Genomic DNA, 56170 nt, shown 5'->3' on the forward strand with positions numbered 1-56170 from the left:
CGTCATGCCAGACCCGGCAAAACTACTGGTCTACAAAGTCAGTGTTGAAGATGTGGTGCAAGCGCTGCAAGCGAATAATGACAATCGTGGTGCAGGCTACATTGAGCGCAACGGTCAACAACTGCTGGTGCGCTCACCTGGGCAGCTTGGCACCGTCGATGATATCGGTAATGTCATCATCACCGAACACGATTCTGTTCCGATTAAAGTGAAGGATGTCGCGGACATTGGTATTGGCAAAGAACTGCGTACCGGTGCGGCGACACGAGACGGTGTGGAAACTGTTTTGGGTACCGCGATGATGTTGATCGGCGCTAATTCGCGTACTGTTGCACAAGACGTGGCAAGCAAGCTCGATGATATTCAAGCCTCCTTACCCGAGGGCGTAGTCGCCGAAGCGGTGTACGACCGCACGGCATTGGTCGATAAGGCGATTGCCACCGTTTCCAAAAATCTGATGGAAGGGGCACTTCTGGTCGTCGTTGTGCTGTTTCTGCTATTAGGAAACTTTCGCGCGGCTTTAATTACGGCAGCTGTCATTCCGTTAGCCATGTTGATGACTATTACCGGTATGGTGAAAACGGGGGTATCGGCGAATTTAATGAGCCTCGGTGCATTGGATTTTGGTTTGATCGTCGACGGCGCAGTCATTATTGTTGAAAACTGTGTTCGCCGCTTGGCCGAGAATCAACATAAAAACGGTCAACTGGATTTACGTGAACGATTAAGCACCGTTTTTGATGCAACGTCAGAATGAAGTGGTCCAATCCTACCGGACACCTCGTTAAGGTGGTTAAACTACCGATAGAGGTGATCTATGACAAGTGTCAAAAAGAGAAAGAAATTTACGCCTGAATTCAAGCGGGAAACGGTAGCCCTGATAACGGATCAAGGCTATTCGATTGCCAAGGCTGCGCAGGCCGTTGGCACGACAGAAACCAATGTCCGTCGCTGGAAGGTCGACCTTGAGGCGGAGACCGGCGGTGACCGACTGAATAACGACGAGCGCGCTGAATTGATGCGTTTGCGTAGAGAAAACAAAGAGCTTCGGTTGGAGAAAGAAATCCTAAAAAAGGCCAGCGCCTTCTTTGCGAAAGAAATGAAGTGAAATATCGCTTCATCCAGGACGAGCAGGTTTATTACCCGGTGACCCTTCTGTGTCGGGTGATGCAGGTCAGCACCAGCGCCTATTACGAATGGTGTGGCCGCAGCGCTGAGGTTATTGATAGCCAAACCTGGCAGCTGTGTCATCGGATGAAGACGCTGTTTGCTCAGTCACGGGAAAGCCTGGGAAGCCGCCGGCTGATGGCCCTGTTACGCAAAGAAGGCTTTGAAACGGGCCGTTATCGGGTTCGCCAGTTGATGAAAAAGCTGGGATTGGCGGTTAAGAGAAAAAAGCGGTTCGTACTGACCACAGATAGTAAGCACAAAGAACCCGTAGCGGACAATGTACTAAATCGGGATTTTGCACCGGTTGCGGCGAACCGTGTCTGGACGACGGACATTACCTACATCTGGACCTTGCAGGGTTGGGTTTATCTGGCGGTGGTGGTGGATTTATATTCGCGCCGCATTGTCGGCTGGAGCATTGATCGGCGGATGGAAACGGCGCTGATTACGCGGGCTCTGATGATGGCAATCAACTTGCGAAAGCCGGCACCGGGGTTGCTGCATCATTCTGATCGGGGTTGCCAATATGCGAGCAAGGACTACCGCAAACTGCTGGAACAACACCAAATGATTTGTTCTATGAGTCGCAAAGGTAATTGTTGGGACAATGCTCCCACAGAGCGTTTCTTCAGTAGCCTGAAGCGAGAATGGGTTACTGGAAATATTTATGCGACGCGAGAAGCTGCGATAGAGGACGTGCGGGCATACGTGACTTATTACAACTCGTGTCGACCACATTCAACACTGGGTGACCAGACGCCTATTGAATTTGAATATTGTGCTTAACAAAGTGTCCGGAATGGGTTGACCACAACAGAAGTCATTCGACCCAGTTTGTTTGGTGTAGCCATTATTACCATCGTTTACATTCCAATATTCAGCCTCACCGGAGTTGAAGGAAAAATGTTTCACCCGATGGCTGCAACGGTGGTCATGGCATTGCTTTCGGCCATGATACTTTCGCTCACAATTGTTCCAGCTGCCGTTGCCGTGTTTATGAGCGGCAAGATCAGTGAAAAAGAAAGTATAGTCATCACCAAGGCTAAATCGGCTTACCGCCCGTTACTTAAACTAGCGCTTAAATTCCGCTGGGCTGTAGTGAGTTTTGCTACCTTCTTAGTGATGTTTTGTTTATGGTTGGCTTCAACATTGGGGTCTGAATTTATTCCCCAACTGAACGAAGGCGACATTGCTTTACACGCGATGCGTATTCCGGGCACGGGGCTTGAGCAAGCGGTGGAAATGCAGGAAATTCTTGAGAAAAGGATTAAAGCCTTTCCGGAAGTGGAGAAAGTTTTTGCGCGTATCGGTACTGCGGAAGTGGCGACCGACCCAATGCCACCCAATGTCGCGGATAACTTTGTGATACTCAAACCACAGAGTCAATGGCCAGACACATCCAAAACCAAGGAAAAACTTGTGGAAGAAATGGAACGCGCCCTAGAAGAGTTGCCCGGTAACAACTACGAGTTTACCCAACCGATTCAGATGCGCTTTAACGAATTAATATCGGGTGTGCGCGCGGATCTGGGAATCAAGATCTTTGGTGATGATCTGGATCAACTGGTATTGACGGCAAACGATGTGCTTAAGGTTGTTAATGGGATTGACGGCGCTGCGGATGCGCGCGTTGAGCAGGTCACCGGTTTGCCTACACTCTCGGTGATACCCAATCGCACAGCGTTAGGTCGCTACGGATTAAATGTGGCTGAATTGCAGGACTGGGTGTCCGCAGCCATCGGCGGCGAATCGGCCGGCATTATTTATGAGGGCGACCGCCGTTTTGAGCTGGTTGTGCGCTTACCCGAAACCACACGCAGAGACATTGATCGACTGAAATTTCTGCCGGTACCACTTAAAAATGGCGATTACGTGCCACTGGAAGAAGTCGCGACCCTGGATATTTCACCCGCGCCAGCACAGATCAGTCGTGAAAACGGTAAACGCCGGATCGTGGTTACGGCGAATGTGCGGGGTCGAGACTTGGGCAGCTTCGTTAAAGAAGTTCAAGAAACGATTCGCGAGAAAGCCGATATTCCCCCTGGCTATTGGCTGGATTACGGGGGCACCTTCGAACAATTGGAATCAGCCAGCCAGCGATTATCCATCGTCGTGCCGCTCACGCTCCTGGTGATCCTCGGAATATTGGTGATGGCATTTTCATCCTTCGAGGATGCGCTGATTATTTTCAGTGGTGTGCCGTTGGCGCTCACAGGCGGTGTGTTGTCGTTGTATTTTCGCGATATGCCACTCTCTATATCGGCGGGGATTGGCTTTATCGCACTTTCCGGGGTTGCTGTGCTCAATGGCTTGGTGATGCTCGCCTTTATTCGCCAGCTTTGGCATGAAACCGGGCAGTTAACCGAGTCCATTATCGAAGGCGCGATGATTCGCTTGCGTCCCGTATTGATGACGGCACTGGTAGCGAGCCTTGGCTTTGTGCCAATGGCATTAAACACCGGCACCGGCGCTGAAGTACAGCGCCCGCTCGCCACGGTCGTGATTGGTGGCATTATATCGTCGACGATTCTGACATTGTTGGTGCTGCCGGTGTTGTACCAGTGGGTTCATAGACGAGAAACAAAAAAATAATCATACAGAAGCCCTCTCCTTTTTGAGGAGGGGGCATTGAATTGAAGTACGACGCACTACAAATTACTAGCTTTTGAAGTACCAGGTAATGTTATGGATTGGAAAATATTTTTAACAATATTCGCATCAGTGTTTATTGCAGAACTCGGCGATAAAACTCAGTTAGCAACTATGCTATTTGCTGCGGATAAAGAGGTAAGCAAATATACGGTCTTTTTTGCGGCTTCCGCAGCGCTAGTTGTGGCTTCCGCCTTGGGCGTTCTTGCGGGAAGCTTGCTGGCAGAATACATCAACGAAAAGTATCTACACTATGTTGCCGGTATTGGCTTTATCGGAATCGGGATTTTTACTTTATACCATGCATAATCACGACCATCACCAAAACAAGAGTTCTTCACGTATCGCGTGGGCTTTTTTTCTTAACGTCACCTTCACCATTATCGAATTTATTGGTGGTGTGCTGACCAACAGTACCGCCATTATGGCCGACGCTGTTCACGATCTGGGGGATAGCTTATCGATAGCGCTCGCCTGGATATTAGCAAAGCTCGGAAATAAGCCCGCCTCGCAGAGTTTTTCATACGGGTATAAACGGCTGTCATTATTAGGCTCATTGGTCAACGGCATGGTTCTGATTGCCGGTTCTGCTTGGGTACTTTATCAGTCAATCCCGCGTTTATCCAATCCCGAAATGCCAGTGACCGAAGGCATGCTGGCATTGTCGATTTTTGGTATTGCTGTGAACGGCTTTGCGGCATTTAAGCTAAGCAAGGGCAAGACCATGAATGAAAAGGTTCTCAATTGGCACTTGCTCGAAGACGTTCTCGGCTGGGTTGCCGTTTTTATTGTGTCGATCGTTCTTATGTTTGTCGAATGGCCTATCCTGGACCCGATTTTGGCCATCGGATTTACCCTTTTTATATTGTTCAATGTGTTACGTAATGTAGGTTCTACCTTAAAACTATTTTTGCAGGGCGTACCCGACAAAAACCTCGCCAAAAAAATTGAAGACAAACTCAAATCAATCCCGGAGTTTCAAAGTTTTCACCATTTACATTTGTGGTCCCTTGATGGAGAGCATCATGTACTCACCGTGCACATCGAACTTTATGCAGACATCTCACTTGAAGCCCAACGCAGCTTAAAGTCCCAATTGTCGGATGAGTTGGCGGAGTTCGCTCTGAGCCATACAACCGTGGAATTTGAACTCCACGGGGAATCCTGTAGAGATGATAAGTCCAATATGAATTCGCAGACCTGAAATCCTTTTCACGGCCTTACAATAAAGTCAGATAAATTAATAACCATGCAAAATGGCAATTGCATGTGGGTCAGTGGGAGGCATTCAATCTAAGTAATAGCGCATTCAGCACGACACTGACACTACTCGCGGCCATAATTGCTCCAGCGACCATAGGATTAAGTAAGCCTAGTGCCGCTAGTGGTATCCCTACAACATTATAGATAAATGCCCAAAATAGATTTTGGCGGATTTTTCGCTGAGTCTTCTTTGCAATCGCAATGGCTTCAACAACCTTCAATGGATCACTTTGCATCAACGTAATGCCCGCAGTTTGCATCGCAACATCGGTACCCGCCCCCATCGCTACGCCCACATTGGCCGTTGCTAATGCGGGCGTATCGTTAATGCCGTCTCCGACCATGGCCACTTTTTTACCCTCTGATTGAAATTGACTCACCACGTCGGCCTTGTGTTCAGGCATCACTTCCGCTCTAACAAAATCAATACCCAATTTAGCGGCGATAATGTCCGCACTGTCTTGTGTGTCCCCTGTGAGCAGACAGGTTTGTATGCCCAATTCGTGCAATCGACTGACCGCTTCAATTGCACAGGATTTAAGCGTATCCTGAAATTGCGCAAGACCACAAAGCTCAATCGTATTGGGTTTTATTTGTCTCGCGACCCACGAGAGCGTATTGCCTTTTATCGCAAATTTTTCGCTGTAGTCTTCGATTAAAGACGCTTCAATACCGACGTTTAACATCAAACGTTTATTGCCAAACCAGTAATTACCCTCTTCTAACTGACCTCGCATTCCCAAACCCGGCAAGGTATGAATCAACTCGAAACGCTCGGCGGTAACAAATTCTTTATTGGCATAATCGAGCAGTGCCTTTGCCAGTGGATGTTCGCTACCCTGCTGTAGACCTTTTAAATAGCCGAGCAACTGCTTTTCTTCACCAACAAAAGCATCAATCTGTTCAACTCTGGGTTTGCCCTCCGTCAACGTACCGGTTTTATCAAAAGCGACCACATCAACATGTTCTGTCGATTCCAAAATTTCAGCATCTTTGATAAGAATGCCTCTTTTGGCCGCCAGCCCGGTCCCTACCATAATGGCTGTTGGCGTCGCCAGACCCAGTGCGCAGGGACAAGCTATAACCAATACTGCTACAGCACTGATAATCGCTTGTGTCCAATCACCAGTGACAAAACCCCAGGTCAACAAAGTAACCAATGCAATCACTAAAACAACAGGTACAAAGACAGCACTGATACGATCGGCCAATTTTTGTAACGGCGACTTCTTTGCTTGCGCAGATTCAACTAGTTGAATGATCTTTGCGAGTGTACTTTCTGCGTTGCTGGATGTGACTTTTACAGTGAGCAACCCATCTATATTAATCGAGCCACCGATCACTTTATCCCCAATCTGCTTTTCAACTGGAAGACTTTCACCGGTAATCAACGCCTCATCTATAAAGCCATTGCCTGCAAGGATAACGCCGTCGGCAGCTACCCTCTCCCCCGCTTTAACTAAAATAGTATTGCCAATTTGCAAGGTGTTTGCGGAAACGATTTTCTCGATGCCGTTTTCTAATAAATTGGCGTTTTCAGGCCGAAGATCCTGAAGAGTACGAATAGCATTTGTGGTTTGATTTTTGGCTCTGGCTTCCATCCACTTCCCAAGAATAACCAGTGTGATGATGACTGCCGAAGACTCAAAGTACAAATGTCCCGCATGACCGATAAGGATATTGTAAATGGACAAACCATAAGCTGCCGATGTACCGAGAGCGACCAGACTATCCATATTGCCACTGCGTGCTTTTAATGCAGCGTAGGCTCCACGATAAAAGCGAAAACCGAAATAAAACTGCACAATAGACGCCAAAATCAATTGCAAACCAATTGGCACTGACCAGCTAAAGCCAAACCATTCCCCTACCATTGGCAGCATCAGCGGAATGGTTAATAACCCAGATAAAACAAACGAACTCCCACCCAGATTTGCAGTTTTGGCGGGAGACGCGTCCACCATAGCGAAAGCCTCATATCCAGCGTTCTTGATGGCTGCGAATATCGTGTCTTGAGTAGTGTTTGCACCGATTTCAACTTTGCCAGTTTCAGTCGCGAAATTCACAGTGGCGCTAGTCACCCCATCGGTTGCAAGCAGCGCCTTCTCAATACGTAAAACACAGGATGCACAGGACATCCCCTCGATTTTAAATTGAAAAGATTGATGGTCGGTTAAAGGTTTCATCGCAAGTTCTCCTTAGGATTTATTGCAGCTTAATCCTTGCCATCGTGGGAAAGTCAACAAGTGAGTATGGCAAAAAACTCGCAAACTACCATCGCATGAGATACGGAAATTTTTTGATGAATTAGTCTTGACCTTACCACAATGGGAGACCTCAAACTGAAAGCATCCCATCCGGGATTGCAAAGAATTTAACGAGGTTTACCTTATGATTACCTTTAATGTTCCCGACATGACCTGTGGTCATTGTGAAAAAGTGATAACCAAAGCGGTTAAAGAAACAGATGGCAATGCAAAAATCCATTTTGATATGAAAGCGAAAACGGTGGCGATTGATTCGTCTTCTCCCTCACGACTTTTACAGCAAGCAATTGAAGCAACGGGCTATGAAGTCACCGTTGAAGGAAGTAACGATAAAAACAACAGCAGCTGCTGTGGACATTGCAGTATTTGATACGTCATACAGGGTTGCCTGGGCAACCCTGACTTTACACGCTTTTCAATGCGAGCAAGAAATTCCTTCCAAAATTGGACAGTCTGGCCGCTCATCACCGCGACAGTGTTTGGCTAAGTTCGATAAAGTATCGCGCATTTCCTGCATTTCTTTTATGGCTTCATTAAGCGATTGAATATGCTCTTCGGCTAAGCGTTTGACCTCCGAGCTGGGGCGGCCTTTATCTTGATACAAATTCAGGAGTGTGGCGATCTTCTTCATGGAAAAGCCCAGTGACCGCGCGCGCTTAATGAATTGAAGCGTATGGATATCAGATTGGCTGAAGATTCGATAATTAGCGTCAGTACGATCCGCTTCGGGCATCAATCCAATTTGTTCATAATGGCGGATCATTTTCGCGCTGACACCTGATAGCTCAGAAGCCTCACTGATGTTGTAGTAACCGGACTGGCGTGCCTGGGACATTTCGGGGCGGGGCTTCTGGACTCTTCGCATTTTGATTACCTTCGACGGTTAAGCGTTGACAAGTCTAAACCCTCCCATTATAGGAAGGTCAACCAGAAAACCGAGAGTAACCCGGTAATGATTGTCGTTATTGCTAACCCGCGTTTTTATCATGAGTAGGCAGCGAGATAACGAACCGGGTAGTGCCCATTTCGGAGGACACCTCTACATTTCCGTCATGTGCCTCAATGATTGACTTCACGATCGCCAAACCCAAGCCCGCGCCCTCGCTCTGACGCTGCCTCGATGGATCAACGCGATAAAAGCGGTCAAAGAGTTTCGGTAGGTGGTCTTCAGGAATACCCTGCCCCGGGTTTTCAATTGTTATTTGGGCCTGATTGCCAACACCCTCAACAGTGACATTGATTGTTTCGTTCTCTGGTGTATAACGAAGCGCATTAGACAAAAGGTTAGAAATTACTCGGCGCAGCATCGAACGATCGGCCATCACGTTGACGCGATCTCCCCCTACAGCCAATGTAATTTTTTTATCCTCCGCCAAGGCTTCGAAAAATTCGAAAGTGGCTTCAACTTCTTGCCTCAAATCCAGCAATTCCCAATTGGGTTTAAGTAGGCCGTTCTCACTCTGCGCGAGCCACAGCATGTCATTCACCATTTTGGTCAATCTTTCTTGCTCTTCCAAATTGGAATAGAGCAATTCCCGATACTCTTCAAGTGTTCTCGCTAGCCCCAAACCAACCTGGGTTTGCGTTGCGAGGTTCGTAAGAGGTGTTCGCAACTCATGTGCGATATTGAAGTGGTCCAATCCTACCGGACACCTCGTTAAGGTGGTTAAACTACCGATAGAGGTGATCTATGACAAGTGTCAAAAAGAGAAAGAAATTTACGCCTGAATTCAAGCGGGAAACGGTAGCCCTGATAACGGATCAAGGCTATTCGATTGCCAAGGCTGCGCAGGCCGTTGGCACGACAGAAACCAATGTCCGTCGCTGGAAGGTCGACCTTGAGGCGGAGACCGGCGGTGACCGACTGAATAACGACGAGCGCGCTGAATTGATGCGTTTGCGTAGAGAAAACAAAGAGCTTCGGTTGGAGAAAGAAATCCTAAAAAAGGCCAGCGCCTTCTTTGCGAAAGAAATGAAGTGAAATATCGCTTCATCCAGGACGAGCAGGTTTATTACCCGGTGACCCTTCTGTGTCGGGTGATGCAGGTCAGCACCAGCGCCTATTACGAATGGTGTGGCCGCAGCGCTGAGGTTATTGATAGCCAAACCTGGCAGCTGTGTCATCGGATGAAGACGCTGTTTGCTCAGTCACGGGAAAGCCTGGGAAGCCGCCGGCTGATGGCCCTGTTACGCAAAGAAGGCTTTGAAACGGGCCGTTATCGGGTTCGCCAGTTGATGAAAAAGCTGGGATTGGCGGTTAAGAGAAAAAAGCGGTTCGTACTGACCACAGATAGTAAGCACAAAGAACCCGTAGCGGACAATGTACTAAATCGGGATTTTGCACCGGTTGCGGCGAACCGTGTCTGGACGACGGACATTACCTACATCTGGACCTTGCAGGGTTGGGTTTATCTGGCGGTGGTGGTGGATTTATATTCGCGCCGCATTGTCGGCTGGAGCATTGATCGGCGGATGGAAACGGCGCTGATTACGCGGGCTCTGATGATGGCAATCAACTTGCGAAAGCCGGCACCGGGGTTGCTGCATCATTCTGATCGGGGTTGCCAATATGCGAGCAAGGACTACCGCAAACTGCTGGAACAACACCAAATGATTTGTTCTATGAGTCGCAAAGGTAATTGTTGGGACAATGCTCCCACAGAGCGTTTCTTCAGTAGCCTGAAGCGAGAATGGGTTACTGGAAATATTTATGCGACGCGAGAAGCTGCGATAGAGGACGTGCGGGCATACGTGACTTATTACAACTCGTGTCGACCACATTCAACACTGGGTGACCAGACGCCTATTGAATTTGAATATTGTGCTTAACAAAGTGTCCGGAATGGGTTGACCACAACATATCTGCTGAAAAGTGGGACAGGCGCGTGAAGCTGTCGTCAAGGCGACTGATCATCTGGTTAAAGGACTCCACCAGAGGTTGCAATTCCATGGGAACAGCTTTTTCATTCAGTCGCATATCCAATTGGTCGGCTTGAACAGATCGTATGGATTCACTGAGTGCCCGTAGTGGCGCATGCCCTTGATGCACACCGTACCAGGCTGCGAGTATAGTAAGCCCACCAGCCAACGCCATGACCAACCATAAATTGCGGCTGAAATGTTCGAGAAAACGTATATGGAAGTCCATATTGATGGCCGCAGTGATGAGATAGTTTCGACCGTCAATTTGCACTTGTGTCATCGCGCCTCGATAGGATTTATCATCAATATGCCAACTCACAAGATTGTCGGCGCGGATAGTGTCCACCGGGGAATTGAATCTAGCTCGGGGAGGAAAAACCACTTCATCTGGGCCGTAAACCAGCGCATCCGATTCGTCCCAAACCTGATAATACACACCGTGATGACCGGAAACGGCATGGGGAAGTGTTTCGTCGGCGGAACGACCTGAACGTGTTGTCTTTTTTAGTGCTTCTGCCACGGCGTGGCTGATGACAACCAATTCGTCAGCGTCTTGTTCTGCAAAATGCTGTTCGACTGACTTCTGAACGAGATGGCCGATTACAACAAGGCTGAGACTAATGGCAAGTGCGACAAACAGCATCACACGATTATTGAGTGATAAAGGTCGCGCCGGGCGAAATCCAAACGCCATCTTATTCGTCCTCAACATCGAGTTTGTAGCCCATACCACGCACGGTATGGATCAGCTTGGGCTCAAAGCCTTCATCAATTTTGCTTCTTAAGCGACGGATGGCGACATCAATCACATTGGTATCGGAGTCAAAATTCATATCCCACACCTGGGAAGCAATCAACGAGCGTGGCAGCACTTCACCCTGGCGCCGAGCAAGCAGTTCCAGCAAACAAAATTCCTTATGACTGAGATTGATTTTGCGGCCTCCACGAAGAGCACGATGCTTTGGCAGATCGAGGATTAAATCCGCTACTGCGATCTGATCGGCGAGTACTGGCGCCGTACTTCTACGCAACAAGGTGCGTACCCGAGCCAGCAATTCGGCAAACGCGAAGGGCTTAACCAGGTAGTCATCAGCGCCAAGTTCTAATCCTTTAACACGATCATCAACACTGTCGCGCGCGGTGAGAAATAATACGGGCGCCTGGCATCCCGATTCTCTTATCGACTGAACAATGCGCCAGCCACCGACGTCGGGCAGCATCACATCGAGAATCAACAAGTCAAACGTTTCCGTTATCGCCAGGTGATGGCCATCGAGACCGTTCCGGGCGAGCGTCACCATAAACCCGGCCTCGCTCAGGCCTTGCTGCAAATAATCCCCGGTTTTGACTTCGTCTTCGACTACTAGAAGCCGCATGGCTCTGCCCTCATCTGTACATAATTTGTCTTATTGAAACAATAGCTCGTCTTTCCCCACAGAAAGATGACCGGAAGATTACAGCTTTGTCATTTTCAGGTCATGCCCATGACAGACTCCTGACTGTAATCTCCGCTCCAAACCTTAAAAACGCGTTTTTGGAACAATGACATTTTTTGGAAAACGACACTATGAATCGCCCATTTAGCCCCCTCGCCGGCTCCTTGAGTCGTCGGCGTTTTGTTCAAGGCCTCGCGGTTGGCGGAGTTCTGGCAACGACACCTGCTTCGTTGCTGGCACGCGAATCAGCTCAAACTGCTCTGGGTTCAGCCCCTGTGCTCAGCGGCACCGATATCCATCTGGAAATAGGCCAATCGCTGGTGAATTTTACCGGTGTAACCCGTATGGCGACGACCATTAACGGCTCCATTCCCGCACCCACACTGCGTCTGCGCGAAGGCGATGACGTGACGATACGCGTCACAAACCGGCTAAGTGTCCCGACGTCCATTCACTGGCACGGCATTTTATTACCCTTCGAAATGGACGGTGTGCCGGGTATCAGCTTTAAAGGGATTGCGCCGGGGGAAACCTTTGTTTATCGATTTAAACTCCGTCAAAGTGGCACCTACTGGTATCACAGCCATTCAGGCTTTCAGGAAATGACTGGGATGTACGGTGCTCTCATCATCGAGCCTCGCTCAGGCGAAAGACATGAGGCCGATCAGGACTTTGTCGTACAACTCTCTGATTGGACCGATGAAGATCCGATGCACGTATTCAGTAAACTGAAAGTTCAGGGGGATATTTTTAACTTCAATCAACCGACTTTTTTTGACTTCACTCGCGACGTGTCTGACAAGGGATTAAAAGCGGCGTTGAGCAAGCGCCAGATGTGGAACCAGATGCGCATGAACCCCACCGATCTGGCGGATTTATCTACCGCTACTCTCACCTACCTGATGAATGGTACGGCTCCTGCGGGGAACTGGACAGGCGTATTTAAAAAGGGAGAGCGCCTGCGCCTTCGATTCATCAATGCCGCCAGCAATTCCTTTTACGATGTCCGTATCCCTGGTTTGAAACTGACCGTTGTGCAGGCAGACGGTCAGGACGTGGAGCCCGTTTCCGTGGATGAGTTTCGCTTTGGTCCCGGTGAAACCTACGATGTTCTGGTAAGACCTGATGATGAAGCCTACACAATTTTTGCACAGAGCATGGACCGCACCGGTTATGCCCGAGGGACCCTGGCTACACGGCAAGGTCTGTCAGCACCCGTGCCGACCCTGGACCCAGTGGAGTGGCTGACCATGCAAGACATGATGGGGGCGATGAACCATGAAGGGATGGGGCACGATATGCCTATGGCGGGAATGGACCGTAGCAGCATGAATATGGATCACTCGAACATGGACCATTCAAAGATGGATCACTCAAAGATGGACCATTCAATGATGCACGGCGGTATGGCCATGGATCACAGTATGCACGGTATGCAACATGGCTCCCAAAATCCATTGGCAAAGCCGTCTACCAGCGTCAACCACGCGCGGACTGAATACGGCCCTTCTGTCGATATGCGAGTGGACATGCCACGCACCAACCTTGATGACCCTGGCATCGGTCTACGCGATCTGGTTAAGAAAGGCTTGCGTCCACAAGGGCACAAAGTACTCACCCTTGCCGACCTCAAATCACTCGACGGCGTGCTTGATGATCACCGTGTACCCGAAAAAGAGCTGGAATTGCATCTTACCGGGAATATGGAACGCTACAGCTGGTCTTTTGATGGGCTGGAATTTGGCCGAAGCACACCCGTTTCGCTCAAGCATAGCCAGCGTGTTCGCATTATCTTGCAAAACGACACCATGATGACCCACCCCATGCATTTGCACGGCATGTGGAGTGAACTGGAAACCGATCAAGGTGAGCTACGTGTCCGGCGCCACACCATCCCGGTGCAGCCCGCACAGCGCATCAGTTTTCTCACAACGCCACATGATTTAGGGCGTTGGGCCTGGCACTGTCACCTCTTGTTCCATATGGATGCGGGCATGTTCCGCGAGGTAGTGGTGTCATGAACATAAATCCCGTAACCAAACTATGCCAAATCTCTCTGGCTTGCGTATTAGCAGGTGGGGCTTACGCAGAGATGGATCACAGCAATCACGATTCAGGAGCCCACGAGATGGGTCAAGCTCAAGGTGGTAAAGCACCTGATAATGCACGTGATCCACATGCTTATTCAGGTGGTTTCACCCTGACAGAGGGGCCTTATGCACTACCCGGGCCCAGACAATTAAAACTGGCCGATGAACATCGTTTTTGGGCAATCATCGGTGATCGCCTGGAGTACCAGGAAAAATCCGAAAGTACTGTATTCGATTTACAGGCGTGGTATGGGACCACCTATAACCGCTTGGTTGTAAAAACCGAGGGGGATATTTTGAATGGCACTCTGGAAGAGAGTTCTAATGATGTACTTTGGAGTCGCGCTTTTAATGCGTATTTCGATACTCAGCTAGGCGCACGGGTGGATAACTATGACGAAGGCGAAGACCGCCAGTGGCTCGCTCTTGGTTTTCAAGGGCTGGCCCCCTACTGGTTTGAGGTCGATGTCACGGCTTATCTCGGTGACGATGGAAGAACAGCTTTATCTGCAGAAGCGGAGTACGAACTCTTGTTCACTCAACGATTGATACTGCAGCCCAGAATGGAAATAAATTTGCTTGGCAAAGATGATCCTGCAAACGGACTCGGTTCAGGACTAACAAATATGTCAGCAGGCTTACGCCTTCGCTACGAATTTAGCCGTCAATTTGCGCCTTACATTGGTGTTGAATGGACAGGCGCCTTTGGCGACACTGCAGATTATTTACAAGCGCAAGGCGAAGATAAATCAACCACACAAGTTTTGGCGGGGTTGAAGTTTTGGTTTTAATGAAATCAAAACAGTCATCACTCTGAAGAGTGTAGCGTTAGAAAAGGTTTAATGTATGCGTAATATTCTGTTGTTCACCACAATTCTAATACTGGGTGCATGCTCTGATAATTCTGCCGATGGCACGTCCGGGTCGGCACTATTAACTAACGAAGATGAAACGTCGTCCCTCGCACTAACCGTTTACAAAACACCAACATGCGGTTGTTGTGGCGCTTGGGTTGATCACATGGAAAACGCTGGATTTTCAACAACGGTACATGACCAAGAAAATTTGAACCCCATCAAGGATAAACACAAAATTGCACCCGCTAATCAATCCTGCCATACCGGCATCATAGATGGTTATGTGTTCGAAGGGCATATCCCTGCGCACATAGTTAAGAGATTTTTGAAAGAACAACCAGAAGACACCATTGGTTTAACTGTTCCGGGTATGCCCTTGGGCAGTCCCGGCATGGAACTGAACGATCGATTTCATGCATACGATGTGCTTCTGATGAAAACAGATGGCAGCACAAGCGTTTATATGCACATCGCCAAGCCAGAAGACAATAAAGGCAGCTAGCTTTGGCCTTACTTCCGACATATCCCCCGTTTTAGAGGAACAATATTATGAAAATGAAACTTACCCCACCGATCTTGCTTATAACTTTGTTTACGACGGCCATGAGTGCTCAAGCTCACGATCCCAAAGAACATATGAAAGACGCCGAAAAGCCGGATTGTTCCGCGATGAAAGATATGGATCACAGCAATATGGATATGGACGACCCGGTCATGCAAGCCATGATGAAAAAATGCATGAAAGAAATGCATCATGGCAAAGACAAAAGCGAATCCGATTCAGACCATGCGCACGACGACAATAACAACGAGGACGAGCACACCGAGCATCAACATTAAATGAGAGGGCACCATGCTATCGATCTCAGCGTTTTTTAAGAGCTTATTGCTCATTGTGATTACAGCCATCCTTGGCGGAGGGCTGTTTATCTATTCGGGGCTTTATCCGATTGGAGCTGATTCACAGCATCATCCCATTACCTATTGGTTGTTGGAAACGCTACGTGAAAGAGCCATCGCTCGCGCTGCAAAGGATATTAAAATCCCAGCAGACCTGGAATCTTCTGACCGGCTATTGGCTGGTGGAGCGGATTACAATGACATGTGCACGAGCTGCCACTTGAAACCGGGTAAAACAGAAAGTGATTTTACCGTCGGTTTATACCCCTCTCCTCCCAATCTGAGCGTCTCTGCCGAGGCGCATAAGCATAGCCACGACACTCGATCCACCGGAGACGAAACTATCAAGAGACAATTCTGGATCATAAAACATGGCATAAAAGCGTCCGGCATGCCCGCTTGGGGACCCAGCCACAGTGATGACCGTATTTGGAATATGGTGGCGTTTTTACAACGTCTCCCAAGTTTGTCGAAGGATCAATATCAAATATTGACAGCCAGAGGTGATAAGGAAGAATCCCATTAATTAAACCTCTGTTAACGTCACTTTAACCGGTCCACTTGTAAATATTTCACATTTTTCCTTCGAAAATCAATCAAACACCTTCGATTCTTATAAATTTTAAACGATCAAAATCGGCATATTATTCGCACGCAAATTATCAAAAAAATTTAATACGAGGAGAAAATTTTGAGCAAAACCGCAACACTCTATAGAATGCATATTGATGAACACATCTGCCCTTATGGCCTTAAGTCGCGCGATCTACTCAAGCGGCAAGGATACGAGGTCAAAGACCATCGCCTCACCTCACGAGATGAAACAGATGCCTTCAAGCAAAAGCACGGCGTAAAAACCACACCGCAAACGTTCATTGACGAAAAACGAATTGGCGGTTATGACGAGCTCAAAAAATTCTTCGGTAAAGCGGTATCTGATAGCGAAGAGACAACTTATGTACCAGTCATCACCATCTTCAGCGTGACATTTTTATTGGCATTGGCCTTAAGTTGGAGTCATTTTCAAGGTATTGAAATACTGTATATCGCTGAGACATTCATCGCGTTAAGCATGTGTGCTTTGGCCATTCAAAAACTTCGTGATTTGAGCGCTTTTTCCCTTCAATTTATTACCTACGATTTACTGGCGATGAGATATGTGCCCTATGCCTACATTTATGCATTTACAGAAGCTTTTGCAGGTATAGGTATGTTAACCGGGGCGGCGTCGTGGTTGTTCGCTTTACCCGCTTTATTTATCGGTACGATTGGCGCTATTTCTGTTTTTAAAGCCGTTTACATCGATAAACGAGAACTAAAATGTGCTTGTGTGGGCGGAAATAGTAACGTTCCGCTAGGCTTCATATCACTGACAGAAAATCTGATGATGGTCGCCATGGGCACCTGGATGCTATTTAAGTAACCGAAAAATAATACGCAAAAATACCTGTTTATAATCCCGGAGAATACTATGTCACATTACGTTAGATTTGGACTGATGATTGCCACGTCGATCGTGGTTATGTTTTGTTTAAAATACTTAAGCACCTACGAGATGAGTCACGTATTTTACAGTGAAACACGCACGTATATGGCATTGATGATGGGTGCGGCGATGGCGGTCATTATGCTGAGCTTTATGTTGTCTATGCACAAAAATAAAGGTCTCAACGCTGGTATTTATCTGGGTAGTGCAGTGGTATTTATTGCCGCTCTTTTTCTAGGGAAGCTCTGATTAAGTTCAAATTTTTTCACTCATATTTTTTGAATAATTCTCAATTTCATTCATGGCGGAAAAGGCATGATTTTTCCCGTTTTTCCTACTTGTTTTGCCTTAAATCTGGCCAATTGCCAGATTTAAGGCGCACTGACCCTAGGTCAGCAAGAATTTCTTGCAGGTAAGCAGGTTTGCAAAACCCGCTAAAACATAAAGCCGGTTGGTATTTTTGGCGAGTCCCCGGTAACGCACTTTGGCATAGCCAAACTGCTGTTTGATCTTTAAAAATACGTGCTCTACTTTCGCTCGCACTTGGGCCTTGGCTTTTTCTGCCCGTGCGGCAATTCCTCTTAATGTTTTGCGAACACCGGGACGCTGACTAATTAGCCAATCCACTTCCACATCTTTTAGCTCGGGTCTTTTTTCTGCGCCGCGATATCCCGCGTCGCCCCAAACGGTACCCTCTTCGCCGTGCAGCAGTTCCGACAATTGCGTTATATCGTGCTCATTGGCAGACGTGGTAGTTAGCGTATGAACAACACCCAAAGTATCATCCACGCCAACATGCATTTTCATCCCAAAATGCCATTCGTTGCCTTTCTTGGTTTGATGCATTTCGGGATCACGCTCACCATTTTCATTTTTGGTCGAGGTGGGCGCTTCGATAATAGTGGCATCAACAATACTACCTTCTTTCAGTATTAATCCCTGTTTGTCGAGATGGCGGTTCACTTCTTTAAAAAGGGCTTCGCCTAAATTGTAGCGCTCTAACAAATGGCGGAATTTCAAAATAGTGGTTTCGTCCGGTATGGAACCGCTCAAGCTCAAGCCTGCGAATCTGCGCATGGATTCGATCTCGTACAGTGAATCCTCCATAGCTGGGTCGCTGAGATTGTAAAACAGCTGCATGCAGTGAACTCGCAGCATGACATTTAACGGGTAGGGATGGCGCCCTTGGCCATTTTTGGGGTAATGCCGCTGGATCTTGCGCTCCAATTGCTTCCAGGGAATCAGCGTATCCATTTGTTCGAGAAACTTTTCCCGCCGGGTTTTGCGCTTCTTTGCGTTATATTCGGCTTCGGCAAAAGTGAGCTGATTCATAATCGATTACCCTAAGAGTTGAGCTGTGCTAATTATGCCAAATTTTTGGACTTAACCAGAGGCTCCCTAGATGTGCTACGTAAAAAGACCACTCAATAGAATTTATTTTAGGCTTTGAGAATCTCTCGCTTCTTTTGGTGTCATGCCGAATTTTTTCTTAAACGCCCTATTGAACCAAGACAAGTTATTGAACCCTATGTCGTAAGCGAGAGCACTGATGTTTGTGTAAAAGGAATTTGGAGATTTTAATTGCCGGTAAACGTAGTCCAATCTGGCTTCATTCACCAAATCACTAAATGTCGATCCTGATTGCTGAAATAATGATCGAGCATATTGGGGCGAAATTCCTGAGCGTTTTGCTACCGTAACTATAGAGAGTTCAGGATCTTTAATATTTTGCAGAATATCGCGCTTGATTTCTTTAAGCCGAAGCGCTCCTATAGTGGAATGCCGTATGTCCCTTGGGTCATTGCCAAACCCAGTCAACATCAAAGTAAATAAATCCAGAATTTGCTTTGATGCCACCCTGCTAAGTTCATCGGAAATATTTACTTCATTAACCAATAGGTGGACATAACCCATCATTAAGCGTAGTTCTGCTGTTTGAGCGCCTGATACGTTATCTAGTATCGAACTGGAAAAATCGATTCTGCTATCACCTAGCAGAGCTCTTGGAATATTGATCGCTGCAAAAGAAGTCGCTTCTGTAGCAGAAATGGTGTGTACGGATTCGCTTCCGACGAGAACGGCGTCACCAGGATTGAAAATTCGTTCTCCTCCAGGTGATTTAATCGCTGCTGTTCCACTGAGCGAGACCAGCAAAGAGATATTGTCCTGTGTTTCCTTGGCGACGTGAGCTTTCGTCCGGTCTGCTGTATGCCCAGATCCTGTTACTTCTAGAACTGACACCGCTCCGAGTAACTGGTCACGCAATTCAACGAACGAATTCATATCGTCAGCAGGGTAAATATCGAGGTTAGCGATTGAGGCATACACGTCTTGAAACACTTTTTTTCTTTCTGAGACAGGAAAATCAATAGAGCTAAATCCGAACGCTGTCATAGACTAGTCCCCTTAGAAGAAATGAGCTGATGTGTTTCTATCACATCAGAATCTCCTTAGAGTTTCTTTAGGTGCCAATAAATGCCAGTAGGCGTCCGGTCTTGATCAGCAGATTAAAAAATATGACACCAAAATCTTTCTGCTTTCTATCGATGGAGGTAATCAGGCCGATATGCCTGAGCTGACATCCCTGCTCTTTGCAGTGTTTCGTTGGGTATTCGTTCTGTGGTATGGATAATTCGGCCCGAATCTGAAAAGTGAAAATTTTTCGTAAATATGAGTTGCACAATTTGCTGCAGAAATTATGCGAAAAATTAGATTCTCTTCCGAAGATTATGGTGATGATGTGTGGTTCAGCCAAATGCGCCTCGAATCCAGTTCACAGGCGGAGAACAACCCTGCCCCTCCTGATTGAGGCCCATTTGAGTTATACCTACATTTGCATAATGGAATTTGGCGACCCTAGATTGGACAACTTACAGCAGGAACTCGGCCGGTTTTGCTCAAAAGAAACTCGGAATCAATAAATGACCCCGGTTGACTGCATGGAAATCAAAAAACTATTTCAATGTTTTAAATAGCGATTATTTTTTTGATTGTTGGTCGGTTCGACTCAATGCGCCACATAAACCTTCTATATCCGCGCGTACAACTGCGCGTTCGTCGAGTTTCTTGCGCGCGGCTTCAGGTAAATCGGTGTATTGGATAACACCGCGCTCGACCAGGACGATTACCACATCTTCCAGAACTCTGACCAACTCCCGATCTGAATCGTGTAAGCGATCCAGGCGCGCTTTCACTTCTTCTTTAAGCGCAAGCCAATTGTGCAACTCCTCGCTTTCAACGGCCAGAACGCCATTCATCCCCTCAAAAGGTGCATGTTCCACCCGCAGTAAGCGTCCTTGATCATCTCGTTGTACGTACACCATAGGTTCTTCTGAGCCTCGCCCGCGATCGGAACCACCTGAAAAGAATGATGCGACCTTTCTTCCGATCCTGGAGCCAACATTCCAAGGCCGCATCGACGGCCACATCAACGTATTCATTGGCGATGCTACAACGTTTTGATCTGTACGAATACACGGCGATTGCAAACCGTCGCGCTGCGCGTTATCGCACAATTCCAATTTTGACATGTCTGCGTTGAAGGGACGCATGACTCTAAAACCTCTTGATAAACAGATAAAAGGCGAAGGTATGCCGGGCACAGCTCATAAATGAAGGCAAAAAATGCCGTATCAAGCAAGCAAACTGACAACGGCAAAGCGTGTGAGATTCGCTTGGGCGACAATGGTTTGTGAGATGCTGGCGTAATGGGATTGTTTACGTGCCTGAGGATTAAAGACGGTGCTGGCAAAATTAAGAGCCCACTCTTTTTCATCGAGATTCTCTTGGCGCGCAAGAAACTCCCGGACATCTTCTTGACGTTGGCTCAGCTGCTCACGCAATGCCGTTATCCTGTCGAGAGACGCCACCACCGAATTGAGTAGCTGACGCAACTCCTCGATTGAGTCCTGCTGCAGGTTGCTCGTGAAGCCCAACAGACCGTCTTCGATAGTCCTAACTGGCGTGTAAACACCTTTGGCAAACAGTTGCCCTTCGCCCTGAACCCGTAACTGTTCTTTGATTTTTCGCCAGTCTTGTTCGGGCGCGGTAAATTTCAGGGCACCCTCGCTGTCCAGCTCTGCGCGAATACCCGCCTGCCCCAAGCTGCTGTTGAAACGGCGCAGGATCTGCTCCTCGCTCATGCCCTCTTCCAATACCACAGCCAGGGGTTCGGGAAACGCGTTTCCGGCACTGAATACCAAGGTCTCAGCGCCCTTGGCCTGCAGTACTTTGATGGATTCAAGGCCTTGAATGCTGAAGCGGGTGCGCAACGGCTCGTTCAGGCGCAGTTTGAGCGTTGCGTCGAGCGAGTTACCCGATAATTTGCTGCGCTGTTCCAGCAAGGTGTTGAGCTTTTGCAGCGACTGCTGAATGTTGCTGCGCTCGTTGGCGGTTTGTGGCGAACTCAGCTGGCGGCTGAGATTCAACTTGAGCGCAGCCAATTGGTTGCTCAGTTCGCTGAGATAATGCTCTGCCGACTGCATCGACGACAGTTGCTGATTCAGCTGGAGGTTGAAACTCGATTCACGCCGCGGCACTCGCTCGGGTGCGCGTGCCTCGGCTGGATTGGTTTCGGCCGGGCGCGGCCTGACTGCCGTCTCGGGCAAGGGCGTTTGCGGACGGTGGTGAGGGTCAAGAGCTGTGGTAACAGGTAATTGCTTATCTATTTTCATAGCATTCGTATCTGATAAAACAACTATCGTTACAAAGCTTGTTACAGCGATTCTTCATGCTTACAACAGACTGAACAGCGACAGCTGGTTGATCTTTAAATAAGTCTTTTGTGTGGCCTGTAATGCCAACTGATAATTCTGCAAATCGATCGTTGCACCGGCGTAATCGAGGCTGGACAGCTCGCCTTCAATTTTCTGATTGACCAGTGATACATCATCGTTGCTGTTCATCAGCAAGGCGAGGCTGTTCTGGCGTCCGCCGAGTTCAGTAATGGTTGCCAATAAACTGCCGTGAGTCGTGTCCAGTTGATCGATGGTAGCGAGAATATCGGCGCGAACTGCGTTCATATCCAGCGTAGGATCTTTGAATTGAGCAATCAGGTTGTGCAGAGAATTCAGCATATCCATGTTAGGGCCAAACACCGATCGCGCGGTCACGTTTTCATCGACCAGTACGCCGTTTGCCACGGCTGCTTGACGGTGTTTATCGTTGCCTTCCACAGTATAGGTCTGCGTTGCCTCATCAAAACTGACTGCCGGCACATCGCTTAAAGTGCCGGAGAACAAATAGCGCCCTTCTTCGTCACGCACATTGGCAAAGCTGAAAATCGTCTGTTCGATGATTTCCAACTCCCCCGCCATCGCGGCCAGACCTTCATTGGTGTTAGAACCGTTAGCCGCCCACAACAACAAATCGCGCACATTGAGCATAGCGTCAGAGGTGGCTTTGAGATTCACTTCCTGGGTCGACAGACTGCTAGAGACGTTGGCGATGTTCTTGCGATATTGCTCCAGACTGGCCTCTTCCCTTTGAATTCGTAGTACGCGAACGGCGGAGATAGGATCGTCAGACGGCAAAAGCATGCGTTTATTGGTTGCCAGCTGCTGCATCAACTTGGCGAGTTCCGCCGAACTGCCATTCATGGAGTTGTGCATCATGGCGGTAATTTGTGCGTTGGTAATCCGCATGTTTGCCTCAATCAATAAAAAATCGTAACGCCAGGCCTAAGCCAGCATCAAAACGCCGCAAGCATGTCGTCGAACAGGCGATTGGCCGTGGTAATCACTTTCATATTGGCTTGATACGCCTGCTGATAATTCATCAGGTTGACGCCCTCTTCATCCAGATTGACCGCACTGACCGAGTCCCGCTGCGCCTGAGCGGTTTGGGTCACGGTGGTAGATGATTTCAGGTCAGACTGGTTCTGGCGGCTGGTGCTGGCGATTTCGCCCAACAGGCCGGCATAGGCATCATTCAGGGTGAACTGGCTGCCGCCAACGTTAATGGTGCGGTTTTTGAGCTCCAGCAAACCAAGCAAGACTTCGTTGTTACCGCTTTCACCTGCTGCTGAAGAGAAAGCCAGCTCTTCCGGCGTCAGACCATTGACCTTCAATATTTCCGAGGTGCTGGCGGCGTTGTAGATCAGCAATGGTTGACCTGGATTGCCATTCAAATCAAAACCGGTCGCGAGTACATCGTTAACCATCTGCGCCAGCGCGCTAGCCATGTCATGTAAGTCGCTCTGGATCGGCCGCAAGGTACCGTACTCAGCTTTGTACAACCCGCCAAAGGCGCCGCCGAAGCTGTCCTGCTGCAGGGGAAAGCTCGAACCAGCAAAGGACAAAGCCACTTCCTGCTCACCATTGGCGTTGCCGTTAATCTGCAACTGACCGGCGGTGTTGCCTGCTACCAGCGGTTGGCCATTTGCCAAAGCCACGCTGATGGAACCATCTGCCATCTCGCGGATACGCAGGGACGCATATTGGCTCAGGCTGCCAACCAGGGATTCACGATGATCGCGCAACGCCGAGGTATCACTCTTAACTGATTCAGCCGCAATAATCTTTTCATTCAACAACGCGATGTTGCTGGTCAGGCCATTGATTTCGGTGACCATGGCGGTGCGCTGTTCTTGCAATGCTTGAATCTGCAGGTCGACATTGGTGTTGAGACCGTTAAAGCGTTGGCTCAGGTTGCTGGCTTCGCTGATGATCTGTTGCCGCAGCGCGATCGAACCGGGCGTTGCGCTGGCCTCGCTTAAGGCGGCAAAAAAACGATCAAGCCCGACGCTGATGCTCGAACCTTCCCCGGCCATCAAACCTTCGATAGCGGTGTAATACTGCTGCGAGCTGCTGTAATAGTTCTGCTCGGTGGTCGCGCGCCATAGCTGCTGATTCTGGAAATCATCGGATAAACGACGAATACTCGTTATTTCCACCCCGCCACCGATGCTCAGACCACCCTGCCCACCCAGTGATGCCATGACCGGACTCAAGCGGCTGAATCCCGGTGTGTTCACGTTGGCGATGTTCTGCCCGGTAGTAGCAAGGGCCACTTGCGCTGCGCGGACGCCGCTATAGGCGATTTGGTTGAGAATGCTCATTACTAGGTCTCTTTACGCTCAATCCGAACTAACTGGGCAAATGCTGCAGAGCGGGATTGATGGGTGCCTTCGGCAACAAAATGGGTGGCTTTCTGAGTTAAGGCGACAGTTTCCGGCGTCGGCTTAAATCCCTCTGCAGAAAATGTCACGTCGGCTTTAGGCACATCAGTTTTGAGAACTGCAGATATTGGTGCCGAAGCGCCGTTCAAGTCGCGCAGTATTTTGGTGGCGTAATCACGGGTTTCGGCAAAAGGAATGCGCTCCACCCAGTTGGTCCGAGTGATTTCCCCGCGGCGCGGATCGCCATGGCGCTGCAGCCATTCGTCTACCCTACCCGGGCCGGCGTTATAGGCACAAACCGCCAGCGCCTCATCGCCATCGTAGCGCTCGAGCATTTTTTTCAGGTAAGCGCTGCCCAGGAGTTTGTTGTAGTCGCCGTCGCTGATCAGGCGTGCCTGATCGAATTGAATGCCAAGCTCTGCCGCCATGTCGCGCGCGGTATCCGGCATGAGTTGCATAAGACCGAGCGCGCCTTTGGGCGAGACGGCATCCACGCGCCCGGCGGATTCATGACGAATAACGCTGTCGACCAGCTGGCTGAAACTTGCTGCGCCGGAACGCCATGCGCTACCCAGATTCTCGACCCCACGCTTCCAGGCACCGCGCAAGGGATCCAGCAGGCTCGCAGAACGCGAAGGCAAATCGGCGCTGCGCGCAGCTACACCGGCTTGTTCGATACTGGTGCTTTGGCCGGCATTGCCAGATAGCTGTTTGACCAGCAACTCCGCGATACCGATTTGTTTTTTACTGGCCAGGGTCTCTGCCAGTACGCCATCGTAGAAATCGCGCATGCTGTCCAACTCGCGACTGCGCATAGGACTATCAGTCGACAGAGCATCGCTGGCTTTGCGCATTTGCTTGAGAACCTGCTGAAGAAAAAGCGCCTCAAACTGTTCGGCCGCCATTTCCAGCTGACTGTTAGGATTAGTGGAAGCAGCGCCGCTGATGCCCTCTCCGGGTGTGCGGCGATTCAGATACTGTGGAAGGGACACAATACTCATAGGATCTGGGCCTGCAGGTTAAATAACAATCAGCTCGGCGTTGAGTGCGCCAGCTTGTTCCAGTGCTTGAAGAATGCTCATGACATCGCTCGGGGTAGCACCGAGGCTATTCACGGTATTGATAATGCTTTCCAGGCTGGCGCCTTGCGGCCACTCGAACATGGGCTTGGCTTCTTCCGAAACAGCGATATCAGAGCGTGGAACAACAGCTGTTTGACCGTCCGAAAAAGGGCCGGGCTGGCTGACTTGCAGCGTTTCGTTGATGGTAACGGTCAAGCTGCCGTGACTGACGGCAGCTGCTTTCACCCAAACGCCATCGCTGATCACCACCGTGCCAGTGCGGCTGTTGAACACCACTTTGGGACGGGTGCGTCCGAGCTCAACATCAATGTCCTCGAGCATTGCCATAAAACGGATGCGTTGATTGCTGTCCGAGGGTGCGCGCAGGGAAACTTTGGTGGCGTTCAAGGCGGTCGCCGTGCCTGCACCAAACTGTGCATTTACCGCTTCAACCACGCGGGTCGCGGTTTGAAAACTGGGTTTACGGATATTCAGCATCACGTCCTCGCGCTCGCTGAAGTCGGTGGGAATCATCCGTTCGATAGTCGCGCCGTTAGGAATTCTGCCGGTGTTGGCGGTGTTGATGGTCACGCTCGAACCGCTATTGCCACTCGCATTCAGCCCTCCCACCACTAAGGCGCCTTGCGCCAGGGCATAGACCTCGCCGTCGACGCCGGTTAAAGGTGTCATCAACAGCTGACCGCCGCGCAGGCTTTTGGCATCGCCGAGTGAAGACACTGTGACATCGATGGTCTGACCGGGGCTGTAAGAAGGCGGAATGCTGGCCGTCACCATAACCGCCGCGACATTCTTTAATTTGGGATCGATATTCGCCGGCAGGTTAATACCGAATTGCTGGATCATGTTGGTAACGGACTGGCTGGTAAATTTAACTTGGCTTTTATCGCCACTACCGTCCAACCCGACCACCAGACCATAACCAATCAACTGGTTGTGACGAATGCCTTCGATATCCACCAGGTCCATCATTGGCACCGCCTGCGCCGACCAATGGCACAGGAGCAGACAACCGGTGAGCAAAAGTTTCAGTGAATGCGACATAGGTTACTCAGCACTTAAAAAGAGGTCCGGCGTTAAAAAGGAAATAACGGATGCGTGAAAAAGCGCGTCAGCCAACCGGCTGAATTGCTGTCGTTAAGCACGCCGCGACCGGCGTAAGAGATTTGCGCGTTAGCCACATTTTGTGAGGACACCTGATTGTTGCGATTGATGTCTTGCACGCGCACCAGACCGGTCAGGCGAATATATTCATCGCCCTGATTCAGCTGCAGTTTCTTTTCACCTTTAACCAACAAAGTGCCGTTGGGCATTACTTTATGAACCGTCACCGCAATGGCGCCGCGCAAGGTGTTTTGCTGCGAGCTTTTGGCGGAGCCGTTAAAGTTGCGATCCGCCGCCAGCGCGGTTTCGACATCGGGCACGGCGTCGCCGAATAATGTGGGAATGCCCACGCTCGCACCCGAGGATTTGCCGAAACTTGTGCCTGCGCTCTTGCTCGACTGGGTAGATTCATCGAGCACTATGGTGAGGATATCCCCTACTCTGAGTGCACGATTGTCTTGAATCAGCGAGCCGCTGTAACCGGCGCGAAACAAGCCGCCGCTGGTGGTCGGTGGCAGGGAGTAGTCGAGTTCCGGCGGCTGGTATTCCGCCGCGTCATCGCCGGGAAGAACCGCAGCCAAGCTCTGGCAACCACTCACCAGCACCAAAGCAAAGAGCAAAAGTAAGATACGCATAGAACCGGCTCAGACAGTCTGATTAAGGAACTGCTTCATGCTAGAAGCGGCGTCCAATACTTTGGCGTTAGCTTCGTATGCGCGCTGAATGGAAATCATCGATACCATCGCTTCAACCACTTGCACGTTGGAACCTTCAAGCACGCCTTGTTTGATCTGGCCCAGGCCGTTTTCACCGGGGATGCCTTCGACTGGCTCACCGCTGGCAACGGTTTCGCGATACAGATTGCCACCTAGTGCTTCGAGGCCAGCCGGGTTAACAAAATTCACCAGGGTAATCTGCCCCAGCTCAACCGGTGTTGTTTCGCCCGGCAATAAGGCGGTCACAATGCCGTCGCTGCCTACGGTGAAACGGCTTGCGCCTTGCGGAACTTCAATCGCAGGCGTCAAGGGTAAGCCCTGGGCATTGACCAGCATGCCTTCGGCATTGACTTGTAACTGGCCACTTTCGGTATAGAAAATCTCGCCCGATGGTGCTTCAACCTGAAAAAAGCCGCTGCCGATAATCGCCAGATCCATCGGCTGACCAGTGGTTTGGATATTGCCTTCCGTAAATACCTTTTGCGTGCCGGCAACGCGCACGCCACTGCCCAATTGAATGCCTGAAGGCACGGTATTGATTTGATCCGCCTGCGCGCCTGGCTGGCGTTCAATGGCATAGAACAGATCTTCAAACACCACTCGGTCGCTTTTAAAACCGGTGGTATTCACGTTCGCCAGATTATTCGCCACGGTTGCCATGGCTTTATCCTGGGCGATCAGGCCCGTTTTGCTGACCCACAATGCTGAACTCATGCTATGTCTCCGACGGGCGCTTAGCCGCCACGAATTATGCGGTTACCTGCCTCAGATAAACTCTCGGCAGCTTTCATCATTTTTACCTGGGTTTCGAATAGACGATTGAGGCTCATGGTCGCCATCAGCTGATCGATGGAAGAGACGTTACTGCCTTCCAAATGCCGGGGAACCAGCGTCACGTCTTCATTGACCGGCGCTTCCTGGCCATCGATAGGAATTAGTAAACCGGTCGCAGTTTTGGTGAGCTCGCTAGCGTCTATATCAACCAGCTTGATGCGCTCGATCTCGGTCATCAGAATTTCGCCGCGTGGCTTTACGGACACCACGCCGTCACTGCCGATGTGCACACTGTCGAATTCGGGCAGCACAATCGGACCGTTCTGGCCAATGACCGCACGGCCATTGATGGTGAGACGCAAATCCGCGTCGATCTGCATACTGCCGTGACGGGTGTAGGCTTCGCCGTCGCCATTTTCTACTGCAATCAATCCGCGCCCCTGAATGGCGATATCCAGATCACGCCCGGTCGCCATCAACGGCCCCTGCTCCAGGCTCACGCCGTTGTTCTGTACCAGCGCCATATGGCGGCTGTCATAACCGTAGCCTTCCACCGCTTTTGCGGTAGCCTGCTCCAGATCAGCACGAAAACCGGGGGTATTGACGTTGGCCAGGTTATTCGCACGCACCTGCAGCGATGACATGGTGCGGCTGGCTGCGGTCATTGCGATGTATCCCAAACGATCCATTGCTCAGCCTCAGATTGCGTTAAATAACACTTGGGTCAGTTCTTTATCGGTGGACAACACCTTGGTGTTCGCCTGGTAGTTGCGCTGACCTTCCATCAACTCAACCAACTGTTGGGTTAAATCGACGTTGGAGCTTTCCAGTGCACCGGCGGTAAGCACACCGAACTGACCTGTGCCCGCCACCCCGAGGACCGGTGCGCCGGACTCTGTGGTTTGTACCCAGGAGGTGCCGTTAACATTTTTCAGGCCGTCAAGGTTGGCGAAGCTGGCCAGCACTATTTGACCCTGCAACATGCGCTCGCCGTTGCTGTAGGTGGCGTAAATTTTTCCATCCTTCTCAACCGCGATACCGGTTTGTTCACCAGCGGCGTAGCCGGATGGATCGTTGCGGTTAACCACGAAATCGGAACCGAACTGGGTGGAACCACCGAAGGTCTCACCGCCGTAATTCAAGGTGATAGCCAAGTCATTAACCCCGCCGCCTAAGGGGGCATTAATGACCACGTTGGCATGGTTCGGTGGGGTGGCCGGATCATTGGCGAGAACACCCGCGTAGTCATAAGGCGAGGTCATATGGCCATTGCTATTGAACGTCAAAGCTTGCGTTACGGGGTTGCCATCACCATCAACCACAGCGGTACCGTCAACGTAATAGTGCGCAGTCCAGTTGTTGTCCGAGTTTTTTACGAAGTACTGAGTGAAGGTGTGCTCTTTGCCCTGTGAATCGAACACCTTGGTGGTGTAGGTGGAGTTGTAGGTATTAATGTCGTTGGCATCAAATGGCAGAGTGGCCGGAATCGCCTGCTGGTTAGCATCCAAATTCACGACAAAATTCAGGGAGTCGGTGGCGCGGGCAGGAATATTGGTGGTTTGGAGCTTCAGGTTACTTACCGTACCCACCTGCAGATTGTTTTGCGCATCCACTGGATAACCCTGCAAAAACTGACCGGAGGCATTGACCAAATTGTTGTTGGTATCGATGCCGAATACTCCAGCGCGGGAGTAACTGATATCGCCGTTGCTGGCTCTGTTGATGTAAAAACCGCCGCCGCTGATCGCCAGATCCAGATTGCGCCCGGTGTTTACCAGCGAACCGCCCTGGCTGATGCTCTGGGTAAGTCCCAGAACTTCCACACCCATCGCCCGGCTTTCGGCGTAAATAGTGCCGAATTCCGCGCGCGAGGATTTGAATCCGGTAGTGCCGGCGTTGGCGATGTTGTTGCTTACTGCATTGAGTTTTTCATTGGTCGCACTCAGACCAGTCAGGGCGATATTGAAGCTCATGTAATTAACCTGTTATTGGAAAGTGAGTAAGTGAATGGCGATTACAGCAGCCCGGCAAGTGAGGCTTGGCCAAATTCGGTGATGTTATAAAAAGGCACAGCCCCCGCGCCGACGACATCCAGTACCGGGCCTTCGGCGCTGACGCGCACGTTGCTGACCAGACCGGAAATTTCGACCTGCGGGTATTCACCGGCGTCGGTAGTGACTTCCAGGGCATAGTCGCCCGGCGCCAGTCCCAAGGCCTTTGGATCAATTTCAAAAGGCACCAACCCGGGGGCTTGAGAACCTAGTTGAATCTCTTTTTTCACGCCCTTGCTGTCCCGCAAGGTCAACACGGTCGCGCTCGAAGCGTGTTGCAGATTGATCTGTGCTTTTACCGGCTCGGTATCCAGCCGCATGCTGCTCACCGCCACTTTGACTTCCTGCCCGACCAGTCCGGCGGCGGTCAGGGTCTGCAGGTTATCCAGCAATACAAGGTTGCTTTTGCTCAGCTCGGACATGTTTTCCAGGCTTTTTACCTGAGACATGGCTGAGTACTGTTCGAGGAACTGGCTGCTGTCCACGGGATTGGTGGGGTCCTGATTCTTAATCTGCGCCACCATCAAAGTGATGAACTGGTTTTCCATTTGCGTCGCGTCACTGACGTTAACGCTCTGCTTGATGGCTTCATCGATGCCATACGCTTGCTTGGAATGCTCGAGGGAGCTGACCGTTGTCATTACACGTCTCCTCCCAATTTGAGCAGGCCTTGCTGCATGCTGGTGATGCGATTGAGAATTTCGACGCCGGTCTCGAAGCTGCGGGTGGCGGACATCATGTCGGTCATTTCTTCGATTTCATTGATAGCGGTGTAAAACACATAACCATCGCGATTGGCGAGCGGGTTATCCGGTTCATAACGCTTTTCTGGCGGGCGTCCCGCGCTAACTACGTCGAGTACCTGAACCTGTGCACCGCCCATACCCACGCTGCGCGTGAGCTGATCATTGTTATAGACGGCAGCAAAGACCGGTTTGCGCGCCTGATAAACATCTTCTGCATTACCTGCAGCAGAATCGGCATTTGCCAGGTTACTGGCGACGGTGTTCAAACGAACGGTTTGAGCATTCATTGCTGAACCGGCAATGCGGTAAATAGAGTCAAAAGCCATGATTTATCGCCCCTCGATGGCTTGTTTAAGGCCGCGGAATTTCATGTTGAGAAAAGTAAGACTGGTCTGGAAGTCCATGGCGTTTTTCGAGAAAGCCGCTTGTTCAACGCTCAGCTCAACCGTGTTACCGTCGAGCGAAGGTTGGGTCGGCACGCGGTATAAAAGCTCAGTTGCCACCCCGGGGGTGGTGCTGAAGCCGCTTTCCAGACGGCGCATTTCTGCGCTGAAATCAATATCTCGCGCCTGAAATCCAGGGGTGTCTTCGTTGGCCAGATTGGACGCGAGAATTTCACTGCGCTGGACGCGCAAATTGAGAGTGTGGGCGTGTATGCCTAAAGCGTCATCAATTCGTATACTCATTACTGAACACCGGGAGTAGAAGTTGCACCAGCTCATTAAGCACGAACTATGCCTCCCGATTATCTTGTTGATTTTGTTGGTGTTTATGAGAAATTCACGCTCCGGCCCGACCACGCTTTTTCCGCCTTTGGCGACTCCTGCAAAAACAGGCGGAAGTACAGTTTCCGCATGGCGACGGCTGTTGGGTGCGCAGTCGAGAAATAGCAAAAGGATTGTTTTTGGGGTACTGATCGGTGTTATGCCCGGTCTGCTTTACGCCGAGCAAAATGTCAATCAACAAATTGAGCAGACGATTGAGCGATACCTGAAACAGCAACTCGCGCAAGAAGCCACTGCGCAAGGTTGGGAAGGTGCGCGTGTTACCTACACCAGTACAACCACCAGCAATGTCATCGCCTCCTGCAGCCAATTGCCGCAAGTCACCGGCGATAGCAACTCGATTATGGGACGCCAGCAGTTAACCCTTAGCTGCACAGATACGCCCGCTTGGACGGTGAAAGTAAACGTTGAAGCAAACGTTTTTGTTCCAGCGGTTTTCTCCCAAACCGTGATAGAACGCGGCGACACCATCACCGCCGCACAACTCAAAGTGGAAGAACTGAATATCAGCAAAGCCCCGCGCGGATTTTTTAATAACATCGATAAAGTGGCCGGCCAAGCCGCCAAGCGCCGCCTGCGCGCAAATCAATTAATCAGCCCCAGCCTGCTTGCCAAGCCGCTGTTGGTGCGCCGTGGCCAGCAGGTAAAAATGATCGCCAACCAAGACGGCATCGCCGCCACAACATTGGGTGAAGCGCTGGAAAACGGCGAACAAGGCGCCGTGATCCGCGTGAAGAATTTGCGCAGTGAAAAAATCGTAGAAGCGCAAGTGATTGAAGCGGGCGTGGTGCTCACGACGTTTCGTTAGCCACCATTACCGGAGGGGCGGGCCCCAGCCTTCCCTGCCCCCCCCCTCTCGCCACGCCCCCGCTTTTTGGGTCACTCTCGCTCTGCCCATTGTCTACTCCCGCCCACTTTCATCGTCATTCTCGCGTAGCGGGAGTCCATGTCTCCAATGTATGCGTTCTATGGATCCCCGCTGCGCGAGGATGACGGGAATAAGGTGCTGCGCTCTTCTTTCGTCACTCTCGCATAGCGGGAGTCCATGCCTTCGAGTCTGCGGTTTATGGAGCCCGCTGCGCGAGGATGACGGGAATGGTTTTTTGGATTTCTGATGAGGATGACGGGAATAGTTTTTGGGTTTCTGGTGGGGATGACGGGAATTAAGGTTGGCCGCACCACCCATCCTTCGTCACTCTCGCGCTGCGGGAGTCCATCTCTTCGAGTCTGTGGTTTATGGATTCCCGCTACGCGAGGATGACGGGGGACTTGTCGTCTCTCTTGCGCAGCCCATCGTCTACTCCTGCCCCCTTTCTTCGTCATTCTCGCGTAGCGGGAATCCATGTCTTCGAGTCTGCGGTCTATGGATCCCCGCTTCGCGAGGATGACGGGAATAGAGTTGGTACCTGTTGTGTGAGGAAGACGGGATTAATGGTGGGTCCCAGTTGTGTGGGGATGACGAAGTATTGCTGCCGCTCCCGCCTCAGCGAGGATGACGGAGGAGTTGTCGTCACTCTCGCGAAGCGGGAGTCCACGTCTCCGGCGTATGCGGTCTATGGATCCCCGCTGCGCGAGGATGACGGGGGAATTGTCGTCACTCTCGCTCCCTCCATCGTCTACTCCCGCCCTCTTTCATCGTCACTCTCGCGAAGCGGGAGTCCATAGCCCTCAAGCCCGCAGCACATGTGGATCCCCGCTACGCGAGGATGACGGGGTAGGTGGGCGAATAGCGGGAGTCTATTTCTCTGCACCTATAAGTTGGGGATACAGGTCCCGCCAGCCGGGATTTTGTTGGTTGATTAAATTAATTTTTTCTTGCCGGCCTAGTTTTTTAAGAATTTTTTCTCTGGCTATGGCGGAGGCCATTGTGGGGGCTTGTTCGAAATACACCAGCATTGTTACGTTGTATTTTTTGGTGAAGCCTTCAACAAGGTGTTGTTTGTGTTGCCAGATGCGTTGAATGAGGTTGCTGGTTACACCAATGTAGAGGGTTCCGTTTCTTTTGCTGGCTAGGATGTAAATGGCTGGTCGCTTCATGAGATTTCCTTTCTCGTGGTAGTTTATGGATCCCCGCTGCGCGAGGATGACGGAGTAGTTGCGGCCGTGCTAGCCCCTTCCACCGTCACTCTCGCGCAGCGGGAGTCTATTCTTGCACATTACCGCTCTCGCACCTCGCCCCGTCACTCTCGCCCCCTTTTCGCTACTCCCGCCCCCCTTTTTTTCGTCACTCTCGCTCCCCCTTTCTCGTCACTCTCGCTCCCCCTTTCTCGTCACTCTCGCTCCCCCCCCCTTCTCGTCACTCTCGCGAAGCGGGAGTCCATGTCGTCGAATCTGCGGTTTGTGGATCCCCTGATGAGTCATTGCTGCCGGGTCATTGCTTCCCGAGCCATAAAAAACTCCGGTTCCATTTAAGCCGCCAGGTTCCTTGGTCGTCTTACCCTTACAGCGGGCCATTACAGCCGGCTTCACCTTAATCTCAATCAAGGAACTCTCCCATGGCTCTGTCAATTCACACTAACTATTCATCTTTGGTTACTCAGACAAATCTGAATAAAACCAATAACGCGCTCTCTACCAACCAACAACGGTTAGGTACTGGCTTTCGTATTAATTCTGCTGCGGACGACGCTGCAGGTTTGCAAATTGCCACCCGTTTGAATGCACAGTCACGCGGTATGGCGGTTGCCATCCGTAACACTGGTGACGCTATTTCTCTGCTGCAAACTGCCGAAGGTGCGTTCAACGAAATGACTGACATTCTGCAACGCATGAAGGACCTCGCCACCCAGGCTGCCAACGGCACCAACAGCCACGAAGACCGGGTTGCCTTGCAGGCCGAGTACGATCAGTTGGGAGAAGAGTTGGGCAACATTATGGCCAACACCACTTATGCGGGTGAAAACTTGTTCCGTAGATCCGGCGCTGCCGGGACAGAGAAGTTCGGAGCTGCGGTTAGTTTTCAAATCGGTGCAACCAGCGCCGAAACGTTATCGCTGAATGTCAGCGCAAAACTGGCCTCTTTGATTGGCGCTGCAGGTACTGCCCCTGCTTGGGGTACTGGACTGATTGGTATTAGTGCCGCTTATGCAACCACCGGAACCACAGGTACAGAGCTTGCCGACAAACTGGCTGCGGACGGTTCTGTGGATACAGCTTCTGATCCAAATGGCGCCATTGATGCGATCAACAGCGTTCTTGATCTAGTCGGTGATCTGCGCGCACAGTTCGGTGCGAACATCAACCGTCTGAACCACACCGCCAATAACCTGGCGAACATGAGAGACAACACCGAAATGGCGAAAGGCCGCATCTTGGATGCTGACTTTGCCGCCGAAAGTGCCAACATGAGCAAAAACTCCATGTTGATGCAGTCTGGTATCTCCATGTTGAAACAAGCCGGCCAAATGCCCGGCATGGTGATGTCGCTGCTGGGTTAATTCGACAGTCGTTCAGGCGCAATACCCCGCGCTTGAACGACTTTTTATTAATGGATTAAGTAATAGGTTGCGAAGGTCGCATTTTTCCATCACTACCGCCCCGCATCCGTCCATTCCGCCTCACGCTTCCGTCGTCACTCTCGCGCCACCCGTCACTTCTGCCCCCGCTTTTCTATCGTCGCCCTCGCCCCCCGTCACTCTCGCATAGCGGGAGTCCATGCCTTCGAGTCTGCAGTTTATGGATCCCCGCTACGCGAGGATGACGGGAATAGTTTTTTGGGGTTTCTGGTGGGGATGACGGGAATAAGGTTTGGTGCACCCCCCTTCGTCACTCTCGCGTAGCGGGAGTCCATGTCTTCGAGTCTGCGGTTTATGGATCCCCGCTGCGCGAGGATGACGGAATCATTGCGGCCGCCCTTGTGCTACGGCCTTGCGGGTCATTGTCTTTGCTGAGCCAAAAAAATTCCAGTTCGTTTAAGCCGTTAGATTTTTTGGTCGCCTTCTTTTTACAGCGGGCCATCACGGCCAGCTTCACCTTAAGTCCAACCAAGGAATCTTCCTATGGCTCTGTCAATTCATACTAATTATTCATCTTTGGTTACTCAGACGAATCTGAATAAAACCAATAACGCGCTCTCTACCAACCAACAACGGTTAGGTACTGGCTTTCGTATTAATTCTGCTGCGGACGACGCTGCAGGCTTGCAAATCGCTACCCGTTTGAATGCACAGTCGCGCGGTATGGCAGTTGCCATGCGCAACACGGGCGATGCGGTTTCGTTGTTGCAAACCGCCGAAGGCGCATTCAACGAAATGACCGATATTCTGCAACGCATGAAAGATCTGGCTACCCAGTCAGCGAACGGAACCAACAGTACTGACGACCGCACTGCCTTACAGAGCGAGTACGACGAGCTGGGTAAAGAATTGGCTAACATTATCAGCAACACGACCTACGCCGGTGAGCGTCTATTCGCTGCCGATGACGGTATTGCTGCTGGCACCGGAGGTAAATTCGGTTCAACTGCAGCGGGCGTTAGCTTTCAAATTGGTGCTACCTCTGCAGAAACCCTGACGATGGATGTCAGTACTGATCTGACCACGCTCATCGGTACGGGCGGCCTTGGCGGTATCAGCGCCATGTTTACGGCCTTAGCAGCCGATCCTGACGAGGATTTGTCGACGGTTACGAATAATACAGAACTGAGCGCAGCCAACGCCAATAGCACTATTGATAAAATTGCCGATGTGCTCGATTTAGTTGGCAGTATGCGCGCCAAGTTCGGCGCCAACATCAATCGTTTAAACCACACCGCCAACAACCTGGCGAACATGAGAGACAACACCGAAATGGCGAAAGGCCGCATCTTGGATGCTGACTTCGCTCAAGAAAGCGCCAACATGAGCAAAAACTCCATGTTGATGCAATCCGGTATCTCCATGTTGAAACAAGCCGGTCAAATGCCTGGCATGGTTATGTCTTTACTCGGTTAATTAGTTCTAGCCCAGGCGGGTTTTATACTCGCCTGACCTTACGCCTCGTTCCTGGTTTTGGTGGCGCCGGATTCATTTTTTATCGGCTGCTCCTGTCACCCGTCGGCAAGTTTATTTAAGTGCCTCCCTCCCCGACCGACTTGTTGCGTTTGGTCTATTATTCATCGGCTAGCGCATGCAACTAAGGCGGTTGCATGCCATAAGCTGGCACTAGACCAGCCCTTCGTTTCGGTGAAACCTATGTTTAGCAGTCAATTCTGCCAGCAGGCCCAATAAATGCGGGATGAGGATCTTGCAAGCGACACATTCGCGCCGCCTCCTCGCCTGACGATTAAAACCGGGCGACCCGGATGCTATGCGCATTTCTATCCCAGTCTGTATCAACTGACGCTGGAGACGAATGGCGTTGAAGAGAAAGTTGATCTGGGTTTTTCCGGCAGCCGCCTACTTGAACGTTTGGCGCAAGTACCGGGAGATGTGGTCGGGCGTGAAGAGTTAATGAGACACGCCTGGTCAGATCGAGTTGTGGGGCAAGGCAGTCTCAATCAGCAAATCTATACTCTGCGCCAAGTATTGGGTGATGAGCGTGAGCGTACCATTATCCAGACCCTGCCGCGCCGCGGTTATTTATTAAATCCTCAACATCTGATTACACGCCTGCCGCCCCCGGCAGATGCACAGCCTCCGGTAAAGCCCATGTCGCCCCCGGTGAATGCGCAGCCTCAGGTAATGCCCGTATTAGCCCAGGCAAATGTGCAGCCCCTGTTAGCTAACCCGTCACCGTCAGAAGAGCCTGTGCGAGCGCGGCAAGCGGGCCGCTACAGCAATTGCGGACTAGTGGTGTTGAGTCTAATGGTGTTGATAGGTGCGTTTTTGTTCAGCAACTTTGTCCGCGGCGCTACACCTAGGCCATTGCACGCTGATGTCATACACATCGGCAAGTTAATGGTTTCTTATGAGAGTCAACAACAAGCGGAGCAAGTTGAGCGGTTGAAGTCGCAAACGCAGCGGCTAACCACACGTCTTGAGCAATTGATTGATCAGCCCACGCGGTTGTTTGTGTCCTTGCGAGGCGAGTTTTACGAGTTTATATGCATGCAGGCTGAGGGGCGTGCGCGCTCGGTTGCCATCCACCAAAGCCAGCTCAACCAAGTGGCGGACGAGCAATTGCAATGGTGTGGTCCGCGAAAGGACGTCTTATGAATTGGCGCTTTGCTTTATTGAGCTTGCCGATTGCCATGCTGGCATTTCAGGCGATATCGGGGCTTATGTATACCACTACTACAGCGCTTGATGGCCGCTACTTTTCCCTTGGTAAAGTGCAGCTCAAGGATGGAAAAATGATTGATGTCAGTCACAGTTTGCGTGTGGTTGACGGGCGTTTTTACGCAGTAACGCGTAAGGGCGACGCAATTATGGAAACCTCGGGCGTGGCGGAGCACCGCATCCCGGATAAATATCGTTTGCGGGTTGAAAAAGGTGAGGTGCGCAGTTTAGGCGGTCTCGCCAGCGATGAATTGATATTTGATTTACTTTACGCCCAGAACGAAGGCTCGGTGATTAATCTGGAAAAGATGGATACATGCCTTTATGGCAAGGAAACCCACCAAGTCTTTTGTCCATAGCGGATTCTGTAACCGCAAAATCGCTGATACGACACCCCGCATAACCTGTTATTCGTCATCCTCGCGCAGCGGGGATCCATAATACTGCGGGGGTGAGGACTATGGACTCCCGCTACGCGAGAGTGACGGTGGGAGGAATCCTATACGTCCTCCTCACGCAGTGGAGATCCACAATGTTGCGGGGTTCGAGGGTTTGACTTCCCGCTATGAGAATACCTTTGCCCCGTCATCCTCGCGCAGCGGGGATCCACAATGCAGCGGGGTTTGAGGGTCATGGACTCCCGCTACGCGAGAGTGACGGTGGGAGGAATCCTATACGTCCTCCTCACGCAGTGGAGATCCACGATGGTGCGGGGTTCGAGGGTTTGACTTCCCGCTATGCGAATACCTTTGCCCAGTCATCCTCGCGCAGCGGGGATCCACAACCACAGACTCGAATTTATGAACTCCCTCTGCGCTAGAGTGACGGCCTGAAGATGGGAGTGGTGATCAAGTACCAACGGGGCTTACCAGTTCGGCGCCTTTGGCGGAATAATCGGCGCGCAGCTGGCCGTCGCCGAACAACTCCCGATACAAACCTTCGGCCTGCAGGGTCAGTAAAAGAATCTCTATGCGGCGGTTGGCACCGTCTTCCGGTGCATCGGGCAACAGCGGCATGCCATCTGCCTGCGCGGTGACTTGTAACACGGCGCGCGCGGGTAAACCGGCGGCGACCATGACGTTGCGCGCACGCAGGGCACGATCACCGGACAGGTTCCAGTTGTTGTAGCGTGCGTCGCCAGGATAGGGAACAGCATCCGTATGGCCGCTGATAATGATCTTGTTATCCACCTGTGCTATGACCCCAGCCAGGCGTGTTAGCAACACCTCAAAATACTTATTCAACTGCGCGCTGCCGCGCTCAAACATAAACCGCTGCTGATCATCTTTAATCAGAATACGTAATCCCTGAGGGACAACTTGCACTTCCAGGTTGGCTTCGGCATCCAACTGGAGAGACAGGGTTTTTATCAGGGTCGCCAGATCCTGCAATTCCGGGACGCGAGGATCGCTTGGCTTCTGGCGCTCGACACGCGGGTTGGGCAAGCCTTCAAAATCCAGCGGCCGACGGTTGGTGCCATCAAAAACACCGGCCCCGCCGTCGACCAACGGATTGCTTTCTTGATCGGCGGCTACGGTTTGCGCCCGGTTCTGCGGCGTGATTACCCACAGCACCATAAACAGCGCCATCATTGCCATGGTGAAGTCAGCAAACGCAACTTTCCAGGCGCCGCCGTGTTCGTCGCCATGGCCCTTTTTGCCACGGCGCTTGTGTATAACGACCTCACCGCCTTTGTTGCCACGCTGTGCCTGTTTCATGCAGCGTCCCTTTCTTCCTCATAACGATTCACCCAGGTTTCCAGCATGCGGAATGCGGGTTTCACGTCTTGCTCAATCAGTTTGCGACCGGCGTCCACCGCCAGCAATGTCGGTTTACCGGCGAGGTGTGCAACCAGCGTAGTACGCACACATTCAAGCGCGGAGAGTTCGGTTTTTACCCGTTGACTCATGGCATTGCTCAAAGGCTCCATCACGCAATAGCAACAGAAAATACCGATGAAGGTGCCCACCAGCGCGGCAGCAACGTGGGTGCCGATTTCTGCCACCGAGCCATCGATGTTACCCATGGTGATCACGATACCCATAATGGCAGCGAGGATGCCGAAACCGGGCATGGCTTCGCCGATTTTGTAGAGCGAACGTGCGGGCTGTAACAGCGTGTGTTCCATAGCTTCCAGTTCCTGCTCGAGGAAACCTTCAAGTTCATGGGCGCTGATTTTCCCCATCGCCATAAGGCGGAAGTTGTCGGCAATAAATGCCATGAGATTGCGTTCCTGGCGAATTAGCGGGTATTTGGCGAACAACTCGCTTTGCTCCGGTTCTTCGATATGGGCATCCAGCGCTTTAAGACCGCCCTCTTCCACCATCTCCAACAATTCATACAACAGCATCAAGAGCTGGCGCTGGAACTCCTCGCCGCGGCGTTTGAAGATAAAAATACCTTTGATTTGTGAGCACATTTCCCACACCACTTCTTTGGGATTACCCACCACCAGGCTGCCTAAGCCGGCGCCAATCACGATCAGCATTTCGGAGGGCTGCCACAGAACGCTCAAATCACCATTGGCCAGGAGGTAGCCACCCAGTACACAGCAAATAATGATTAATCCACCGAATAGTTTTTGCACAATTTTGCTCTCGTTTGGTTAATTCTCGATGCCGCATCCGCATCATGGAAAATCGGCTTTTGCTCGCGTCTCCGTAATCCCACAGAGATGTGAAAATCTCACCTTTCCGTCAAATACCGGCTGCATTTGGCAATTGCCTGTTTGCTCAACTGGCACACGCGCGCATCGCTGATCTCTAGCACCAGCGCAATTTCCTTAAGACTTAATTCGTGCTGGTAATAGAGAACCAGCACTATGCGCTCGCGTTCGTCGAGTTGGCTGAGCGCTTGCTCCAGCAAGCGTTCAGTGATCGCTCTTTCTTCAAGGCGTGTGCCGCGCTCAGGAAAATTTTCGTGACCGTTTTGCAAAAGCTCATCAAGACTTTCGATGGCTTCGCAGGTATCGGCTTGCAGAAATTCGTGATACTCCTTTTCTGTCAAACCGATAAATTTAAGAATCTCTTCATCTTGCGGTGGCCGCCCGAGCTGACGCGCCAGGTCGCGAATGGCATCGCGAATTTTATGCGTCTGCTGCCGCACCTGACGCGGCCGCCAGTCTTGGCGCCGAAGCTCATCCAGAATAGCTCCACGTATGCGCAATGCCGCGAAGCTGCCGAACTGCTCATCCGGCTCGCCGTAACGGCGCAGACTTTCAAGCAAACCCATCAAGCCGATCTGCTCCATGTCTTCGCGATCGAGTACCTGATTAGCCTGCAGCGAGAGTTGGCCGACAATGCGTTTAACCAGCGGCAAGTACTGTATCAACCACTTTTGCTCGGCACCTGGTGCAAACACCGGTGGGCTGTTGTGGTCGGCGGAATAGTCGAAGGCGCAATTTGCATTCATAGTGCGTGCCCTATTGCACGATCAACTTGCTGACAAGGACGTGCGCAAAGGGAGTTGCCAGGCTTTTGCTGGCAAAATCCGCAAACACCACCTGCTCCAGTGAACTTTGCAGCTCGGTAATCGGCATGGCTCGCAAAGTTGTGAAATCGAGTGTGGATAAATGCGCGACCGCTGAATTGCGTACCATCGGATCGATTTGTTTGAGCTTATGGAGGTCGGTTTTGGCCGGTGCCTGAAGCACCAGATCGATCACGAAATAATATTCACGGCCGCTGTCCTGCAAACTTACAATGATTTTTTCCACTGGGAAAAAGACGTATTCCTCACCACCGGTTTTCATTCTGGGATGGCTTGGTGAGACCGCATCCGCAGTCTGCTGCTGAGCTACAAAAGCACTAAGCAGTTTGTAGTTCAGCAGCCCGCTGGCGACGACTACAGCGGTGTTGATAACAAGAATGACTACAATAATCCGCGACATTGCCATGACAGATTTCTACCCCTCAAACGGTGACCAGCACACCGTTGTGCTGAGCTGATTTTTGTGGTTCTGGTGCGAGATGGTGAGCGTTGGATTGATCCGCTTCACGCTGATTGGCAAGCACAGATTGTTCGTTGAATAAGCGCCCCTGATCGCGCTGTGAATGTTGCTGACCGGTTTGTCCGCCGGAAATCTCCACATCCACCTGAGTGAAATTTTGCGCGACCAGCTCGTGACGCAGACGATCACTGGTTTGCTGTAACAATCGCACCACGTCGCTGTGCTGCGCGGAAATTTGTACGTTAAGACGACCTTGCTCATGGGTGAGGACAATTTCCATCACGCCCAGCTCGGGCGGGTCCAGACGAATTGCAGTGTTCTGCACACGCTGCTGCATGTGCAGCTCAACATTGTCACGCAGAGCCTGGAGTAATTGTTCGCCCCATTTTGTCTCCGGCCCCTGTAATTTAAGGGTGCGCTCAAGGGCGGTGGATTCGTTTACTGACGTGTTCATCAAAGTCGCATCAATGCGTGTTGCGATTTCGCTGTTCGTGGCGGTGCCTGTAACTAAAGGCTCCATTTGCGCGATCAGCGGTTGATGGGCGGATTCGCTGTGATCCAGTTTGACCTTTTCGAATTGCGCACTAACTGTTTCAGGTTGCGTATTAACTTGGCCACTTATAGCAGCGCTTACCGTACTGGCGATCAGCTCTCCGGCTGGCGCTATAGGTGCCGCGGTGGACGCTTTAAACGCTTGGTTATCGGTAACCTGTTCAGCGAATTCTTGCGCTACCAATGTACGCGGCAAAGCCTGTATTGGAGTGTTAATGGTTTCGTTGCCGTGTTCTGCATCGCGTGCTTGCAGCTGCGCCGATTGCTGCCCGAGCATATGAAGCAACCATTGTTCGGCGTCTGCTTCGGTGGCTGGCTGCTCTGCAGGTGCTTCAACGGGCTGTGACACTGGTTGCTGACCATCAGCAACCTGCGCCAACTCATAGGCAAAAGCTGTTTTCGAGTCGTCCTTTTGCAGCGCAGTCTCTGCGGGCGTCGGATGTGCCGCAATAACCGCTTGATCCTCTAGGGTCGTGGTACTTGCGACGGTTGTGCTGGCACTGCGGGTAAGGTTTGCTGATTGCATGGAGTAACTGACACCTATTTATTATTCGCCCTTGAGCAAATCGACCTGCAAATACGCAGATCTGCCCTCGGCATATTCGAGATGGGTGAGCAGGATCTGGCGAAAGTTTTCGCATACTTCCCTGCAGGTGTTAATGGCTTGGCCGTGCAATTGTTTTAACTGCTGTTTGACGAGCAGAATCTCATCGCTTAAATCCTCTCGCCCGGCCATTTCCTGCAAACATTCTTTGATGCGTTGATCGATGGCGCCCAAACGTTCCCAGTCGCGTTTTTCAAGTACCGCAGCCAAGTGTTTATGGGCGTCGGTCAGACGCGCCAAAAGTTCAGCGTCCGCCGCGTTTTTCATTCACGCCTTCCCAACCTTCACGCAGGACTTCGAGCAGGTGTACAACTTCATCAAGCCCCTCCAACGACAGCGTGACACTCACGTCGGAAAGTCGGTAAATGCAGTAGTCGTAAAGCCGCGAAAGCCCCTGGACCAGCTCACCGCCATTGTCGTAATCCAGCGCGCCGTTAAGGCCGTTGAGGATATTCAGGCATTTTTCCAACGATTGGCCTTTTTGCTGATAGCGTTTGCCTTCGATATGGCCACGGGCGCGCGCAAGCTCGTCCAGCAGCCCATCGAATAACACCAGCACCAGTTCGTAAGGTGAGGCGCTCGCCGCGCGCGATTCAAGATCAACCGAGCGGTAGCCTTCGTAACTTTCAATCACACTGTCATTCACGGGATTCATTCTCTTTAAAACATGCCGAAGGTTTGTTCCATGGAGGCCATGATTTGCATCATGTTGGTGTATTGCTTGAGATAACGGTTGTAGTAGTTATCGTATTGCTTCTGGATGGCGTCGAACTGCACATCCACTTGGCGCAACATTTTGTTCAAACTTTCTTTACGGGTTTTCATCAAGCCGGTGCTGCTGGTGTAAACCGCTAGATTTTTGTCGACGCTGTCGAGCAAGTTGCCTTTTTCGGTAAACAGCTTCTCGAAGCCCTCCGGATTATTTTCAATTGCTTTATTGAAGCGCGCCGTATCAATGGTCAGCTGACCATTGCGGTCGGAAACTATGCCGAATTCCATTAATGTCATACCGCCAAAACTTTTGCGGATTGCCTGATTGAGCATACTTTCAATAGAGCGAATCGTTGCGTCGCCCGCCAGCGGGCCGCGTGCGGTGGTTTCACTACCGCTACCAGTGAGCGAATCAAAACTGCTCATTAACGCGTTAAAAGCGTTGACAAAGGTCTGGGCTTTGGTTTTGGTGGCTGCCTGATCCTGGCCGATGTCGATGTTCAGCGCGGCTTCACCGGGAGCATGCGCCTTGTTAAACGTCAGGGTTACGCCCTCAATAATATTGTTGAAGGTGTTGCTTGAATTGGTAAGCAACATGCCGTTTTCGCCACCTAAGCGAACTTCAGCATCTTTTGCCGCGCTTAACTCGGTTGCGGCGCCTATTTGCGTATCAAAAGTGGCGTTGCCTGTGCCGGACGTTGCAAGCGTGATTGCATTGGCTAAACCTGTTTCTTCGCTTGCCAGTACTAATGAAACCTGGCCGTTACTGCGTACCAGAGTCGCTTTTACGCCAGTGTTGTCCGCCGCGCTGTTAATGGCTGCAGCTAATTCAGCCAGAGAATTCTTGCCGTCGTTATCCTTATCAACAGTGCTCAGGTCAATCGTGAAACTCTCAGCCCCCTGCCCGATAATCAAGGAACCGGTATTAGTGCCAATATCGTCTTCCGCTAAACCGGTCACTGCTAATTGATGACGACTGGCGAGCTGTTGCACAAAAAAGTCGTAATTTCCGGGAATGGCTTTAGTGCCCACGTTCGCAGTGGCGTAGCCTTCCTGGCTCATGGTGGCTTTGTTCACCAGCATGGTGCTGCTGACGCTGTTCAAGCCTTTAACTGCTGAACTGAACGTCTTGAGCGCACTTTCCAGCGAAGTCACAGCATTGAGCTGGGCCTTGTAATTGGCTTCATTACGCTCTGCTTTGGCAATGGATGCCTGCACTTCGTATTGCGCCAGCTGAGAAGACATCTGTTTTACGTAATCGGAATCTATCGCCATGTGGAATTACTCCTCTGAATTGGGTGATAGCAATATCAAGGCCAAGGAAAAAGCTGTGTTTTTAGGGCGTTTCACCCGTTACAGGCAGAAAAACTGCTTCCGCTCGCTGACTCACCGACGCAAAGAGGAAGGACTGCTTCCGCCTTGTCGACAGGGGCTGTTGTTTTCAATAGGCGACAAGAAAAGGTGTTTGGTTAAGGAAAGAAAACGGGAAATAGAAATAGATGCGCATGTGGCAGGAGTTGAACTGCCAAGTAGCGAATCAGCGCACTTTAGATTGGATTAGGAGTTGGAGGTCTCAGAGATACTGAGGGGTATATACCTGCGGGTCGCGATCGGCAGCGAGTAGCTGATTGAGGATGTCGTTGTGCATGGCCAACAATTTGCCGTTGCGTTCATTCAACTGCTTGGCTTGCTTAACCAATTCGGCCAGTTCCTGCCACTGTTGCTGCAAGGCTTTGCGGCGACTGTCGGAGAAGAGTAAAAACGCTTGCTTCATTGCCTCCGCGCCGGTGCCCAGACCAAACGCAGCAAGAATTTTGCTGCGCCGCTCGGTGCGTGCGCGGACCTCTTCCAGCACAAGGTTGATCTGAGCATTGATGCGTTCGATGGCTGCACTATTGCGTTCAAGCAACTGCTGATAAAGGTCCTGCATCAAACCGTGCAAGCCCGGGTAATCGACGCAGTCCTGTTGGATGTCGCGTTCCAGAACCTGTAGCAGCTGCTCACGTCGGTTCACACATCACTACCTTTGTGATAGCTGAGGATGCTGCTCGCGAGCGAGGCTATATCGGTGTTGATATCGCCACGTAACAGCGCTTGTTTCGCAGCCGCTACTTTGTCCATATCGACATCCGGCAGGCTCCGCATTGCATCCTGCAGCACATCCAGGCGAACTTCATTGGATTTTGCATCAGTGCTGGCGTCTGTTTTAGCAGGCGTCGACGCGTCAAGTTTAGCGGGTGCCGTCGCATCGCTGGGAAGCGTATAGCCGGGCGTAAGTTGTCTGGTGATTTCCATGATTTGTCCTGCAAAAATTTGGTACTGCTAGTTATAAGCGACCATCCGGGGCAACGCCTTAAATAGAAATTTAAAATTTATCCGCTGATCAGCACCAGCGCTTGATTAAGTGTATGCATTGGCTGCGAATTACGCGCGAGCTAACCCGGCTATTTTGCCGTGACCCTTTCTCTAAACCCCTTGTGCACGCCACCAAGTTTGGGCAGCGAGGCCATCCTGAATTTTTTGTTCCTGCTGTGCGAGGGCCTGCTGCCACTGCGCCATTTTAGCTTCGAGCACATGGCTGATGACCTTTTCACCACGCATGGCGGCCAGCAGTTCGCTCTGGATCCTGGCGAGATTCTCTTCCGCCAAAGTCAATTCGCGTCTTTGCAGCTCAAGCATTTTATGTAAGGTGGCTTTGTACTTTTGCTGATTGTCGCGCTGCAACGGGGTGGTCATAGGCGCGGTAATCGTGCACAGCCGGGTCAGGCCGGCAATGTTATTGCGATAGCGCTGACACAAACCCTGCTGGTAATTTACCCGCCCGAGCATTTCCTGCACTTTGTTATTGCGCAAACGTGCCAGACGAGCCAAAACATCAATCTGTTCTTTCATCGCTATTTACCTGTTTACGATGCTTTGCAACATACCAATGCTCTGCCCGAGATCAGCGCCGCTAGTGACTTCCTGCCGTAAAAAGCGCTCGATCGCCGGCGCCAGCTGTACCGCGCGATCCGTTTTAGCATCCATTCCCGGGGTATAGCCGCCGAGCGGAATCAGTTCTTTGATCTTTTCGTAAGTGCTGTACAGCTCTTTTAATTGTCGGGCCGCCGAAAGATGCGAACGTTCTCCCACCTGACTCATGCAGCGGCTTACTGAGGCTGCGATATCAATGGCCGGATAATGGCCGACATCAGCCAGGCGCCGCGATAACACAATGTGGCCATCAAGAATTGCGCGCGCACAATCGACAATCGGATCCTGTTGGTCGTCGCCCTCGGCCAATACAGTATAGAGTGCGCTCAAACTGCCCTGCTCGCTCTCGCCGTTCCCGGCGCTTTCAACCAATTCGGGCAACATGCCGAATACGGATGGCGGATAGCCTTTGGTTGCAGGCGGTTCGCCCAGCGCCAGCGCAATTTCACGCTGCGCCATGGCATAACGGGTAAGAGAATCGACCAGCAGCAGAACATCTTTGCCCTGATCACGAAAATAACCGGCGATGGTGTGACATAACTCGGTGGCTTTCAGGCGCATCAAGGGCGATTCATTGGCGGGCGCCACTACAACTACCGCTTTGCGCAAGCCCTCTTCGCCGAGCGAATGCAGCAGAAATTCCTGCACTTCGCGCCCGCGTTCACCGATCAAACCCACGACAACCACGTCGGCTTTGGTCTGCCGGGTAATCATGCCCAGCAGTACGCTTTTGCCGACGCCGCTGCCGGCAAATAACCCCACGCGCTGACCTTTGCCCACGGTCAGCATAGCATTAATGGCGCGCACGCCAACATCGAGAGGTTCGGAAACCGGTCTGCGTTTGAGTGGATTGACGCGGGGTAATTCGGTGGGTAATGGGTCGCGGCCGGTGAGTTTTCCCCGATCATCCAGGGGTTCACCCAAGCCATTGATCACACGCCCCAGCCAGGAGTCGTCTATCTGCAAGGTGACTTCATCTTTGCCGGGAAACACCCGCGAGCCGGCACTCAGGCCGATGGGTTTTTTGAATGGCATCAGGTAGCTGATTTCACGATTGAAACCCACCACCTGCGCCTCCAGCATGGTGCCGTCAGCTTGTTCGACCAAACAGCGCTGCCCGGTCATGCGCTGGCAGCCTTGGCTTTCCAGCAACATACCGGAGACGCGCACCAGCCGGCCGCTGATTTTGGCGAGTTGCACATTGTCGAGCGAGCGCAGCGCGTCATCGAGCTTGAAGCTTTCCAACACGATTTCAATCCTCGCTCAGCTGCATATGTGCAGCCAAGGTTTCCATGCACGAGTCAAGGCGCTGCTGGCAACCTATATCGGCTTCCGCCTGCGCTGTAACGACGCGGCACTCACCCAGTGCCAGATTGTCGTCGGGCACCAAGCGCCAGAGCGCAGCGCGCTCAGGTGCCAGATCTTTAATCCGCGCGCACTCTTCCGGATTCAGCAGAACGCGAACCTCGCCATGATCGGCGGGCATAGCTGCCAGCGCTTCTTCAACCAGCGCCAGCAGTTGTGAGGGGTGCAAAGTCAGCTCGCACCGGATGACCTGTTGCGCAACCTTTTTCACCAGTTCGAGTAATTCCTGACGGCGTTTGCGCTCGAAATCATTAAGGAATTGACGCAGCTGCGCGCTGATCTGTTCGAGTGGCTGACTGGCTTCCTCGAACAAGCGTTTGCCCTGCTCTCGTCCTTCCTCACGGCCTTGCTGAAAGCCTTCGAGCCGCCCTTTTTCATAGCCCTCGCGCTCACCTGCTACCCGACCCTGCTCCAGACCTTGTTGATAGCCTTTTTCACTGCCTTCTTGAAAGCCATCGGCAATGGCGCGCTGTAAGGCTTCCGGATTGCCCCAATTAACCTGTGTTTGGCTGCTGCGCGGGGGAAATCGGTAGGGTCGCCAGTTATGGCCGGCGCCTTTGATCACTTTGATCGTCATCGCCACCTACTCACTCTACGGTTTGTTCGCGGAACAGTTGAATCTGCAACTCGCCATTGGCGGACATTTCACGAACGACGCCCATAATGTCTTTACGAACCTGCTCTACTCGGCTCAATGGCACTGGGCCCTGGCGACGGCTGATGGACTCCATCTGCTGCGCCTGGCGACGTGGCATAGCGCCTTGAATGGCTCTGACCAGGGCCGGTTCGGCACCTTTTAGGGCAACTACCCATTCTTCCAGCGGGATAACCTCCAGCAGCTTCTGAAGAACCTCACTGGTTTGACGCGACAGGATAAAGAAATCGTACATTTCATCTTCAATCTGTTCGACCAGCTCGCCGTCGTGCGCGCGCAGCAGTTCGAACATCTGATCACGGTTACCTTTAAAGCGATTCATGATGTCCGCTACCTGTTTCACTCCGCGCACACGCGAACCCTGGGTCGAAAGCACGGCAACACTGCGCTCAATCAACTGTTCCAGTTCGGCGATGACATCGCGATTCACTTCAGAAAGATTGGCGATGCGATACAGCAGCTCGTCCTGACTTTCGGTCGGCATACATTCAAGCACTTCGGAGGCCATCCCCGGCGGCAGAAACGCCAGGAAAACAGCTTGCATCTGGGCGTGTTCTTTAGCGATCAGGGCAGCAAATTGCTTGGGATCGATCCACTCCATCTTGGCCATTTTGGCGCGGATTTCTTCGCCGTAAATGCTGTCGAGCAAGCCGCGAGTGATGTCGCTGCCCAGGGCTTTGCTGAGCATGCCCGCCAAGTAACTGCGCGAAGCGCCTTTGATGCTGCTCTGTTCTTTAAAGTCTTCAAAGAAACGACTGATGACCTCTGACACCATAGGTCGCTTGACGTTATTGACGCGTGCCATGGCCTGACTGATTGCGACAATCTCTTCGCGGGAAAAATGTCGCAATACGCCCGCCGCGGCGGAATCACTCATGCTCAGCATCAGGATCGCGGCCTGCTCCACCGGGCTCAGAGAACGCGAACTCAGTGCACGATTTTTCAGCTCGCTCTTCGCAGATGTACCTTGTTCGTCAGACGGGGTTAAGGCTTCTTTCATTTCTTCCAATCCACTGTTTGATGACTTCGGAGACGCGCTCAGGATCGTTTTGCGCCAGCATTTGCAAATGTTCCATCTGTAATTCCAGTCCGGAACCGGGTGCTGGTAAGCGAATTTCCGAGAGCGGGTTCAGCTCGCCCAGGATGTTGGGTGTGTTGGTTTCCACCACCAGAGAACCGTTACGCATAGCTTCGGCCCGCTCGTTGATGAGGAACACAGATGCGTCGCGCGCGTCAGCTTTTGCCTGACTGGCATTGATCAGACTACGCAACGCAGGGCGTACCACGGTAAGCAGCAACAACAGACTGAAGAGCCCGAGAATGCCCAGTTTGGTGAGGTCGAGAACCTGTTTGGTCTGCCACCAGGGCACGACTTCCACTGGCACGCTGGCATCGGTAAAGGGAAAGAAATTCAAAGTAAGCAGATCACCGCGCGCTTCATTAAATCCCGCCGCACTTTTCACCAGGGCTTCCAGCTCTGCCTGTGCTTCAGGTGTCCAGCCGCCCTCAGGTGCGCTGTTGGCATTCAATACAACCGCGATGCTCTGGCGAACCAATGCGAATGGGGCGTGTTTGATATGGGTGATGCTTTGGTCGTAATCGATTTGCCGGTTGGACTCTTTGCGCAGCGATGTCGCCGCCTTATTGTCCGTTTGCACGGCGCCTTCTTCACCTTTGGTTTTATTGTTGGCGTTGGGAGCAATAGGAGGACGGTTGGAGAGCGAGCCAGGAACACCTAATGCCAGCTGATCGAGCACACTTTCGTCGCGCAGGTTCTCGTTGCGTACGCGCGGATCGCTGCCATAGGTCTGCAGGGTTTCTTCGCGCTGGCTGAAATTGATTTCGGCGGAAACGCTGACACGATAATTGCCGCTGCCGAGCACCGGTGCCAGCACTTGTTCGACATTACTGACTGTTTTTTGTTGGAAGTCGTCTACCAACTGCCAGTTCTGTACCGGACCGTTGGTATGATTGATTCCGCGTGACAGCAGCACGCCGTGCTGATCGACCACACTGATATTGGTTTTTTCAAGTTGCGGCACACTGTTGGCGACCAGATCCACCACCGCCACTACTTGATCCGGCGTGAGCCGGTAACCCGCCGCCAGTTGCAGCATGATCGAGGCTTTGGCCGGTTCGCGCTTGCTGATCACAAAAGAGCTGTTTTCACTCAGAGCCAGATGCACGCGCGCCGCATCCACACCCTTGAGTGTCATGATCGTGCGAGCCAGTTCGCCTTCCAGACTGCGTTTCAGACGCACGTCCTGCACGAATTGGCTTGTGCCCAGCGGCTCGTCTTTGTCGAAGAGTTCGTAACCTGCCGGTACTGCGACCTGAACACCTTTGGCGGTCAGCGTCATGCGCGCCCGCGCCAGTTGGTCTTCATGGACCAGAATCTGGCCGCTTTGCGGGTGCAAACGATATTTCACCCCTTCGCTATCCAGCACCTGCATAACTTCGGCTGCGGGAAAGGATTCGCCCGCGCCATACAATGCGCGAAATGAACCCTGATCGCGCCACAGATACACCACCACGCTCACCGCCACCAGTGCGGCGATAAAGGCTATTGCCAGCATCCCCAGGCGCGGATCGGGCTTGATTCCCCCTGCGGGCAGCCAGGTTTTAATTGCTTCCAACATGTTTGAACCCTATAGCTGTCACAGAGGTGTTCGCATAATTTCTTCGAACGCGTTGGTAAGCTTGTTGCGCACTTGTAACAGCGCGGAGAACGACACGCTGGCTTTCTGGCTTTCGATCATGGCGCCCACCAGGTCGTCACTTTTACCGCTGTCCACTGCAGCGGCCAAGGCGGCGGCGTGGTGCTGCTGGTTGTCCACCGCTTTGATGATGTCAGTAAAGGCCGTTGTAAAACTGGCTTGCGGTACATGACTTTCAAACAGCTGGGCAGGCTTGATTGGCCCCATGACTGACAGATTCTTGATGCTATCCATCCGAGTCAGCAGATCTTGCTGCACCTGCATGATTGGGTTCATTTTGGGCTCTCCTGACAGGTCGTCGGGTTAATCGTTTAGAGGTATTTGAATGCCTTGTTCGCGCATGGCGTTGAGGCGATAACGCAGTGCTCGGGGAGTCATACCCAGACTTTCGGCGGCTTTGGTTTTGTGGCCGCCAAATTTTTTTATGGTTTCGATCACGTGGTGATACTCAGCCAGCTTGCCGCTGGCGCGTAACGCGGCTTTGCCGCCGCCTGCAAGTGGGGCTGCTAAGGACACGGCCACTGACAGGGGCTGTGCTTGGCGTGCTGTTGCGGTCACCGTTTCGAGGCCGAGATCCTGGGCTTGAATGAAGAGGCCGTTACGCAATACCAGCGCGCGCTGCAGAATGTTTTCCAACTCGCGCACGTTGCCCGGCCAATCGTGCGCCAGAAGCGCCCGACAGGCTTCTTCGGTCAGCAGATTGTCCTGACCTTCATGGGGGGCGTATTTACGAATAAAGCGGCGCGCCAAAGGCAAAACATCTTCTTTGCGCTCGCGCAGAGGGGCGATGTGCAGAGGCAGCACGTCGAGGCGAAACAGCAAGTCGGCGCGGAACCGGCCTTCGGCGACTTCCACCTGTAAATCGCGGTTGGTGGCGGCGATGATGCGCACATCAAGGGGGATTTCTTTGCGCCCACCCAGGCGTTCTACCCGTTGTTCCTGCAGCACGCGCAGCAATTTGGCTTGCAGTCCCAAGGGCAGTTCACCGATTTCATCAAGCAGCAGCGTGCCGCCATTGGCGAGTTCAAATTTGCCCGGCTGAGCCGCCGTGGCGCCAGTAAAGGCTCCGCGCTCGTGGCCGAACAAAATCGATTCGAGCATCTGTTCAGGAATGGCGGCGCAGTTGACTGCAACAAAAGGTGCGTCATGACTGGCCGAAAAACGGTGGATATAGCGCGCCATCAATTCTTTACCGGTGCCGGTTTCACCGGTAATCAGTATAGGCGCGCGTGTGGGAGCTACACGCTGTGCCATCGCCAACAGGCGACGGCCGGCCTGGGAACAGGTGACAAAACTTTCTTCTGCCGCCAACGCCGATTGGTGGCGTTTCAGCAAGGCGGTTAATTGGGTTTCGCTGAACGGCGAAAGCAGGTAATCCACACAGCCGAGTTCGAGCAGCGCCGCGGCTTTTTCCTGATCCGCGTATTCCACAATAGGAATAACGCTGATATTGCTGGTAACGCGCAACATGGCGCCGATCTGCGCATAAAGCACATGGGCTGGCAAGCCGCTGACAAACACAAACACCAGACTGGCCTGATTCAAGGTGGCGCTGTCCAGATCGGTGTAGTTGTTAAAGCAGGATATCTGGCAGTCCTGGCGGCGCAATTCGTTGGCCAGCAGGCTATAGCTGTTCTCACCGGTCTGTCCCAGGATCACTACTTGGTGTTTTGTCGACCGTTCATCGTACGCCACGTTGAACGACACGTCGCAGGCATAATTCTTGGATGGGCTGGAATGCTTCAAGGTGCTACCTGTCTTTTTATCCGACGGGAGAAACGTGTGCTTCGTCCCATAGTCAACGTTGTTGGTTTTATTGGCCGGCTGATGCTGACCACCGGATGTCGAGTCGACACAGCACCAGTTTCTGTTTCATTCACACTCGTGGTGTGATGGGTCACGCATTACACCGGCGTGTCTGAAACATAGCAGCGCCCTTCAAAAAGTTTTAAATCAAAAGATCTCAAACGGGCTCAGCCCCGCATAAATCCTCTAAAAAACAGCTTTTGATATCTCTTGATGTCTCTTGATTTAATTTCCCGGAACCCGGTTCCTATACTCGATTGCAAGGTGACGCAACTCTGGTCGCAGAACCTTCAATGTGACCTAGCCGTCTGTGGAATTTTGTAGAAATAACGATATAACCGCGCCGGCTTTGCCATCACCTGTTCACCTGATCCGAAGTCAAGCTTGACTCTGATCAGCCAAGAACCCAGCAAGCCAATCGCTATCAGGAACGAGTCCTTAATGACCGGTAATGCGAAAGTCCAGCATGACGTGCCTCTTGAAAGTCTGACGCGGCTTAAACCGCTGAAGCTGGGCCGGCACTATCACAAGATCCCGCAATTCATCAAAGAGCTCGCCGCCAAGCATCCGCGTATTGTCAGTGACTATTTTTTAGGCAACTACCGCATCAATCTGGAATTCAACAAGGCGGAAGTTCACGAGGGGCGCGAGCAGGAAGCGGAGTGTATTTATCATTCGGCATTTGGCCGGGTGGGTTTTGCCATAGATCGATGTCTGTTGACCGAAGTGCTGGAGTGTTACTACGGCGGTAGCCGCCTGCCGAATCAGAGCGAGCCACCGATCAGCGTGTCAGAGCAGCGCATGCGCACTCGCCTGGGGAGAGATATCGCCCAGCTGTTTGCCCGTTCGATTCTCGGCGGTGCCACCCTAGGCGAGTTGACCTGCTACGAAAACGCCTACGACGAAACCCAGTGGGAATACGTTGCCGAGTTTCAGTACACCAGCCACATCAGTAATAAGCAGTCTTCCATCTTTATATATCTGGATACCCATCTGGTCGACGAATTGACCAGCCGGATGGCCAAGCCCGTGGCCAATCAAGCTGCGGTGAATCCCCTTGAGCAGATCAAACATCTGCCGGTGCGGCTCAATTGCGTAGTTGCGGCCTTACAAATGCCGCTGTCCGAAGTCCTCGGGTTGCGCCTGGGGGACATAGTGACGGTGCGTTTGCAAGAGCGCTGCGATGTGATGATCAACCAACAAAAACTTTTTCGCGGCACCATCTTTGAAGATGGCGGCTCCTTACTTTTAACCTCTCTTGAAAGCGTAAAAAAACCATGAACAGCCAAATTTCCGAGAGCGAATTCGACAATTTAATCAAAGATGCCGATACCGACCTTGGCATGCTTGCATCCGAAAAGCCGCCGGTTGGCACGGTGCAACTGCCCCAGCAAGACCTGAGTTTCTTCGGCAAGATTCCGGTGAACGTAACGCTGGAAGTCGCTTCCACGGAGATTCCGTTAAAAGACCTGATGGAAGTCGACGCCAACAGCGTGATTGCCCTGGACAAACTGGCGGGTGATCCGCTCGACGTTAAGGTCAACGGCGCGCTCTTTGCCAAAGCAGAAGTGGTGGTCGTCAACGGCAACTACGGTCTGCGCATTGTCGAACTCAGCGGCGCGAGCCTGAACGATCTGACGTCATGAAAACCCTGCAACAGACCGCCCTCAGCCTGTTGTTGCTGGGTATGGGGTTTATTGCGCCACTGGCACAGGCGCAGGGTGGCGATATTTCGTTGTTGAGCATCAACGACACGGCCAATGGTCAGGAACTGAGCGTCAAGCTGCAGATTCTGGTCATCATGACCTTGCTGGGCTTTCTGCCCGCGATGTTGATGATGATGACCTGCTTTACCCGCTTCATCATAGTGCTGGCGATACTGCGCCAGGCCATTGGCTTGCAGCAAAGCCCGCCGAACAGCGTATTGATCGGTGTGGCCTTGTGCCTGTCGTTGATGGTGATGCGCCCGGTCGCGCAGGAAATCTATACCCAGGCCTTTGCGCCCTTCGAACAGGATCAAATCACCCTAACCGAGGGGTTGAGCCGGGCAAAAACCGTGATGAGCGGTTTTATGCTGGCGCAAACCAGCAAAACTTCGCTGGACACCATGATTGCCCTGGCGGGCGAAGAAGCACCGTCTGATCTCAGCGAGCTGGATTTCTTTGTCTTGCTGCCCGCGTTTGTCCTGAGTGAACTCAAAACCGCCTTTCAGCTCGGCTTTATGATCTTTGTGCCGTTTCTGGTGATCGATCTGGTGGTCGCCAGCGTCCTGATGGCGATGGGTATGATGATGCTCTCGCCCATGATGATCTCCCTGCCCTTCAAACTGATGGTATTTGTACTGGTCGACGGCTGGACCTTATTGGTCGGCACCCTCGCCACCAGTATTCAGCCCTTTTAGCTAGGAACTGCTTGCATGCTTACCTCCGAAGCCGCCGTTACCATAGTTGCCAATGCGGTCTATATCACCGCCTTGATTGTGTGCGTGCTAATTGTGCCGAGTTTGATCGGTGGCTTGATCGTCAGCGTATTTCAGGCTGCAACCCAGATTAATGAGCAGATGCTGAGCTTTCTGCCGCGCTTGCTGATCACCCTGGGCATGTTGCTGTTTGCCGGAAACTGGATTCTGCAAACCTTGAAAGACCTGTTTATCGAAATCTTCAAGCAGGCAGGCATGCTCGTTGGTTAGTGCCCGTGAACGCACCGCTCTTTGAAGCCAGCCAATACCTGCATCTGCTGCAAGCCTACTGGTGGCCTTTCTGCCGCATACTCGCTGTGTTCAGCATGGCACCGCTGTTTAATCACAAGTCCATTTCCATTCGAGTGCGGGTGCTGCTCGCCTTGGCGCTGACCATTGCCTTGGGGGCGGCCTTACCCCAACCGCCGGTGATAGATCCGCTATCGCTGCGCGGGTTGATGACTGCCTTCGAACAAATCTTGTTTGGTGTGCTGTTGGGCTTGGCGCTGCAATTGGTATTCACCATTTTTATGGTGATCGGCGAAGTCGTATCGACCCAGATGGGTATGAGCATGGCGCGCTACAACGACCCGATGAACGGTGTTTCGTCATCGTCGATTGTGTATCAGGTGTATTTCATCCTGCTGGTGTTTCTGTTTTTTTCCATCGACGGCCATCTGCTCACCGTCAGTGTGCTCTACCAGAGCTTTATTTACTGGCCGATTGGCAGTGGCCTGCAGTTTCTCAGCGTCGCCAGTTTTGTGTTCTCCA

General features: G+C 51.7%; 60 protein-coding genes and 3 pseudogenes (2 of these 63 running past the window's edge). 25 read left to right on the top strand and 38 right to left on the bottom strand.

The window, feature by feature from the left end:
* The 5 genes and pseudogenes from DWB84_RS05960 to DWB84_RS05980 all read left to right on the top strand — a co-directional run.
* Positions 1 to 754 (top strand): annotated as a pseudogene (locus tag DWB84_RS05960) (efflux RND transporter permease subunit) (its annotated part extends 277 nt beyond the left edge of the window); the annotation flags it as partial.
* 63 nt (positions 755 to 817) lie between these two features.
* Positions 818 to 1956 (top strand): IS3 family transposase gene (locus tag DWB84_RS05965; RefSeq protein WP_187408796.1). Its coding sequence is split into 2 segments (ribosomal slippage): positions 818 to 1067 and positions 1067 to 1956, totalling 1140 coding nucleotides; the frame shifts between segments, so codons are not numbered across the junction.
* 24 nt (positions 1957 to 1980) lie between these two features.
* Positions 1981 to 3762 (top strand): annotated as a pseudogene (locus DWB84_RS05970) (efflux RND transporter permease subunit); the annotation flags it as partial.
* 93 nt (positions 3763 to 3855) lie between these two features.
* Complete coding sequence (locus DWB84_RS05975) at positions 3856 to 4128, top strand: TMEM165/GDT1 family protein (RefSeq protein ID WP_187408797.1); 273 nt, start codon at positions 3856 to 3858, stop codon at positions 4126 to 4128.
* On the top strand, positions 4121 to 5023 hold the full coding sequence (locus tag DWB84_RS05980) for a cation diffusion facilitator family transporter (RefSeq protein WP_187408967.1): 903 nt from the start codon (positions 4121 to 4123) through the stop codon (positions 5021 to 5023). The genes DWB84_RS05975 and DWB84_RS05980 overlap by 8 nt, the downstream gene beginning before the upstream one ends.
* A gap of 70 nt (positions 5024 to 5093) precedes the next feature.
* On the opposite strand, the gene DWB84_RS05985 is transcribed toward DWB84_RS05980, so the two are convergent.
* Positions 5094 to 7268, bottom strand: a complete 2175-nt coding sequence (locus DWB84_RS05985) for a cation-translocating P-type ATPase (protein ID WP_187408798.1) — start codon at positions 7266 to 7268, stop codon at positions 5094 to 5096.
* A gap of 205 nt (positions 7269 to 7473) precedes the next feature.
* On the opposite strand from DWB84_RS05985, the gene DWB84_RS05990 reads away from it, so the two are divergent.
* Positions 7474 to 7719 (top strand): heavy-metal-associated domain-containing protein, encoded by a 246-nt coding sequence (locus DWB84_RS05990; RefSeq protein WP_187408799.1) that lies wholly within the window; start codon positions 7474 to 7476, stop codon positions 7717 to 7719.
* 45 nt (positions 7720 to 7764) lie between these two features.
* Here the strand turns inward: DWB84_RS05990 and cueR are convergent, their stop codons facing one another.
* Together cueR and DWB84_RS06000 are read right to left on the bottom strand one after the other, a co-directional pair.
* Complete coding sequence (cueR, locus tag DWB84_RS05995) at positions 7765 to 8214, bottom strand: Cu(I)-responsive transcriptional regulator (protein WP_011468428.1); 450 nt, start codon at positions 8212 to 8214, stop codon at positions 7765 to 7767.
* 103 nt (positions 8215 to 8317) lie between these two features.
* Positions 8318 to 8989, bottom strand: a pseudogene (locus DWB84_RS06000) (heavy metal sensor histidine kinase); the annotation flags it as partial.
* A gap of 50 nt (positions 8990 to 9039) precedes the next feature.
* On the opposite strand from DWB84_RS06000, the gene DWB84_RS06005 reads away from it, so the two are divergent.
* Positions 9040 to 10178, top strand: a protein-coding gene (locus tag DWB84_RS06005; protein ID WP_187408796.1) for an IS3 family transposase whose coding sequence is annotated in 2 segments (ribosomal slippage) — positions 9040 to 9289 and positions 9289 to 10178 — 1140 coding nt in all. Because the reading frame shifts where the segments join, the coding sequence is not laid out codon by codon here.
* Here the strand turns inward: DWB84_RS06005 and DWB84_RS06010 are convergent.
* Both DWB84_RS06010 and DWB84_RS06015 read right to left on the bottom strand, forming a co-directional pair.
* The gene (locus tag DWB84_RS06010) at positions 10153 to 10965 is read right to left on the bottom strand and encodes a HAMP domain-containing protein (RefSeq protein ID WP_255428844.1); all 813 of its coding nucleotides are present in this window, start codon (positions 10963 to 10965) and stop codon (positions 10153 to 10155) included. The two genes, DWB84_RS06005 and DWB84_RS06010, sit on opposite strands and share 26 nt — an antisense overlap.
* Before the next feature lies 1 nt (position 10966).
* On the bottom strand, positions 10967 to 11647 hold the full coding sequence (locus DWB84_RS06015) for a heavy metal response regulator transcription factor (protein WP_187408800.1): 681 nt from the start codon (positions 11645 to 11647) through the stop codon (positions 10967 to 10969).
* 191 nt (positions 11648 to 11838) lie between these two features.
* Here DWB84_RS06015 and DWB84_RS06020 point away from each other — a divergent pair, with 191 nt between their 5' ends.
* The 7 genes from DWB84_RS06020 to DWB84_RS06050 all read left to right on the top strand — a co-directional run bounded on the left by DWB84_RS06020 (position 11839) and on the right by DWB84_RS06050 (position 17289).
* Positions 11839 to 13728: a copper resistance system multicopper oxidase gene (locus DWB84_RS06020; RefSeq protein WP_187408801.1), complete on the top strand. Its 1890-nt coding sequence runs from the start codon at positions 11839 to 11841 to the stop codon at positions 13726 to 13728.
* 71 nt (positions 13729 to 13799) lie between these two features.
* Positions 13800 to 14588 (top strand): copper resistance protein B, encoded by a 789-nt coding sequence (locus DWB84_RS06025; protein ID WP_255428885.1) that lies wholly within the window; start codon positions 13800 to 13802, stop codon positions 14586 to 14588.
* A 55-nt stretch (positions 14589 to 14643) separates the two neighbouring features.
* Positions 14644 to 15156 carry a DUF411 domain-containing protein gene (locus DWB84_RS06030; protein ID WP_187408803.1) on the top strand — a complete coding sequence of 171 codons (513 nt, stop codon included), beginning with the start codon at positions 14644 to 14646 and terminating at the stop codon, positions 15154 to 15156.
* Positions 15157 to 15203: 47 nt separating this feature from the next.
* Positions 15204 to 15494 carry a hypothetical protein gene (locus DWB84_RS06035; RefSeq protein ID WP_187408804.1) on the top strand — a complete coding sequence of 97 codons (291 nt, stop codon included), beginning with the start codon at positions 15204 to 15206 and terminating at the stop codon, positions 15492 to 15494.
* A 13-nt stretch (positions 15495 to 15507) separates the two neighbouring features.
* A complete protein-coding gene (locus DWB84_RS06040; RefSeq protein ID WP_187408805.1) occupies positions 15508 to 16080 on the top strand; it encodes a cytochrome c in 573 nt (190 codons plus the stop codon).
* 192 nt (positions 16081 to 16272) lie between these two features.
* A complete protein-coding gene (locus DWB84_RS06045; protein WP_222868066.1) occupies positions 16273 to 16977 on the top strand; it encodes a MauE/DoxX family redox-associated membrane protein in 705 nt (234 codons plus the stop codon).
* 48 nt (positions 16978 to 17025) lie between these two features.
* Complete coding sequence (locus tag DWB84_RS06050) at positions 17026 to 17289, top strand: hypothetical protein (protein WP_255428845.1); 264 nt, start codon at positions 17026 to 17028, stop codon at positions 17287 to 17289.
* A gap of 138 nt (positions 17290 to 17427) precedes the next feature.
* On the opposite strand, the gene DWB84_RS06055 is transcribed toward DWB84_RS06050, so the two are convergent.
* From DWB84_RS06055 to flgB, 15 genes are all read right to left on the bottom strand, one after another.
* The gene (locus DWB84_RS06055; protein ID WP_187408337.1) at positions 17428 to 18372 is read right to left on the bottom strand and encodes an IS5 family transposase; all 945 of its coding nucleotides are present in this window, start codon (positions 18370 to 18372) and stop codon (positions 17428 to 17430) included.
* Between the two features lie 102 nt (positions 18373 to 18474).
* Entirely contained in the window at positions 18475 to 19434 is a 960-nt protein-coding gene (locus DWB84_RS06060) for an AraC family transcriptional regulator (RefSeq protein WP_187408807.1), read from the bottom strand.
* A gap of 584 nt (positions 19435 to 20018) precedes the next feature.
* The gene (locus tag DWB84_RS06065; RefSeq protein WP_187408808.1) at positions 20019 to 20363 is read right to left on the bottom strand and encodes a tryptophan synthase subunit beta; all 345 of its coding nucleotides are present in this window, start codon (positions 20361 to 20363) and stop codon (positions 20019 to 20021) included.
* Between the two features lie 309 nt (positions 20364 to 20672).
* Positions 20673 to 21713: a hypothetical protein gene (locus DWB84_RS06070; RefSeq protein ID WP_187408809.1), complete on the bottom strand. Its 1041-nt coding sequence runs from the start codon at positions 21711 to 21713 to the stop codon at positions 20673 to 20675.
* 60 nt (positions 21714 to 21773) lie between these two features.
* Entirely contained in the window at positions 21774 to 22682 is a 909-nt protein-coding gene (gene flgL, locus DWB84_RS06075; protein ID WP_187408810.1) for a flagellar hook-associated protein FlgL, read from the bottom strand.
* A 47-nt stretch (positions 22683 to 22729) separates the two neighbouring features.
* Positions 22730 to 24097: a flagellar hook-associated protein FlgK gene (gene flgK, locus DWB84_RS06080; RefSeq protein WP_187408811.1), complete on the bottom strand. Its 1368-nt coding sequence runs from the start codon at positions 24095 to 24097 to the stop codon at positions 22730 to 22732.
* Positions 24098 to 24099: 2 nt separating this feature from the next.
* Positions 24100 to 25158, bottom strand: coding sequence for a lytic transglycosylase domain-containing protein (locus DWB84_RS06085; RefSeq protein WP_187408812.1), 1059 nt, complete (start codon positions 25156 to 25158; stop codon positions 24100 to 24102).
* Between the two features lie 18 nt (positions 25159 to 25176).
* Entirely contained in the window at positions 25177 to 26280 is a 1104-nt protein-coding gene (locus tag DWB84_RS06090; RefSeq protein WP_187408813.1) for a flagellar basal body P-ring protein FlgI, read from the bottom strand.
* Positions 26281 to 26312: 32 nt separating this feature from the next.
* A complete protein-coding gene (gene flgH / locus DWB84_RS06095; RefSeq protein WP_187408814.1) occupies positions 26313 to 26975 on the bottom strand; it encodes a flagellar basal body L-ring protein FlgH in 663 nt (220 codons plus the stop codon).
* Between the two features lie 9 nt (positions 26976 to 26984).
* The gene (gene flgG, locus DWB84_RS06100) at positions 26985 to 27770 is read right to left on the bottom strand and encodes a flagellar basal-body rod protein FlgG (protein WP_187408815.1); all 786 of its coding nucleotides are present in this window, start codon (positions 27768 to 27770) and stop codon (positions 26985 to 26987) included.
* Positions 27771 to 27790: 20 nt separating this feature from the next.
* A complete protein-coding gene (locus tag DWB84_RS06105; RefSeq protein WP_187408816.1) occupies positions 27791 to 28519 on the bottom strand; it encodes a flagellar basal body rod protein FlgF in 729 nt (242 codons plus the stop codon).
* A gap of 9 nt (positions 28520 to 28528) precedes the next feature.
* Positions 28529 to 29803 carry a flagellar hook protein FlgE gene (flgE, locus tag DWB84_RS06110; RefSeq protein ID WP_187408817.1) on the bottom strand — a complete coding sequence of 425 codons (1275 nt, stop codon included), beginning with the start codon at positions 29801 to 29803 and terminating at the stop codon, positions 28529 to 28531.
* A 41-nt stretch (positions 29804 to 29844) separates the two neighbouring features.
* A complete protein-coding gene (locus tag DWB84_RS06115) occupies positions 29845 to 30522 on the bottom strand; it encodes a flagellar hook capping FlgD N-terminal domain-containing protein (protein WP_187408818.1) in 678 nt (225 codons plus the stop codon).
* Positions 30522 to 30953, bottom strand: a complete 432-nt coding sequence (gene flgC / locus DWB84_RS06120; protein WP_187408819.1) for a flagellar basal body rod protein FlgC — start codon at positions 30951 to 30953, stop codon at positions 30522 to 30524. Before flgC ends, DWB84_RS06115 begins: the two co-directional genes overlap by 1 nt.
* Positions 30954 to 30956: 3 nt before the next feature.
* The gene (gene flgB, locus DWB84_RS06125) at positions 30957 to 31313 is read right to left on the bottom strand and encodes a flagellar basal body rod protein FlgB (protein ID WP_187408820.1); all 357 of its coding nucleotides are present in this window, start codon (positions 31311 to 31313) and stop codon (positions 30957 to 30959) included.
* Between the two features lie 85 nt (positions 31314 to 31398).
* Here flgB and flgA point away from each other — a divergent pair, with 85 nt between their 5' ends.
* On the top strand, positions 31399 to 32220 hold the full coding sequence (gene flgA, locus DWB84_RS06130) for a flagellar basal body P-ring formation chaperone FlgA (protein WP_187408821.1): 822 nt from the start codon (positions 31399 to 31401) through the stop codon (positions 32218 to 32220).
* 929 nt (positions 32221 to 33149) lie between these two features.
* On the opposite strand, the gene DWB84_RS06135 is transcribed toward flgA, so the two are convergent.
* Entirely contained in the window at positions 33150 to 33449 is a 300-nt protein-coding gene (locus DWB84_RS06135; RefSeq protein WP_187408822.1) for a GIY-YIG nuclease family protein, read from the bottom strand.
* 458 nt (positions 33450 to 33907) lie between these two features.
* On the opposite strand from DWB84_RS06135, the gene lafA (DWB84_RS06140) reads away from it, so the two are divergent.
* The 4 genes from lafA (DWB84_RS06140) to DWB84_RS06155 all read left to right on the top strand — a co-directional run bounded on the left by lafA (DWB84_RS06140) (position 33908) and on the right by DWB84_RS06155 (position 37968).
* A complete protein-coding gene (lafA, locus tag DWB84_RS06140) occupies positions 33908 to 34849 on the top strand; it encodes a lateral flagellin LafA (protein WP_187408823.1) in 942 nt (313 codons plus the stop codon).
* Positions 34850 to 35410: 561 nt separating this feature from the next.
* Positions 35411 to 36343 (top strand): lateral flagellin LafA, encoded by a 933-nt coding sequence (lafA, locus tag DWB84_RS06145; protein WP_187408824.1) that lies wholly within the window; start codon positions 35411 to 35413, stop codon positions 36341 to 36343.
* 276 nt (positions 36344 to 36619) lie between these two features.
* Positions 36620 to 37546: a transcriptional regulator gene (locus tag DWB84_RS06150; RefSeq protein ID WP_187408825.1), complete on the top strand. Its 927-nt coding sequence runs from the start codon at positions 36620 to 36622 to the stop codon at positions 37544 to 37546.
* Positions 37543 to 37968 carry a hypothetical protein gene (locus DWB84_RS06155; RefSeq protein ID WP_187408826.1) on the top strand — a complete coding sequence of 142 codons (426 nt, stop codon included), beginning with the start codon at positions 37543 to 37545 and terminating at the stop codon, positions 37966 to 37968. Before DWB84_RS06150 ends, DWB84_RS06155 begins: the two co-directional genes overlap by 4 nt.
* Before the next feature lie 489 nt (positions 37969 to 38457).
* Here the strand turns inward: DWB84_RS06155 and DWB84_RS06160 are convergent, their stop codons facing one another.
* The 8 genes from DWB84_RS06160 to fliD form a co-directional block, all read right to left on the bottom strand.
* Positions 38458 to 39327, bottom strand: a complete 870-nt coding sequence (locus DWB84_RS06160; protein WP_187408827.1) for an OmpA family protein — start codon at positions 39325 to 39327, stop codon at positions 38458 to 38460.
* A complete protein-coding gene (gene motA / locus DWB84_RS06165; RefSeq protein WP_187408828.1) occupies positions 39324 to 40196 on the bottom strand; it encodes a flagellar motor stator protein MotA in 873 nt (290 codons plus the stop codon). The genes DWB84_RS06160 and motA overlap by 4 nt, the downstream gene beginning before the upstream one ends.
* A gap of 98 nt (positions 40197 to 40294) precedes the next feature.
* Positions 40295 to 41020, bottom strand: a complete 726-nt coding sequence (locus DWB84_RS06170) for a FliA/WhiG family RNA polymerase sigma factor (protein ID WP_187408829.1) — start codon at positions 41018 to 41020, stop codon at positions 40295 to 40297.
* A gap of 10 nt (positions 41021 to 41030) precedes the next feature.
* Complete coding sequence (locus tag DWB84_RS06175) at positions 41031 to 41504, bottom strand: flagellar basal body-associated FliL family protein (RefSeq protein ID WP_187408830.1); 474 nt, start codon at positions 41502 to 41504, stop codon at positions 41031 to 41033.
* Positions 41505 to 41520: 16 nt separating this feature from the next.
* Positions 41521 to 42636 carry a flagellar hook-length control protein FliK gene (locus DWB84_RS06180; protein WP_187408831.1) on the bottom strand — a complete coding sequence of 372 codons (1116 nt, stop codon included), beginning with the start codon at positions 42634 to 42636 and terminating at the stop codon, positions 41521 to 41523.
* A 21-nt stretch (positions 42637 to 42657) separates the two neighbouring features.
* On the bottom strand, positions 42658 to 42981 hold the full coding sequence (locus DWB84_RS06185; protein WP_187408832.1) for a hypothetical protein: 324 nt from the start codon (positions 42979 to 42981) through the stop codon (positions 42658 to 42660).
* Complete coding sequence (gene fliS, locus DWB84_RS06190; RefSeq protein WP_370589674.1) at positions 42959 to 43360, bottom strand: flagellar export chaperone FliS; 402 nt, start codon at positions 43358 to 43360, stop codon at positions 42959 to 42961. Before fliS ends, DWB84_RS06185 begins: the two co-directional genes overlap by 23 nt.
* A gap of 14 nt (positions 43361 to 43374) precedes the next feature.
* Positions 43375 to 44700 (bottom strand): flagellar filament capping protein FliD, encoded by a 1326-nt coding sequence (gene fliD, locus DWB84_RS06195; protein ID WP_187408834.1) that lies wholly within the window; start codon positions 44698 to 44700, stop codon positions 43375 to 43377.
* On the opposite strand from fliD, the gene DWB84_RS06200 reads away from it, so the two are divergent.
* Complete coding sequence (locus tag DWB84_RS06200; RefSeq protein WP_187408835.1) at positions 44699 to 44986, top strand: hypothetical protein; 288 nt, start codon at positions 44699 to 44701, stop codon at positions 44984 to 44986. The two genes, fliD and DWB84_RS06200, sit on opposite strands and share 2 nt — an antisense overlap.
* Positions 44987 to 44998: 12 nt before the next feature.
* Here DWB84_RS06200 and flgN read toward each other — a convergent pair whose 3' ends face one another.
* The 9 genes from flgN to DWB84_RS06245 all read right to left on the bottom strand — a co-directional run bounded on the left by flgN (position 44999) and on the right by DWB84_RS06245 (position 52881).
* Positions 44999 to 45439, bottom strand: a complete 441-nt coding sequence (flgN, locus tag DWB84_RS06205) for a flagellar export chaperone FlgN (protein ID WP_222868017.1) — start codon at positions 45437 to 45439, stop codon at positions 44999 to 45001.
* On the bottom strand, positions 45436 to 45720 hold the full coding sequence (flgM, locus tag DWB84_RS06210; RefSeq protein ID WP_187408836.1) for a flagellar biosynthesis anti-sigma factor FlgM: 285 nt from the start codon (positions 45718 to 45720) through the stop codon (positions 45436 to 45438). Before flgM ends, flgN begins: the two co-directional genes overlap by 4 nt.
* A 171-nt stretch (positions 45721 to 45891) precedes the next feature.
* Entirely contained in the window at positions 45892 to 46317 is a 426-nt protein-coding gene (locus tag DWB84_RS06215) for a flagellar FliJ family protein (protein WP_187408837.1), read from the bottom strand.
* A 6-nt stretch (positions 46318 to 46323) separates the two neighbouring features.
* Positions 46324 to 47646: a flagellar protein export ATPase FliI gene (fliI, locus tag DWB84_RS06220; protein WP_370589675.1), complete on the bottom strand. Its 1323-nt coding sequence runs from the start codon at positions 47644 to 47646 to the stop codon at positions 46324 to 46326.
* A 4-nt stretch (positions 47647 to 47650) separates the two neighbouring features.
* On the bottom strand, positions 47651 to 48340 hold the full coding sequence (gene fliH / locus DWB84_RS06225; RefSeq protein WP_187408970.1) for a flagellar assembly protein FliH: 690 nt from the start codon (positions 48338 to 48340) through the stop codon (positions 47651 to 47653).
* 10 nt (positions 48341 to 48350) lie between these two features.
* Positions 48351 to 49418, bottom strand: a complete 1068-nt coding sequence (locus DWB84_RS06230; protein ID WP_187408838.1) for a FliG C-terminal domain-containing protein — start codon at positions 49416 to 49418, stop codon at positions 48351 to 48353.
* Positions 49393 to 51057 carry a flagellar basal-body MS-ring/collar protein FliF gene (gene fliF / locus DWB84_RS06235; RefSeq protein WP_187408839.1) on the bottom strand — a complete coding sequence of 555 codons (1665 nt, stop codon included), beginning with the start codon at positions 51055 to 51057 and terminating at the stop codon, positions 49393 to 49395. Before fliF ends, DWB84_RS06230 begins: the two co-directional genes overlap by 26 nt.
* An 18-nt stretch (positions 51058 to 51075) precedes the next feature.
* Complete coding sequence (locus DWB84_RS19255) at positions 51076 to 51411, bottom strand: flagellar hook-basal body complex protein FliE (RefSeq protein WP_187408840.1); 336 nt, start codon at positions 51409 to 51411, stop codon at positions 51076 to 51078.
* 27 nt (positions 51412 to 51438) lie between these two features.
* A complete protein-coding gene (locus DWB84_RS06245; RefSeq protein ID WP_187408841.1) occupies positions 51439 to 52881 on the bottom strand; it encodes a sigma-54 dependent transcriptional regulator in 1443 nt (480 codons plus the stop codon).
* 501 nt (positions 52882 to 53382) lie between these two features.
* On the opposite strand from DWB84_RS06245, the gene DWB84_RS06250 reads away from it, so the two are divergent.
* The 5 genes in view from DWB84_RS06250 to fliR are tightly spaced (at most 15 nt apart) and all read left to right on the top strand, a layout consistent with a single transcriptional unit that may run on beyond the window.
* The gene (locus tag DWB84_RS06250) at positions 53383 to 54222 is read left to right on the top strand and encodes a FliM/FliN family flagellar motor switch protein (RefSeq protein WP_187408842.1); all 840 of its coding nucleotides are present in this window, start codon (positions 53383 to 53385) and stop codon (positions 54220 to 54222) included.
* A complete protein-coding gene (gene fliN / locus DWB84_RS06255) occupies positions 54219 to 54587 on the top strand; it encodes a flagellar motor switch protein FliN (protein ID WP_187408843.1) in 369 nt (122 codons plus the stop codon). The genes DWB84_RS06250 and fliN overlap by 4 nt, the downstream gene beginning before the upstream one ends.
* Entirely contained in the window at positions 54584 to 55342 is a 759-nt protein-coding gene (gene fliP, locus DWB84_RS06260) for a flagellar type III secretion system pore protein FliP (RefSeq protein WP_187408844.1), read from the top strand. The genes fliN and fliP overlap by 4 nt, the downstream gene beginning before the upstream one ends.
* Before the next feature lie 15 nt (positions 55343 to 55357).
* Complete coding sequence (locus DWB84_RS06265; RefSeq protein WP_187408845.1) at positions 55358 to 55630, top strand: flagellar biosynthetic protein FliQ; 273 nt, start codon at positions 55358 to 55360, stop codon at positions 55628 to 55630.
* Between the two features lie 5 nt (positions 55631 to 55635).
* On the top strand, positions 55636 to 56170 hold the 5' portion of the coding sequence (gene fliR / locus DWB84_RS06270; RefSeq protein ID WP_187408846.1) for a flagellar biosynthetic protein FliR. It continues 260 nt past the right edge of the window; only the first 535 of its 795 coding nucleotides appear in the window; its start codon is at positions 55636 to 55638; its stop codon lies beyond the right edge, outside the window.

Source organism: Saccharophagus sp. K07 (assembly GCF_014336955.1).
Lineage (GTDB): Bacteria > Pseudomonadota > Gammaproteobacteria > Pseudomonadales > Cellvibrionaceae > UBA5868.

Bases quoted from the DNA above. Each gene is read 5' to 3' on its own strand.
- cueR (WP_011468428.1), bottom strand. From the start codon at position 8,214: ATGCGAAGAGTCCAGAAGCCCCGCCCCGAAATGTCCCAGGCACGCCAG.
- DWB84_RS06135 (WP_187408822.1), bottom strand. From the start codon at position 33,449: ATGAAGCGACCAGCCATTTACATCCTAGCCAGCAAAAGAAACGGAACC.
- flgK (WP_187408811.1), bottom strand. From the start codon at position 24,097: ATGAGCATTCTCAACCAAATCGCCTATAGCGGCGTCCGCGCAGCGCAA.
- DWB84_RS06200 (WP_187408835.1), top strand. From the start codon at position 44,699: ATGTGGAATTACTCCTCTGAATTGGGTGATAGCAATATCAAGGCCAAG.
- DWB84_RS06155 (WP_187408826.1), top strand. From the start codon at position 37,543: ATGAATTGGCGCTTTGCTTTATTGAGCTTGCCGATTGCCATGCTGGCA.
- DWB84_RS06010 (WP_255428844.1), bottom strand. From the start codon at position 10,965: ATGGCGTTTGGATTTCGCCCGGCGCGACCTTTATCACTCAATAATCGT.
- fliN (WP_187408843.1), top strand. From the start codon at position 54,219: ATGAACAGCCAAATTTCCGAGAGCGAATTCGACAATTTAATCAAAGAT.
- DWB84_RS06250 (WP_187408842.1), top strand. From the start codon at position 53,383: ATGACCGGTAATGCGAAAGTCCAGCATGACGTGCCTCTTGAAAGTCTG.
- DWB84_RS05985 (WP_187408798.1), bottom strand. From the start codon at position 7,268: ATGAAACCTTTAACCGACCATCAATCTTTTCAATTTAAAATCGAGGGG.
- DWB84_RS06070 (WP_187408809.1), bottom strand. From the start codon at position 21,713: ATGAAAATAGATAAGCAATTACCTGTTACCACAGCTCTTGACCCTCAC.
- DWB84_RS06215 (WP_187408837.1), bottom strand. From the start codon at position 46,317: ATGAAAGAACAGATTGATGTTTTGGCTCGTCTGGCACGTTTGCGCAAT.
- DWB84_RS05975 (WP_187408797.1), top strand. From the start codon at position 3,856: ATGGATTGGAAAATATTTTTAACAATATTCGCATCAGTGTTTATTGCA.
- DWB84_RS06015 (WP_187408800.1), bottom strand. From the start codon at position 11,647: ATGCGGCTTCTAGTAGTCGAAGACGAAGTCAAAACCGGGGATTATTTG.
- DWB84_RS05980 (WP_187408967.1), top strand. From the start codon at position 4,121: ATGCATAATCACGACCATCACCAAAACAAGAGTTCTTCACGTATCGCG.
- flgL (WP_187408810.1), bottom strand. From the start codon at position 22,682: ATGCGGATTACCAACGCACAAATTACCGCCATGATGCACAACTCCATG.
- DWB84_RS06050 (WP_255428845.1), top strand. From the start codon at position 17,026: ATGTCACATTACGTTAGATTTGGACTGATGATTGCCACGTCGATCGTG.
- DWB84_RS06180 (WP_187408831.1), bottom strand. From the start codon at position 42,636: ATGCAATCAGCAAACCTTACCCGCAGTGCCAGCACAACCGTCGCAAGT.
- DWB84_RS06230 (WP_187408838.1), bottom strand. From the start codon at position 49,418: ATGAAAGAAGCCTTAACCCCGTCTGACGAACAAGGTACATCTGCGAAG.
- DWB84_RS06025 (WP_255428885.1), top strand. From the start codon at position 13,800: ATGGATCACAGCAATCACGATTCAGGAGCCCACGAGATGGGTCAAGCT.
- DWB84_RS06160 (WP_187408827.1), bottom strand. From the start codon at position 39,327: ATGAAACAGGCACAGCGTGGCAACAAAGGCGGTGAGGTCGTTATACAC.
- DWB84_RS06265 (WP_187408845.1), top strand. From the start codon at position 55,358: ATGCTTACCTCCGAAGCCGCCGTTACCATAGTTGCCAATGCGGTCTAT.
- DWB84_RS06105 (WP_187408816.1), bottom strand. From the start codon at position 28,519: ATGGATCGTTTGGGATACATCGCAATGACCGCAGCCAGCCGCACCATG.
- DWB84_RS06035 (WP_187408804.1), top strand. From the start codon at position 15,204: ATGAAAATGAAACTTACCCCACCGATCTTGCTTATAACTTTGTTTACG.
- flgM (WP_187408836.1), bottom strand. From the start codon at position 45,720: ATGGAAATCACCAGACAACTTACGCCCGGCTATACGCTTCCCAGCGAT.
- DWB84_RS06060 (WP_187408807.1), bottom strand. From the start codon at position 19,434: ATGACAGCGTTCGGATTTAGCTCTATTGATTTTCCTGTCTCAGAAAGA.
- DWB84_RS06150 (WP_187408825.1), top strand. From the start codon at position 36,620: ATGCGGGATGAGGATCTTGCAAGCGACACATTCGCGCCGCCTCCTCGC.
- flgH (WP_187408814.1), bottom strand. From the start codon at position 26,975: ATGCGTATCTTACTTTTGCTCTTTGCTTTGGTGCTGGTGAGTGGTTGC.
- DWB84_RS06115 (WP_187408818.1), bottom strand. From the start codon at position 30,522: ATGACAACGGTCAGCTCCCTCGAGCATTCCAAGCAAGCGTATGGCATC.
- lafA (WP_187408824.1), top strand. From the start codon at position 35,411: ATGGCTCTGTCAATTCATACTAATTATTCATCTTTGGTTACTCAGACG.
- DWB84_RS06020 (WP_187408801.1), top strand. From the start codon at position 11,839: ATGAATCGCCCATTTAGCCCCCTCGCCGGCTCCTTGAGTCGTCGGCGT.
- DWB84_RS06085 (WP_187408812.1), bottom strand. From the start codon at position 25,158: ATGAGTATTGTGTCCCTTCCACAGTATCTGAATCGCCGCACACCCGGA.
- DWB84_RS06045 (WP_222868066.1), top strand. From the start codon at position 16,273: ATGCATATTGATGAACACATCTGCCCTTATGGCCTTAAGTCGCGCGAT.
- flgE (WP_187408817.1), bottom strand. From the start codon at position 29,803: ATGAGCTTCAATATCGCCCTGACTGGTCTGAGTGCGACCAATGAAAAA.
- DWB84_RS05990 (WP_187408799.1), top strand. From the start codon at position 7,474: ATGATTACCTTTAATGTTCCCGACATGACCTGTGGTCATTGTGAAAAA.
- DWB84_RS06055 (WP_187408337.1), bottom strand. From the start codon at position 18,372: ATGAATCAGCTCACTTTTGCCGAAGCCGAATATAACGCAAAGAAGCGC.
- lafA (WP_187408823.1), top strand. From the start codon at position 33,908: ATGGCTCTGTCAATTCACACTAACTATTCATCTTTGGTTACTCAGACA.
- DWB84_RS06175 (WP_187408830.1), bottom strand. From the start codon at position 41,504: ATGGCAATGTCGCGGATTATTGTAGTCATTCTTGTTATCAACACCGCT.
- DWB84_RS06040 (WP_187408805.1), top strand. From the start codon at position 15,508: ATGCTATCGATCTCAGCGTTTTTTAAGAGCTTATTGCTCATTGTGATT.
- DWB84_RS06090 (WP_187408813.1), bottom strand. From the start codon at position 26,280: ATGTCGCATTCACTGAAACTTTTGCTCACCGGTTGTCTGCTCCTGTGC.
- fliF (WP_187408839.1), bottom strand. From the start codon at position 51,057: ATGTTGGAAGCAATTAAAACCTGGCTGCCCGCAGGGGGAATCAAGCCC.
- DWB84_RS19255 (WP_187408840.1), bottom strand. From the start codon at position 51,411: ATGAACCCAATCATGCAGGTGCAGCAAGATCTGCTGACTCGGATGGAT.
- DWB84_RS06185 (WP_187408832.1), bottom strand. From the start codon at position 42,981: ATGAAAAACGCGGCGGACGCTGAACTTTTGGCGCGTCTGACCGACGCC.
- fliH (WP_187408970.1), bottom strand. From the start codon at position 48,340: ATGACGATCAAAGTGATCAAAGGCGCCGGCCATAACTGGCGACCCTAC.
- DWB84_RS06170 (WP_187408829.1), bottom strand. From the start codon at position 41,020: ATGAATGCAAATTGCGCCTTCGACTATTCCGCCGACCACAACAGCCCA.
- flgG (WP_187408815.1), bottom strand. From the start codon at position 27,770: ATGAGTTCAGCATTGTGGGTCAGCAAAACGGGCCTGATCGCCCAGGAT.
- flgA (WP_187408821.1), top strand. From the start codon at position 31,399: ATGAGAAATTCACGCTCCGGCCCGACCACGCTTTTTCCGCCTTTGGCG.
- flgC (WP_187408819.1), bottom strand. From the start codon at position 30,953: ATGGCTTTTGACTCTATTTACCGCATTGCCGGTTCAGCAATGAATGCT.
- fliP (WP_187408844.1), top strand. From the start codon at position 54,584: ATGAAAACCCTGCAACAGACCGCCCTCAGCCTGTTGTTGCTGGGTATG.
- flgB (WP_187408820.1), bottom strand. From the start codon at position 31,313: ATGAGTATACGAATTGATGACGCTTTAGGCATACACGCCCACACTCTC.
- fliD (WP_187408834.1), bottom strand. From the start codon at position 44,700: ATGGCGATAGATTCCGATTACGTAAAACAGATGTCTTCTCAGCTGGCG.
- DWB84_RS06065 (WP_187408808.1), bottom strand. From the start codon at position 20,363: ATGGTGTACGTACAACGAGATGATCAAGGACGCTTACTGCGGGTGGAA.
- DWB84_RS06030 (WP_187408803.1), top strand. From the start codon at position 14,644: ATGCGTAATATTCTGTTGTTCACCACAATTCTAATACTGGGTGCATGC.